At 70.8% G+C, this 45042-nt stretch carries 40 protein-coding genes and 1 pseudogene; 19 read left to right on the top strand and 22 right to left on the bottom strand.

Annotation, left to right across the window (positions count from 1 at the left end; all coding sequences use genetic code 11):
• Positions 1 to 29 precede the first annotated feature (29 nt).
• The 6 genes from pgl to tkt form a co-directional block, all read right to left on the bottom strand.
• The gene (pgl, locus tag BIU95_RS09235) at positions 30 to 800 is read right to left on the bottom strand and encodes a 6-phosphogluconolactonase (RefSeq protein WP_071251505.1); all 771 of its coding nucleotides are present in this window, start codon (positions 798 to 800) and stop codon (positions 30 to 32) included.
• A gap of 100 nt (positions 801 to 900) precedes the next feature.
• Positions 901 to 1845, bottom strand: coding sequence for a glucose-6-phosphate dehydrogenase assembly protein OpcA (locus tag BIU95_RS09230; protein ID WP_027465684.1), 945 nt, complete (start codon positions 1843 to 1845; stop codon positions 901 to 903).
• Complete coding sequence (gene zwf, locus BIU95_RS09225) at positions 1842 to 3380, bottom strand: glucose-6-phosphate dehydrogenase (protein WP_017887260.1); 1539 nt, start codon at positions 3378 to 3380, stop codon at positions 1842 to 1844. Before zwf ends, BIU95_RS09230 begins: the two co-directional genes overlap by 4 nt.
• A 22-nt stretch (positions 3381 to 3402) precedes the next feature.
• The gene (locus tag BIU95_RS09220) at positions 3403 to 5001 is read right to left on the bottom strand and encodes a glucose-6-phosphate isomerase (protein ID WP_071251504.1); all 1599 of its coding nucleotides are present in this window, start codon (positions 4999 to 5001) and stop codon (positions 3403 to 3405) included.
• Positions 5001 to 6113 (bottom strand): transaldolase, encoded by a 1113-nt coding sequence (tal, locus tag BIU95_RS09215; protein WP_017887262.1) that lies wholly within the window; start codon positions 6111 to 6113, stop codon positions 5001 to 5003. Before tal ends, BIU95_RS09220 begins: the two co-directional genes overlap by 1 nt.
• 138 nt (positions 6114 to 6251) lie before the next feature.
• A complete protein-coding gene (gene tkt, locus BIU95_RS09210; RefSeq protein ID WP_017887263.1) occupies positions 6252 to 8345 on the bottom strand; it encodes a transketolase in 2094 nt (697 codons plus the stop codon).
• A gap of 424 nt (positions 8346 to 8769) precedes the next feature.
• Here tkt and BIU95_RS09205 point away from each other — a divergent pair, with 424 nt between their 5' ends.
• Positions 8770 to 9696 carry a heme o synthase gene (locus BIU95_RS09205; RefSeq protein ID WP_017887264.1) on the top strand — a complete coding sequence of 309 codons (927 nt, stop codon included), beginning with the start codon at positions 8770 to 8772 and terminating at the stop codon, positions 9694 to 9696.
• Positions 9697 to 10146: 450 nt separating this feature from the next.
• On the opposite strand, the gene BIU95_RS09200 is transcribed toward BIU95_RS09205, so the two are convergent.
• Positions 10147 to 11121, bottom strand: coding sequence for a heme A synthase (locus BIU95_RS09200; RefSeq protein ID WP_071251503.1), 975 nt, complete (start codon positions 11119 to 11121; stop codon positions 10147 to 10149).
• Between the two features lie 251 nt (positions 11122 to 11372).
• On the opposite strand from BIU95_RS09200, the gene sufB reads away from it, so the two are divergent.
• The 5 genes from sufB to BIU95_RS09175 are packed head-to-tail and all read left to right on the top strand — an operon-like array spanning position 11373 to position 15606.
• Positions 11373 to 12791, top strand: coding sequence for a Fe-S cluster assembly protein SufB (sufB, locus tag BIU95_RS09195; RefSeq protein ID WP_017887266.1), 1419 nt, complete (start codon positions 11373 to 11375; stop codon positions 12789 to 12791).
• Complete coding sequence (sufD, locus tag BIU95_RS09190) at positions 12792 to 14117, top strand: Fe-S cluster assembly protein SufD (protein WP_017887267.1); 1326 nt, start codon at positions 12792 to 12794, stop codon at positions 14115 to 14117.
• Positions 14114 to 14443: a non-heme iron oxygenase ferredoxin subunit gene (locus BIU95_RS09185; protein WP_027465677.1), complete on the top strand. Its 330-nt coding sequence runs from the start codon at positions 14114 to 14116 to the stop codon at positions 14441 to 14443. Before sufD ends, BIU95_RS09185 begins: the two co-directional genes overlap by 4 nt.
• A gap of 57 nt (positions 14444 to 14500) precedes the next feature.
• Positions 14501 to 15277: a Fe-S cluster assembly ATPase SufC gene (gene sufC / locus BIU95_RS09180; protein ID WP_017887269.1), complete on the top strand. Its 777-nt coding sequence runs from the start codon at positions 14501 to 14503 to the stop codon at positions 15275 to 15277.
• Positions 15277 to 15606: a metal-sulfur cluster assembly factor gene (locus tag BIU95_RS09175; protein ID WP_017887270.1), complete on the top strand. Its 330-nt coding sequence runs from the start codon at positions 15277 to 15279 to the stop codon at positions 15604 to 15606. The genes sufC and BIU95_RS09175 overlap by 1 nt, the downstream gene beginning before the upstream one ends.
• A 307-nt stretch (positions 15607 to 15913) precedes the next feature.
• On the opposite strand, the gene BIU95_RS09170 is transcribed toward BIU95_RS09175, so the two are convergent.
• Positions 15914 to 16513 (bottom strand): biotin transporter BioY, encoded by a 600-nt coding sequence (locus BIU95_RS09170; protein ID WP_071251502.1) that lies wholly within the window; start codon positions 16511 to 16513, stop codon positions 15914 to 15916.
• 115 nt (positions 16514 to 16628) lie between these two features.
• Between BIU95_RS09170 and BIU95_RS09165 the strand changes: the two genes are divergently transcribed.
• Entirely contained in the window at positions 16629 to 18227 is a 1599-nt protein-coding gene (locus BIU95_RS09165) for an ABC-F family ATP-binding cassette domain-containing protein (RefSeq protein WP_031259783.1), read from the top strand.
• A gap of 759 nt (positions 18228 to 18986) precedes the next feature.
• Here the strand turns inward: BIU95_RS09165 and BIU95_RS09160 are convergent.
• The 3 genes and pseudogenes from BIU95_RS09160 to BIU95_RS09150 all read right to left on the bottom strand — a co-directional run bounded on the left by BIU95_RS09160 (position 18987) and on the right by BIU95_RS09150 (position 20712).
• Entirely contained in the window at positions 18987 to 19985 is a 999-nt protein-coding gene (locus BIU95_RS09160; protein ID WP_017887273.1) for an SURF1 family protein, read from the bottom strand.
• Positions 19986 to 20083: 98 nt separating this feature from the next.
• Positions 20084 to 20290 (bottom strand): annotated as a pseudogene (locus BIU95_RS09155) (hypothetical protein); the annotation flags it as partial.
• Positions 20290 to 20712: a DUF3099 domain-containing protein gene (locus BIU95_RS09150; protein WP_052481935.1), complete on the bottom strand. Its 423-nt coding sequence runs from the start codon at positions 20710 to 20712 to the stop codon at positions 20290 to 20292. The gene BIU95_RS09150 and the pseudogene BIU95_RS09155, both read right to left, overlap by 1 nt.
• Positions 20713 to 20877: 165 nt before the next feature.
• Between BIU95_RS09150 and fabG the strand changes: the two genes are divergently transcribed.
• Positions 20878 to 21591 carry a 3-oxoacyl-ACP reductase FabG gene (gene fabG / locus BIU95_RS09145; RefSeq protein WP_031259788.1) on the top strand — a complete coding sequence of 238 codons (714 nt, stop codon included), beginning with the start codon at positions 20878 to 20880 and terminating at the stop codon, positions 21589 to 21591.
• A gap of 91 nt (positions 21592 to 21682) precedes the next feature.
• On the opposite strand, the gene serB is transcribed toward fabG, so the two are convergent.
• The gene (gene serB, locus BIU95_RS09140) at positions 21683 to 22321 is read right to left on the bottom strand and encodes a phosphoserine phosphatase SerB (protein ID WP_071251500.1); all 639 of its coding nucleotides are present in this window, start codon (positions 22319 to 22321) and stop codon (positions 21683 to 21685) included.
• 155 nt (positions 22322 to 22476) lie between these two features.
• The gene (locus BIU95_RS09135; protein ID WP_042540903.1) at positions 22477 to 23718 is read right to left on the bottom strand and encodes a glucose-1-phosphate adenylyltransferase; all 1242 of its coding nucleotides are present in this window, start codon (positions 23716 to 23718) and stop codon (positions 22477 to 22479) included.
• Between the two features lie 47 nt (positions 23719 to 23765).
• Between BIU95_RS09135 and glgA the strand changes: the two genes are divergently transcribed.
• The 3 genes from glgA (at position 23766) to BIU95_RS09120 (ending at position 26108) form a co-directional block, all read left to right on the top strand.
• Positions 23766 to 24965 carry a glycogen synthase gene (gene glgA / locus BIU95_RS09130; protein ID WP_031259795.1) on the top strand — a complete coding sequence of 400 codons (1200 nt, stop codon included), beginning with the start codon at positions 23766 to 23768 and terminating at the stop codon, positions 24963 to 24965.
• A gap of 9 nt (positions 24966 to 24974) precedes the next feature.
• Positions 24975 to 25757, top strand: a complete 783-nt coding sequence (locus tag BIU95_RS09125; protein WP_017887279.1) for an ABC transporter ATP-binding protein — start codon at positions 24975 to 24977, stop codon at positions 25755 to 25757.
• A 102-nt stretch (positions 25758 to 25859) separates the two neighbouring features.
• Positions 25860 to 26108 (top strand): type B 50S ribosomal protein L31, encoded by a 249-nt coding sequence (locus BIU95_RS09120; RefSeq protein WP_017887280.1) that lies wholly within the window; start codon positions 25860 to 25862, stop codon positions 26106 to 26108.
• 178 nt (positions 26109 to 26286) lie between these two features.
• Here BIU95_RS09120 and BIU95_RS09115 read toward each other — a convergent pair whose 3' ends face one another.
• The gene (locus BIU95_RS09115) at positions 26287 to 26958 is read right to left on the bottom strand and encodes a 3'-5' exonuclease (protein ID WP_031259796.1); all 672 of its coding nucleotides are present in this window, start codon (positions 26956 to 26958) and stop codon (positions 26287 to 26289) included.
• A gap of 110 nt (positions 26959 to 27068) precedes the next feature.
• Positions 27069 to 28778, bottom strand: coding sequence for a maltose alpha-D-glucosyltransferase (gene treS / locus BIU95_RS09110; protein WP_017887282.1), 1710 nt, complete (start codon positions 28776 to 28778; stop codon positions 27069 to 27071).
• A 113-nt stretch (positions 28779 to 28891) separates the two neighbouring features.
• Between treS and BIU95_RS09105 the strand changes: the two genes are divergently transcribed.
• Positions 28892 to 29968, top strand: a complete 1077-nt coding sequence (locus tag BIU95_RS09105) for an alpha/beta hydrolase (RefSeq protein ID WP_310809411.1) — start codon at positions 28892 to 28894, stop codon at positions 29966 to 29968.
• A 5-nt stretch (positions 29969 to 29973) separates the two neighbouring features.
• On the top strand, positions 29974 to 31044 hold the full coding sequence (locus BIU95_RS09100) for a glycosyltransferase family 1 protein (RefSeq protein ID WP_031259798.1): 1071 nt from the start codon (positions 29974 to 29976) through the stop codon (positions 31042 to 31044).
• Between the two features lie 154 nt (positions 31045 to 31198).
• On the opposite strand, the gene BIU95_RS09095 is transcribed toward BIU95_RS09100, so the two are convergent.
• From BIU95_RS09095 to BIU95_RS09085, 3 genes are all read right to left on the bottom strand, one after another.
• Entirely contained in the window at positions 31199 to 31930 is a 732-nt protein-coding gene (locus tag BIU95_RS09095) for a hypothetical protein (protein WP_071251498.1), read from the bottom strand.
• Positions 31931 to 31997: 67 nt separating this feature from the next.
• Positions 31998 to 32636 carry a histidine phosphatase family protein gene (locus tag BIU95_RS09090; protein ID WP_042540899.1) on the bottom strand — a complete coding sequence of 213 codons (639 nt, stop codon included), beginning with the start codon at positions 32634 to 32636 and terminating at the stop codon, positions 31998 to 32000.
• 39 nt (positions 32637 to 32675) lie between these two features.
• Positions 32676 to 33590, bottom strand: a complete 915-nt coding sequence (locus BIU95_RS09085) for a Sir2 family NAD-dependent protein deacetylase (protein ID WP_254783328.1) — start codon at positions 33588 to 33590, stop codon at positions 32676 to 32678.
• Between the two features lie 163 nt (positions 33591 to 33753).
• On the opposite strand from BIU95_RS09085, the gene BIU95_RS09080 reads away from it, so the two are divergent.
• On the top strand, positions 33754 to 34572 hold the full coding sequence (locus BIU95_RS09080; RefSeq protein ID WP_017887288.1) for an RNA methyltransferase: 819 nt from the start codon (positions 33754 to 33756) through the stop codon (positions 34570 to 34572).
• Here BIU95_RS09080 and BIU95_RS09075 read toward each other — a convergent pair.
• From BIU95_RS09075 to BIU95_RS09065, 3 genes are read right to left on the bottom strand one after another with little or no spacing between them, the layout of a single operon-like run.
• Positions 34569 to 36230 (bottom strand): AtzH-like domain-containing protein, encoded by a 1662-nt coding sequence (locus BIU95_RS09075; protein WP_071251496.1) that lies wholly within the window; start codon positions 36228 to 36230, stop codon positions 34569 to 34571. The two genes, BIU95_RS09080 and BIU95_RS09075, sit on opposite strands and share 4 nt — an antisense overlap.
• Entirely contained in the window at positions 36227 to 37384 is a 1158-nt protein-coding gene (locus BIU95_RS09070; protein ID WP_175470746.1) for an acetamidase/formamidase family protein, read from the bottom strand. Before BIU95_RS09070 ends, BIU95_RS09075 begins: the two co-directional genes overlap by 4 nt.
• Positions 37381 to 38058: a FadR/GntR family transcriptional regulator gene (locus tag BIU95_RS09065; protein WP_042540895.1), complete on the bottom strand. Its 678-nt coding sequence runs from the start codon at positions 38056 to 38058 to the stop codon at positions 37381 to 37383. The genes BIU95_RS09070 and BIU95_RS09065 overlap by 4 nt, the downstream gene beginning before the upstream one ends.
• A gap of 147 nt (positions 38059 to 38205) precedes the next feature.
• Between BIU95_RS09065 and BIU95_RS09060 the strand changes: the two genes are divergently transcribed.
• Genes BIU95_RS09060 through BIU95_RS09045 form a run of 4 tightly spaced genes read left to right on the top strand, consistent with a single transcriptional unit; the run spans position 38206 to position 42791 of the window.
• Positions 38206 to 39501 (top strand): amidohydrolase family protein, encoded by a 1296-nt coding sequence (locus BIU95_RS09060; RefSeq protein ID WP_017887292.1) that lies wholly within the window; start codon positions 38206 to 38208, stop codon positions 39499 to 39501.
• Complete coding sequence (locus tag BIU95_RS09055; RefSeq protein WP_071251495.1) at positions 39494 to 40117, top strand: DUF1097 domain-containing protein; 624 nt, start codon at positions 39494 to 39496, stop codon at positions 40115 to 40117. The genes BIU95_RS09060 and BIU95_RS09055 overlap by 8 nt, the downstream gene beginning before the upstream one ends.
• A gap of 25 nt (positions 40118 to 40142) precedes the next feature.
• Positions 40143 to 41375: a D-alanyl-D-alanine carboxypeptidase family protein gene (locus tag BIU95_RS09050; protein WP_081612295.1), complete on the top strand. Its 1233-nt coding sequence runs from the start codon at positions 40143 to 40145 to the stop codon at positions 41373 to 41375.
• Between the two features lie 42 nt (positions 41376 to 41417).
• A complete protein-coding gene (locus BIU95_RS09045) occupies positions 41418 to 42791 on the top strand; it encodes a serine hydrolase (protein WP_071251506.1) in 1374 nt (457 codons plus the stop codon).
• Positions 42792 to 42945: 154 nt separating this feature from the next.
• Here the strand turns inward: BIU95_RS09045 and BIU95_RS09040 are convergent, their stop codons facing one another.
• Positions 42946 to 43740 (bottom strand): SGNH/GDSL hydrolase family protein, encoded by a 795-nt coding sequence (locus BIU95_RS09040; protein ID WP_056068694.1) that lies wholly within the window; start codon positions 43738 to 43740, stop codon positions 42946 to 42948.
• Between the two features lie 23 nt (positions 43741 to 43763).
• Here BIU95_RS09040 and BIU95_RS09035 point away from each other — a divergent pair, with 23 nt between their 5' ends.
• Positions 43764 to 44927 carry an acyl-CoA dehydrogenase family protein gene (locus tag BIU95_RS09035; RefSeq protein WP_071251494.1) on the top strand — a complete coding sequence of 388 codons (1164 nt, stop codon included), beginning with the start codon at positions 43764 to 43766 and terminating at the stop codon, positions 44925 to 44927.
• Positions 44928 to 45042 lie beyond the last annotated feature (115 nt).

Here is a 45042-nt window from a genome sequence, read left to right as displayed (position 1 = left end):
CGGGCCTCCTGTCCGTCAGGAACGCGCGTCTAGTACGTCGACGCGATCAGGTTCTCGGGGACGTCGCGGGCGGCGTCCTGGTCGACGAAGAAGACGGTGCGCTTGCGGCCCTGCACGCCTCCGACGGGGACGTCGTCGACCGACGCGCCGGCGAGGGCGAGCCCCAGCACCGACGCCTTCTCGGCGCCGGACAGGATGACCCAGACGCGCTGCGAGGCGTTGATCACCAGGTAGGTGACGGTCAAGCGCTGCGGCGGCGGCTTGGGGGAGTCGTCCACCGACACGACAGCGCGGTCGGTGACGGTGAGCTGCGGGAACTCCGGGAAGAGCGATGCGGTGTGTCCGTCCGGGCCGACACCCAGCAGGGTGATGTCGAAACGCGGAGCAACGGCACCCTCGGGCGCGGCGTCCTGCAGCTCACGCTCGTACTGGCTCGCAGCGGCCTCGATGTCGAGCCCGCCGTCCGAGGCCGGCATCGGGTGGATGTTCGACGCGGGGATGTCCACGTGGTCGAAGAAGTCGGTCTGCGTGCCGGTGGTGTTGCGGTCGGCGTCGTCCGACGGGACCCAGCGCTCGTCGACCCACCAGACGTGCACCTTCGACCAGTCGACGCTCTCGCGCGCTGGCGACTGGCCGATCGCGGCGAGGACGAGGGACGACACCGAGCCACCGCTGATCGCGATGTCGGCGCGCTCCTGCTCGTCGAGCACGTCGATGATCTTGGTGATGAAGCGTGCGGCGACCGAAGCGCCGAGGGCCTGCTTGTCGGGGTGCACGAGCACCCGCCGTTCGTTGGTCACGTGACTCCCGTGTTCGTGGCGGCCGACCGGTCGTCCGACCGCCTTCGGTCCGGTCGGGCCGCCTGCACCAGACAGACGGCCCGACCGTGTGGGGTGTGGATCAGCGGGCGATGGTCTCGCGCAGCTGGGGCACCCCGTGCTTGACGACGTCTCCGAAGAGGACGTCCGGGTCGAGTCTACGGAGTTCCTCGGCCAGGCAGTCACGCAGGTTGCGGCGTGGCAGCGACAGGTCGTGCGTCGGCTGGCCGGGCATCGAGAGCGTGGCGACGTCCACCAGGGAACGCTCGAGCTCGATGGTCCCGGACTCGCGGACGAGCTTCACGCCGTGGATACCGCTCGACCCCGTCGCACGGGGCGACGTGACGACGGACACCGGCACCTGGAGCTGCAGCTGCAGCCAGGCGGCGAGCAGGATCGTCGACGGGCTGTCGGACGCTCCGGAGACCTCGACCGCGGTGATCGGCTCGTACGGCGGCTGGTCGAGCGCCGCGGCGAGCTGGTTCCGCCACAGGGTGAGACGGGTCCAGGCGAAGTCGGTGTCACCCGGCACGTAGGACGCGCCGAGGGCCTCGATCGCACCGTTCGGGTCCTTCTGCGCGGCAGCGTCGGTGATCCGGCGCTGCGCGATGCGGCCCAGGGCCGACGCCGCGGGCTGCTCCGGAGCCGTCTGCGGCCACCAGGCCACGACGGGTGCGTCCGGCAGCAGGAGCCCGGTGACCAGGCTCTCCTCGTCGGTCGCGGTCTCGCCGTACGCACGGAGGACGATGACCTCGCTCGCACCCGCGTCGCTGCCGACACGGATCTGCGCGTCGAGGCGCCCGGGGGACTTCGTGTCACCGCTGTTCTTCGAGACGATGATCACGCGCATCGGGTGCTCGCGGGACGCTTCGTTCGCCGCCTCGATCGCCTCTTCCTCGTGGCCGAGGGCCGTCGAGATGATGAGGGTCAGCACCCGGCCGAGGGCGACAGCGCCGCCCTCTTCGCGGATGCGGACGAGCTTCTTCTGGATCTTCGACACCGTGGTGTCGGGCATGTCGATCTTCACGGACGCCTCCAGGTCCGACCGTCGCGGGCGAGCAGGGCATCGGCGGATGCCGGACCCCACGTGCCGGGACGGTACTGCTCGGGCTGGCCCTGCGTGGCCCAGAACTCCTCGATGGGGTCGAGGATCTTCCAGGACAGCTCGACCTCCTGGTGCCGCGGGAACAGCGGCGGGTCACCGAGGAGCACGTCGAGGATGAGTCGCTCGTACGCCTCGGGGGATGCCTCGGTGAACGCGTGGCCGTAGCCGAAGTCCATCGTCACGTCGCGCACCTGGGTGCCGACGCCCGGGACCTTCGATCCGAAGCGGAGCGTGACGCCCTCGTCCGGCTGGACGCGGATCACCAGGGCGTTCTGCCCGAGCGGGGACTGCGAATTGCCGTAGACGTCCTCGGGGACGCGCTTGAACACGATCGCGATCTCGGTCACACGACGGCCGAGACGCTTGCCGGCGCGCAGGTAGAACGGGACGCCCTGCCAGCGACGCGTGGCGATGTCGAGCTTGATCGCCGCGTAGGTCTCGGTGCCGGACTCGGGGTCCATGCCGCCTTCCTCGAGGAAGCCGAGCACCTTCTCGCCGCCCTGCCACCCACCGGCGTACTGCCCGCGGGCGGTTGCGGTGGAGAGGTCCTCGGGCAGACGCACGGCGGAGAGCACCTTCTCCTTCTCGGCGCGCAGGTCGGCGGCCTTGAACGAGACGGGCTCCTCCATCGCGGTGAGCGCGAGGAGCTGCAGCAGGTGGTTCTGGATGACGTCGCGTGCCGCGCCGATGCCGTCGTAGTACGCGGCTCGTCCGGCGACGCCGATGTCCTCGGCCATCGTGATCTGCACGTGGTCGACGTAGTTCGAGTTCCAGATGGGTTCGTACATCTGGTTCGCGAACCGGAGCGTCAGGAGGTTCTGGACGGTCTCCTTGCCGAGGTAGTGGTCGATGCGGAACACGTCGTCGGGAGCGAAGACGCTCTCGACGATCGCGTTGAGCTCGCGCGCGGTGCGGAGGTCGGAGCCGAACGGCTTCTCGACGACCACGCGGCTCCAGGAGCCCTCGCGCTTCTCGGTCAGCCCGGACAGCTTGAGCTGCTCGGTGACGACCGGGAACATCTTGGGTGGGATGGACAGGTAGAACGCGTGGTTGCCCAGCGTCCCGCGCTCGGCGTCGAGGTCGTCGACGGTGCGCTTGAGCTCGCGGAACGCCTCGGGGTCGTCGAACGAGCCCTGCACGAAGCGGATGCCCTGTTCGAGCTGACGCCAGACGTCCTCGTCGAACGGGGTGCGGGAGTGCTCCTTGACGGCGTCGTGCACGAGCTGGGAGAAGTCTTGGTCCTCCCAGTCGCGACGAGCGAACCCGACGAGCGCGAACCCCGGGGGCAGGAGCCCCCGGTTGGCCAGGTCGTAGACCGCGGGCATCAGCTTCTTGCGTGACAGGTCGCCCGTCACACCGAAGATGATGAGCGTGCTCGGTCCCGCGATCCGGTTCAGTCGACGATCCGTCGGCAGCCGGAGCGGGTTGTGCTCCGGGGTGATTGCCACCGGTGACATGAGTCGGTGAACTCCTTACGAGTCAGGGGGAGACGGCGGCCGCGATCGCCGCGGTGGCGGCGAGGACGTCCGACGTGGTGAGGGTGAGGACCGGTCGGCCGTGTTCGGCGAGGACACTCGCGTCACCGGCCGCCTGGGCCTGGAGGAGCTGCCCGAACGTGAACGGCCGACCCGGGATCGCCAGGTCCTCGGCTTCGTCGGCCACGATCTGCAGGAACACTCCCGTTGCGGGGCCGCCCTTGTGGTACTGGCCGGTCGAGTGCAGGAACCGCGGGCCGTACCCGAAGGTGACGGGGCGTTCCGTGCGCGCCGCGATCGCGTCGCGCAGCGACTCGAGGCCGCTGTTCGCGGTGCGGTCGACGTACGCCTGCACCGACACGTAGCCGGTCGGGTCGAGTGCGGACACCAGGCCCGACACGGCTTCCGAGAGCGTCGCACCGATGGCGAGTCCGGGCGTCGCGCGGACGGCGATGCTGTCCTCGGAGAACGCCGGCTCAGCCGCGGCGGGGCGGTCGTCGAGCAGTGCGCGCGTCGCGACCTTGGCGGCCTCGACGTCGGGCTGGTCGAACGGGTTGATGCCGAGCAGGCGACCGGCGACCGCGACGGCGTACTCCCAGACGAGGATCTGGCCACCGAGCGTGCCGGTGATCTCGACCTCGCCCTCGGCCACGTGACGCTCGTCCTCGCGCGAACCGACCAGGCGGATGACCTGGACGTCGGGCAGGCCGGCGGTGACCTCGGGGGAGTCCGCGTGCAGCACGACGGGCAGCAGGCCGCGGCCGTCCTTGCCGGTCGACTCCGCGATCAGCTGTTCGACCCAGTCGCCGAAACCGACGATGTGCGTGCCGTCGGGCACGATGGCGATCTTGTCGCGCAGCGGCTCGGTGCCGGCGAGGACCGCACCGAGCACGAGCCCGGGGTTCTCGTCCAGGTCGACCGAGAGCAGCGCGGAGATGGCGTCGGCTTCGTCGAGGAGCTCGGCGATGTCCGCTCCGGCGAGACCGGACGGCACGAGGCCGAAGGCGGTGAGCGCGGAGTAGCGGCCGCCGACGGTGGGGTCGGCGGTGAAGACGCGGTACCCGGCGTCGGTCGCGGCTGCCTCGAGCGCGGAGCCCGGGTCGGTGACGACGACGATGCGGCCGGCCGGGTCGATACCGGCGTCGCGGAACGCCTGCTCGTAGACCCGGCGCTGCGAATCGGTCTCGAGCGTCGAACCGGACTTCGACGAGACGACGAGCACGGTGCGCTCGAGGTCGGTCGTCACGGCGGCGTGGACCTGCGCGGGATCGGTCGAGTCGAGGACCGTGAGGGGGACACCGGCCGTGCGCGTGATGACCTCGGGTGCGAGCGACGAGCCGCCCATGCCGGCGAGGACGACGTGGTCGACCCCTTCGGCACGGAGCGACTCGCGCAGCGCGGTCACCTCGGCGACGAGTGGGCGGGAGACCGAGACGGCCTCCACCCAACCGAGGCGCTTCGACGCCTCGGCCTCGGCGGTGGCTCCCCACAGATCGGCGTCCTGGGCGGTGATGCCCGAGGCCACCAGGTCAGCGACGAGCCGCGGGACCACCTGTTCGATGGCCCGCGCGGCGTCGCCGCTGGCTGCGATGGAAACCGTCACTACTTGGCGCCCTCGAGCGCTGCCTTGACGGTGTCGACGAGCTCGCCCCAGGAGACGTTGAACTTGTCCACGCCCTCCTTCTCGAGCAGCGCGACGACCTCGTCGTAGTCGACACCCTGCGCGGCGAGCTGGTCGAGGACCTGCTGCGCCTGGTCGAAGGTGCCGGCGATGGCGTCGCCGTGGATCTCACCGTGGTCGAACGTGGCGTCGAGCGTCTTGCCCGGCATCGTGTTGACGGTGTTCGGGGCGGCGAGCTCGGTCACGTAGAGCGTGTCGGGGAGCGACGGGTCCTTGACACCGGTCGAGGCCCAGAGCGGACGCTGCGTGTTGGCACCGGACTCGAGCAGGCCCAGGGCGCGCTCGGAGGCGAACGCCTCGGTCCAGACCTGGTAGGCGAGCTGCGCGTTGGCGATGCCGGCCTTCGACTTCAGGGCCTTGGCCTCGTCGGTGCCGACGGCGTCCAGGCGCTTGTCGATCTCGGAGTCGACGCGCGACACGAAGAACGACGCGACCGAGTGGATCTTGGAGAGGTCGTGGCCGGCGGCCTTGGCCTTCTCGAGCCCACCGAGGTAGGCGTCGATGACGGCGCGGTAGCGCTCGAGCGAGAAGATCAGCGTGACGTTGACGGAGATGCCCGCGCCGATGACCTCGGTGATCGCCTCGAGACCCTCGAGCGTCGCCGGGATCTTGATGAGGACGTTCTCCTTGCCGACCTTCTCGAACAGGAACTTGGCCTGCTCGATGGTCTTGGCGGTGTCGTGCGCCAGACCCGGCTCGACCTCGATCGAGACGCGGCCGTCGAAGCCCTTGGTCTCGTCGTAGATCGGCTTGAAGACGTCGGATGCGTTCGCGACGTCCTGCGTGGTGATCGCGAAGATCGCGTCGGTCACGTCGGTGCCCGCAGCGGCGAGCTCCTTGACCTGCGCGTCGTAGCGCTCGCCCTTGGCGAGGGCCGACGCGAAGATCGTCGGGTTCGTCGTCACACCGACGACGTTCTTCTGCTCGATGAGCTCGGTGAGCTTGCCGGTCTCGAGGAGCTCGCGGGAGAGGTCGTCGAGCCAGATGCTCACGCCGACCGCGGAGAGGGCGGCGGTGGGGGTGTTCTCAGCCATGTGTTTCTCTTCTTCTTTCATCGACGGGTCCGTGAGGACCGTGAGTCGGGGTTTCGGGGACGGGAGGCCCGTGGCGGAACCGAGCCGGGCCTCCCGGAAGAAGGGCCGGATCCGGAAACCGGACCCGGCCCTTGCAGGTCAGGAAGCTGCGATCGATTCCTTCGCGGCGGCCACGACGTGCTCCGTCGTGAAGCCGAACTCCTTGAAGAGCGTCTGGTAGTCGGCCGAGGCACCGAAGTGCTCGATCGAGACGCTGCGGCCCTTGTCGCCGACGATGTCGCGCCAGCTCATGGCGATGCCGGCCTCGACCGACACGCGAGCGGTGACGTCCTTCGGGAGCACCTGGTCCTGGTAGTTCTCGGACTGGGCGCGGAACCACTCGATCGACGGGGCGCTCACGACGCGGGCGTTGATGCCCTCGGCCTTGAGCTGCTCGCGAGCCTCGACCGCGATCTGGACCTCGGAACCGGTCGCGATGAGGATGACGTCCGGGGTGCCGTTGGGCGCCTCGGCCAGGACGTAGGCGCCCTTGGCGACGTTCTTCGCCGAAGCGAAGACCTCGCCCGAGGCGTCGCCTTCGCCACGCTCGAACACCGGCAGGTTCTGACGGCTCAGCGCGATGCCGGCCGGGCGGTCGGTGTGCTTGAGCATCTCGAGCCACGCGTACGCGACCTCGTTGGCGTCGGCCGGACGGACGACGTCGAGACCCGGGATCGCACGCAGCGACGAGACCTGCTCGATCGGCTGGTGCGTCGGGCCGTCCTCGCCGAGGGCGACGGAGTCGTGGGTCCAGACGTAGATCGCCGGCGCCTGCATGAGCGCGGCGAGACGGACCGCCGGACGCATGTAGTCGCTGAAGATGAGGAACGTGCCGCCGAAGGGGCGGGTGTTCCCGTGCAGGACGATGCCGTTGAGGATCGAGCCCATGGCGTGCTCGCGGATGCCGAAGTGCAGCACGCGGCCGTACGGGTCGGTGCTCCACGTCGAGGTCGAGGCCTCGGCCGGACCGAAGGACTTGGCACCCTCGATCGTGGTGAGGTTCGACTCGGCGAGGTCGGCCGAACCGCCCCAGAACTCGGGCATCAGCGGCGCGATGGCGTTGATGACCTTGCCGGAAGCGGCACGGGTCGAGACGGCCTTGTCCGCCGGGAAGACCGGGAGCGCTGCTTCGAGGCCCTCCGGGAGCTCCTTCGACTGGACGCGGTCGAACAGTGCCTTCTTGTCGGCGTTGGCTGCGGCCCACGCGTCGAAGGACTTCTGCCACTCGGCGTGCTCGGCCTGGCCCTTGGCGACGGCGCCGCGGGTGTACTCGAGGACCTCGGGAGCGACCTCGAAGGTCTTGTCGGTGTCGAAACCGAGGATCTCCTTGAGGCCCTTGATCTCGTCGGCGCCGAGCGCTGAACCGTGGATCTTGCCCGAGTTCTGCTTGGTCGGCGACGGCCAGCCGATGATCGTCTTGAGGACGATGAGCGACGGCTTGTCGGTGACCTGCTTGGCGGCCTCGATCGCGGCGTGGAGCTCCTCGGCGTCCTCGGAGTACTCGCCGTTCTTCTTCCAGTCGACGATCTGGACGTGCCAGCCGAGCGCCTCGTAGCGCTCGGGGACGCTCTCGGAGAACGCGATGTCGGTGTTGTCCTCGATCGAGATCTGGTTCGAGTCGTAGAACGCGATGAGGTTGCCGAGCTGCTGGCGACCGGCGAGCGAGCCCGCTTCGTTGGTCACGCCCTCCTGCATGTCACCGTCGCCGGCGATCACGTAGGTGAAGTGGTCGAACGGCGACTGGCCGGCCGGGGTCTCCGGGTCGAACAGGCCGCGCTCGAAGCGCTGGGCGTAGGCGAAGCCGACCGAGGACGCGAGGCCCTGGCCGAGCGGGCCCGTGGTGATCTCGACACCGTCGGTGTGGCCGTACTCCGGGTGACCCGGGGTCTTCGAGCCCCACTTGCGCAGGTGCTGCAGGTCCTCGAGCTCGAGCCCGTAGCCGTGCAGGTAGAACTGCACGTACTGGAGGATCGAGGCGTGACCGGCGGAGAGGATGAAGCGGTCGCGGCCGATCCAGGTGGCGTCGCTGGGGTCGCGACGCATCACCTTCTGGAAGAGCAGGTGGGCGAGCGGAGCAAGGCTCATCGCGGTGCCGGGGTGACCGTTGCCGGCGGCCTCGACCGAGTCGGCGGCGAGAACGCGGGCCGTGTCGACGGCCTTCCGGTCGATGGCGTCCCAGGTGAATTCAGCCACTTGGATGTTGACCCTTCTTGATGCGACATGTGCGAGGGCTCGTGCCATCGCACGGACATGTGGCCATCCCGGGGCCGAGTCGTGTCGCCGTCTAGCGGCGGCCGACCGGCTCATCGCGGCCGACGTCATCGGGGCGCGCACTGCGGGAGGGCGTGTCCAGCATAGTGACCCGGTACTCAGAAGGGGTTCAGGTGACCCCCGATGTTCACACCGGGGTGGCCGACGACGGTCGATCCGGGCGTGTCGAACGCGTCCCGATCACGCCGGGATGTCGGAGCGGGGCACCGTTGCGGCGCTTCCATCCCGTAAACTGATCGGGACCCGTGGACATTCCGGGTCAGCGCATGCCCGGACGCCGCCGCAGTCGTCCACCGAGTGTGCGAGCTGATGCGAACAGACTGAGGTTCCCTTGCCGACTGCCACCGTGACCCGGCCCGACACCGATCGACCCCGATCGCCGCTGTCCCGCAAGGTCCGTGCGTACGTCTCGTTGACGAAGCCGCGCGTGATGGAGCTGCTGCTCGTCACCACGGCCCCGACGATGTTCCTCGCCGAGCGCGGCGTCCCCGACCTGTGGCTCGTCTTCTGGACGATGCTCGGCGGAGCGATGTCGGCCGGTTCGGCGTCGGCCTTCAACTGCTACATCGACCGCGACATCGACCGGCTCATGAAGCGGACGAGCACCCGGCCGCTGGTCACCGGTGAACTCTCCGACCGTGAAGCCCTCGTGTTCTCGTGGATCCTCGGCGTCCTGTCGACAGCGGTGCTCGGCTTCCTGGTGAACTGGCTCGCGGCGGCGCTCAGCGTCATCGCGATCCTGATCTACGTGTTCGTCTACACGCTGTGGCTCAAGCGCCGCACGCCGCAGAACATCGTCTGGGGTGGCTCGGCCGGCTGCATGCCCGTGCTCATCGGCTGGGCGGGTGTCACCGGATCGCTGACCTGGACCCCCGTCATCCTGTTCATGGTGATCTTCCTCTGGACGCCGCCGCACTACTGGCCGCTGTCGATGAAGTACCGGGACGACTACGACGCCGCCGACGTGCCGATGCTCGCCGTCGTCCGTGGTCGGACCGTCGTCGGCCTGCAGGTCGTCCTGTACGCCTGGGCGACCCTCGTCTGCTCGCTCCTGCTCATCCCCGTCGGGCACATGGGTCCGCTGTACACGGTGGTCGCGCTGGCCGGTGGCATCTGGTTCGTCGTCGAGTCGCACCGCCTGTACTCGCGGGCGATCCAGCACGTCGAGCACGTGCATCCGATGCGGGTCTTCCACAGCTCGATCACGTACCTGACGCTGCTCTTCATCGCGGTGGGCATCGACCCGCTGCTGCCGCAGGTCTTCACTTTCTAGGGCGGTCGCGCCGGCGCCGCCGCAGGCGCGTGCTCGGTCCGCAGGACGCCGTCGTGTCCGGTTGACGCCGTCGTGTCCGCAGGACGCCGTCGTGTCCAGTTGACGCCGTCGTATTGGCAAGACGCCGTCGTGTCCGCAGGACGCCGCCACCCCGACGAGACGCCGCCGAATCCGGCGGCGTCTCGCGCGCTCGGCGGCGTCTCGGCAGGACACCGGCGTCTTGTGCTCGGCACGCGGCGGCCTGGAGGCGCGGTGCGGGCCCGCCACGGGCCTCCCGTCCGGCGCGGGGAGCGTCTGCCGCGGCGCGGACCCGACTGGCTGGGGACCGCACGTGGTGCGGGCTCGGTCCGACGGCGCGTCCGGCCGACCACCACAAACGCGACACCCCACGAGTCGAACGACTCGTGGGGTGTCGGAGAACGGGTGTCGAGCGCGCGACGCGCCCGGGCGTCAGGCGTCGATGGGTTCCCGGACGGCGTCGCGACCGGCCGATGCCCGCGTGGACAGCACCACCGCGGTGACGGCGCCCACGAGGAGCCCGGCGAGCACCATGTGCGTGCCGACGAGCCCGACGGGCAGACCGGTGCGTGCCTGCGTGAGGCCGACCGCGATCTGCAGGAACTCGACGACGAGCAGCAGCAACGGCCACTTGCTCGGCCGGCCCAGGCGGACGGCTCCGATGACGAGCACCAGGGTGAGCGCGAAGAGGGCGTACGCCGGCCAGGCGTGCACGTGCTCCATGACCGCGGGGTCGAACCCGGTGCGGTGCAGGCGTCCGCCGTCGACCGCTTCGTCAGCGCCGGCGTGCGGGCCGCTGCCGGTGGTCAGGATGCCGACGAGCACGGTCACGACGACGGCGGCGACGGTGCCGCGGACGACGCCGGTGTACCAGCCGGGGACGAGCCGCTCGGCCGTGCGGGGGCCGTGCACGGTGCGGTAGACCAGGGCAGCGGTCACCGAGGTGAGCGCGGCGGAGACGACGAAGTGCAGTCCGACCACGAAGGGGTTCAGGTTCGTCCACACGCTCATGCCGCCGATCACGGCCTGCACCGGGATCGCGACGCCCTGAGCGAACGCCAACCAGAACAGTTCCGGCCGCGTGCGGAGCATCCGGACGACCGCCAGGAACATCGCGACGGCCACGATCACGAGCACGAAGGTCAGCAGACGGTTGCCGAACTCGATGATGCCGTGGACGCCCATCTCCGGCGTGGAGACCAGCGAATCCGCCGTGCACTTGGGCCAGGTGGGGCATCCGAGGCCCGACGCGGTGAGGCGGACCAGGCCGCCTGTGCCGATCAGCACGACCTCGACCACGAAGGACGCCCAGGCCAGTGCGACGACGCGGCGGTCGACCGCACGGGGGAGCAACCACCACCGTCCGGTCCGGAGATCCTGCTCGACGGGGGATCCGACGCGTGTCACGAGGGTGGTGCCTTCCTGTTGTTCCGTGCAGTGAACCTGTAGGATTCGAGGGTTCAGCAGCAGTCAAGTCTAGGCAGGCGCCGGCTCCGAATGGGCCGAGATCGCCGATCACTCCACGGACTGCGTGGAACCATAGTCGTTGCGAGGGAGCAGCACCGGGTCCGCATGTCAGCGGTCCACGGTGGAATGGCGTCCAGACGCCACGGGTTGACACCTGTAACGCTGTCCCGCGAGAAGGAAACGAGGAGACCATGTCCGACGTGCTCATCGACCGTCCCGAGCTCGAAGGGCTCGGCCAATACGAGTTCGGCTGGTCCGACTCCGACTCGGCAGGGTCCTCCGCCCGTCGTGGGATCTCGGAAGAGGTCGTCACCGACATCTCGAACCTCAAGGACGAGCCCGAGTGGATGCTGAAGAACCGCCTCAAGGGGCTGTCGCTCTTCGGCCGCAAGCCGATGCCGACGTGGGGTGCCGACCTGACGGGCATCGACTTCGACAACATCAAGTACTTCGTGCGCTCCACCGAGAAGCAGGCGCAGTCGTGGGAAGACCTCCCCGAGGACATCCGTGCGACCTACGAGAAGCTCGGCATCCCCGAGGCCGAGCGCCAGCGCCTGGTCGCCGGCGTCGCCGCGCAGTACGAGTCCGAGGTCGTGTACCACCAGATCCGCGAGGACCTGGAGCAGCAGGGCGTCATCTTCATGGACACCGACACGGCGCTCCGTGAGCACCCGGAGCTGTTCGAGGAGTACTTCGGCACCGTGATCCCGGCCGGCGACAACAAGTTCGCCGCGCTGAACACGGCCGTCTGGTCCGGTGGGTCGTTCGTCTACGTCCCCAAGGGCGTCCACGTCGAGATCCCGCTGCAGGCCTACTTCCGGATCAACACCGAGAACATGGGTCAGTTCGAGCGGACGCTGATCATCGCGGACGAGGACTCGTACGTCCACTACATCGAGGGCTGCACCGCTCCGATCTACAAGTCCGACTCGCTGCACTCGGCCGTCGTCGAGATCATCGTGAAGAAGAACGCCCGCGTTCGCTACACGACGATCCAGAACTGGTCGAACAACGTCTACAACCTCGTCACGAAGCGTGCGATCGCGCACGAAGGCGCGACGATGGAGTGGATCGACGGCAACATCGGCTCCAAGGTCACGATGAAGTACCCGTCGATCTACCTCGCCGGGGAGCACGCCAAGGGCGAGACGCTCTCCGTGGCCTTCGCGGGCCCCGGCCAGCACCAGGACGCCGGCGCGAAGATGATCCACATGGCGCCGTACACGACGTCCTCGATCGTCTCCAAGTCGATCGCCCGTGGCGGCGGTCGTGCCGGGTACCGCGGCGAGGTCCGGGTCGACCCGGGCGCGCACCACGCGGCCAACACCGTGCGCTGTGACGCCCTGCTCGTCGACACGATCAGCCGGAGCGACACGTACCCGGCGATCGACATCCGTGTCGACGACGTGCAGCTGGGGCACGAGGCCACGGTCTCGCGTGTCAGCGAGGAGCAGCTCTTCTACCTCATGTCCCGCGGCATGGCCGAGGACGAGGCGATGGCGATGATCGTCCGTGGTTTCATCGAGCCGATCGCCCGCGAGCTCCCGATGGAGTACGCACTCGAACTCAACAAGCTCATCGAGATGAGCATGGAAGGATCCGTCGGCTAGATGTCCAGCACCACCCCTCCCCACATCGACCAGCCGATCGAGCCCGCTGCCGCAGCGCAGGGCGGCACCCAGCACGGCGCCGGAGCCCACTCCGACGGCGGCTGGGACGCCCCCGACAAGAAGGTGCCGGTCCAGACCCGCTCCGAGCGGTTCCAGTCCGGCGACGTCGAGGCGTTCCCGAAGGTCACCGGCCGAGAGGTCAACTGGAAGTTCGCGCCGCTGACCAAGCTCCAGCCGCTGCTGGACGGCCCGCTCGACGGATCCGCCTACCCGTACCTCGCCCGCCAGTCCGAGGGCGCCGACGTCGAGTGGGGTCGCAGCGACGACCCCCGCGTCGGCACCGCCGGCCTGCCCGAAGACCGCGCGGCGGCCGCGGCCTGGAGCGCCCGTGACGCGGTCCTGGCGATCACGATCAAGGCCACCGAAGCGCACGAGTTCATCACGGTGACCCGCTCCGACTTCGGGTCGCAGCCCCGCGCCGCGCACACGGTCATCACGGCCGAGCCGAACGCGCAGGGCATCGTCGTGCTCGACAACCGCGGCAGCGCCCTGCTGAGCGAGAACATCGAGATCGTCGCGCAGCAGAACGCACGACTGACCGTCGTCAGCCTGCAGGACTGGGACGACGACGCGGTGCACGTGTCGACGCACTTCGCCGAGGTCGGGCGCGATGCCTTCCTCAAGCACGTCGTGGTCTCGCTCGGCGGCGACGTCATCCGGGTCAACCCCTCGACGCACCTCGGTGCGCAGGGTGCCGACACCGAGATGTACGGCGTGTACTTCGCCGACGCCGGCCAGTACATCGAGCAGCAGGTCTACGTGAACCACGACGCGCCGAACACGCGCGGTCGGGTCAACTACAAGGGTGCGCTGCAGGGCCAGGGCGCGCACACCGTCTGGATCGGTGACGTCCTGATCGGTCGCGCCGGTGACGGGACCGACTCGTACGAGCAGAACCGCAACCTCGTGCTGACGGACGGCACCCGTGCCGACAGCATCCCGAACCTCGAGATCGAGACGGGCAACATCGAGGGTGCCGGTCACGCGAGTGCCACCGGTCGCTTCGACGACGAGCAGCTGTTCTACCTGCAGTCCCGCGGAGTCCCGGAAGAAGAAGCGCGGCGTCTCGTCGTGCTCGGCTTCCTGGTCGAGGTGATCCAGAAGATCGGTGCGCCCGAGCTCGAGGAACGCCTCATCGCCGCGGTCGAGCAGGAACTCGCCGAGGGCCGTTCGGTCATCGCGGCACCGGCCGAGTCCGGCGCCGAGCCGGCCGCCGCGCCGCAGGCACCCGCACCGCAGACCGCCGCTCCGCAGGCCAACGCCTGATGGCCGAGAAGGTCTGCGCCGAAGCCGACATCGCGGTGGACAGCCCGATGCGGGTGGTCGTCGGTGGCACGGCGGTCGCGATCGTGAAGGACTCGTCCGGCACGGTCCACGCCATCGGCGACACCTGCACGCACGGCGACATCTCGCTGGCCGAGGGCTTCGTCGAGGGTGACTCGCTGGAGTGCTGGGCCCACGGGTCCCGCTTCTCGCTGACCACCGGCAAGCCGCAGAACTTCCCGGCCTACGAGCCCGTCCCGGTCTTCCGGGTCGAGGTCCGCGACGGCGACGTCTACGTCGACGTCCAGGACGTCGTCCCGGTCGACTGAGCACCCCAACACTTCCCGCGGCTGACGCCGCACCACAGCTGCAACCGAAGGAACGCAATGTCCACTCTGGAAATCCGTGACCTCAAGGTCTCGATCGACACCGACCAGGGCACCAAGGAGATCCTGAAGGGTGTCGACCTCACCATCAACGAGGGCGAGATCCACGCGATCATGGGGCCGAACGGCTCCGGCAAGTCCACCCTGGCGTACACGATCGCCGGACACCCCCGGTACAACGTCGTCGGTGGCACGATCACCCTCGACGGCGAGGACGTCCTCGCGATGAGCGTCGACGAGCGTGCCCGTGCCGGCATGTTCCTGGCGATGCAGTACCCGGTCGAGATCCCCGGCGTCACGGTGTCGAACTTCCTCCGCACCGCCAAGACGGCGATCGACGGTGAGGCCCCGGCCCTGCGCGGCTGGATCAAGGAACTCCGTCAGTCGATGGCCGACCTGAAGATGGACTCGTCGTTCGCCGAGCGCAACGTCAACGAGGGCTTCTCCGGTGGCGAGAAGAAGCGCCACGAGATCATGCAGCTCGAGCTCCTCAAGCCGAAGTTCGCCGTCCTCGACGAGACCGACTCCGGCCTCGATGTCGACGCGCTGAAGATCGTCTCCGAGGGCGTCAACCGTGCCAAGGCCGCGACCGGCCTCGGTGTACTGCTCATCACGCACTACACGCGCATCCTCCGCTACATCAAGCCGGACTTCGTGCACGTGTTCGTCGCCGGAAAGATCGCGGAGCAGGGCGGCCCCGAGCTGGCCGACCGCCTCGAGAACGAGGGCTACGACCGCTACGTGCAGGCCGTCGCGGCCGCCGAGGCGCAGGCCTGATGATCGCCGCACTCGCTCCCGACAAGTTCGACGAGGTCGTCGAGGGCCTGAAGGAGGTCCAGGACCCGGAGCTCGGCGTGAACATCGTCGACCTCGGCCTGATCTACGACCTCGCCTGGGACGACGACGCCAACGCCCTCGTCATCAGCATGACGCTCACCAGCGCCGGCTGCCCCCTGACCGACGTCATCGAGGGTGACACCGCGAACGCGCTCGACGGCATCGTGGACGCCTTCCGGATCAACTGGGTCTGGATGCCGCCGTGGGGTCCGGAACGGATCACCGACGATGGACGCGAGATGATGCGCGCCCTCGGGTTCGCGATCTAGGCGCGACCCACAACGGACGGGAGGCGCGGTGCCAGCTGGCACCGCGCCTCCCGTCCGTTTGTGCGCACGCCACGCGCGGGGCGCGCCGCCGAGTGGTCGCAACCGCCCGCTCACGTTCGCCGAGTGGTCGCGTTCGGTCGGCTGACCCCGCTCCAGGCGACGGAACGTGACCACTCGGCATCCGGGCAGTGGGGAGTCGTGACCGCACTGACAGCCCGGCGCCGCGGCCGCCTGCCTGCCCGCCCACGCGCTGCGGACGCAGAACGGCCCCACACCGATCGGTGCGGGGCCGTTCTCGTGCGAGGGGTCAGCGGCGGCCGACGGCCTTCCACGCGAGCGGCAGGATGCCGGCGGCGATGAGGGCCTTGGCGACGCCACCGATGATGAACGGGTACAGGCCGGCGGCGAGCACCGACTGGACGTCGTTCGGGGCGCCGAGCTGGCCGAGCGCCACGGCGAGGTACGGCAGGCCGGTCACGAACGGGATCGCGCTCGCGAGCAGCATCGCGACCGCGGCACGACCGACGTTGCGGTCCCAGTTGCGGCGGGCGAGCCAGCCGACGAGCCCGGCGGCCGGGATGAAGCCGATGACGTACCCGAAGCTCGGCAGGGCCAGGGCCTGCAGGCCGCCCTGCAGGTCGGCGAAGAACGGGGCACCCGCGAGTCCGGCGACGGCGTAGACGAGCAGCGAGAGCATGCCGCGACGTGCGCCGAACGTCGCGCCGACGAGCACGACGGCCAGCGTCTGCCCGGTGATCGGGACCGGCCACATCGGGACCTCGAGCTGCGCCATCGCGGCGGTGAACAGGGCTCCGCCGGCGACGAGGGCGGCGTCGGTGGCCAGCCCGTGCGTGCGCAGACGGTCGGCGAGGACTGCGCGGGGAGCGAACCCGGTGGCGTTCGTCATGGATTCTCCTAGAATGGACTGCTGGTTCCGTTCGGAACCATCGGTCCCGTCAGCGTAGCGGTGCACCTCACGCACACACCGTTGTGCAAACCCACCAACTGATTGGACGTCCACTGTGCTTGCCGTGCACGAACTCGAGATCCGCGTCGGAGCTCGTCTCCTCATGGAAGAAGTGTCCTTCCGTGTCGAGAAGGGCGACAAGATCGGACTCGTCGGCCGCAACGGCGCGGGGAAGACGACGATGACCAAGGCCCTCGCGGGCGAGACGCAGCCGAACGGCGGCACGATCGACCGCGGCGGGGAGATCGGCTACCTGCCGCAGGACCCCCGCTCCGGCGACCCGGAGGAGACCGCGCGGAAGCGCATCCTCGACGCCCGCGGGCTCGGTGAGCTCGTGGAGGGCATCCGCCTCGCCACGCTCGACATGGCGAGCGACGACGCGGCCGTTGCCGAGAAGGCGATGCGGCGCTACAGCCGTCTCGACGACCAGTTCAACGCGCTCGGTGGCTACGCGGCCGAGGCCGAGGCCGCCTCGATCGCGTCGAACCTGAAGCTGCCGGACCGCATCCTCGACCAGCAGCTCAAGACGCTCTCGGGTGGTCAACGACGGCGCATCGAGCTCGCCCGCATCCTGTTCTCGGACGCCGAGACGATGATCCTCGACGAGCCGACCAACCACCTCGACGCCGACTCCGTCGTGTGGCTCCGCGAGCACCTGAAGACCTACCCCGGCGGCGTCATCATCATCTCCCACGACGTCGAGCTCGTCGAAGAGGTCGTGAACCGCGTCTTCTACCTGGACGCAAACCGCCAGACCATCGACATCTACAACATGGGCTGGAAGCTCTACCAGCGTCAGCGCGTCGCCGACGAGGAGCGCCGTCGCAAGGAGCGCGCGGGTGCCGAGAAGAAGGCCGCCACGCTCAAGGACCAGGCCGCACGCTTCGGTGCGAAGGCCTCGAAGGCCGCCGCCGCGCACCAGATGGTCGCGCGTGCCGACAAGCTGCTCGCCGGCCTCGAGGACGAGCGCGTCGCCGACCGCGTCGCGAAGATCCGTTTCCCCACGCCGGCGCCATGCGGTCGTACGCCGCTGATGGCCGAGGGGCTGTCGAAGTCCTACGGCTCGCTGGAGATCTTCGCCGGTGTCGACCTGGCGATCGACCGCGGCTCCCGCGTGGTCATCCTCGGCTTCAACGGTGCGGGCAAGACGACGCTGCTGCGCATCCTCGCGGGTGCCGACCAGCCCGACACCGGTGAGATCCAGCCAGGCCACGGTCTGCGCATCGGCTACTACGCGCAGGAACACGAGAACATCGACATCAACCGCACGGTGATCGAGAACATGGTGTCTGCGTCGACGGACCTCAACGAGACCGAGGCCCGTCGGGTGCTCGGGTCGTTCCTGTTCACCGGCGACGACGGCTACAAGAAGGCCGGCGTCCTGTCCGGTGGTGAGAAGACGCGTCTGTCCCTCGCGATGATCGTGGTGTCGGGGGCGAACGTCCTACTGCTCGACGAACCGACGAACAACCTGGACCCGGCGTCGCGCGAGGAGATCCTCAACGCCCTGGCCGGCTTCGAGGGCGCGGTCGTCCTGGTGTCCCACGACGCCGGGGCGGTCGAGGCGCTCAACCCCGAGCGCGTGCTGCTGCTGCCGGACGGCACCGAGGACCACTGGAACAAGGACTACGCGGAGCTCATCGAGCTCGCGTAGCCGCCTGCGAGACGCCGTCGTGTCCACACGACGCCGCTGAGCCGTCGAGGCGCCGCCGGACACGGCGGCGCCTCGACGACGTGGGGGCGTGTCGTGATGACGACGGCGTCTTGCGCACCGGCCTCGGGGTCGGTCGGGCGTCGCGCCTCCCGTCCGCACGGTGCCGCGTTCGCGGTCCGGTGCGCTGTTGCGTGCTGGGTGCGCGCTTGTGGTGCTGCACGGTGCGGGGAAGCGCGCACGGGGTTGCGAGGTGCGCACGGTGCGGTCTGGAGGCGCGGTGCTGGTCGTGTGTCGCGCCTCCCGTGCGCACGGTGCCGCGTTCGCGGGCCGGTGCGCTGTTGCGTGATGGGTGCGCGCTTGTGGCGGCGCACGGTGCGCGGAAGCGCGCACGGGGTTGCGAGGTGCGCACGGTGCGGTCTGGAGGCGCGGTGCCGGTCGTGCGTCGCGCCTCCCGTGCGCACGGTGCCGCGTTCGCGGTCCGGTGCGGTGCTGCGTGTTTGGTGCGCGCTTGTGGCGGCGCACGGTGCGCGGAAGCGCGCACGGGGTTGCGAGGTGCGCACGGTGCGCTGGAGGCGCGGTGCTGGTCGGGCGTCGCGCCTCCCGTCCGCACGGTGCCGCGTTCGCGGTCCGGTGCGCTGTTGCGTGCTGGGTGCGCGCTTGTGGCGGCGCACGGTGCGCGGAAGCGCGCACGGGGTTGCGAGGTGCGCACGGTGCGCTGACGCGCACACACGCGCACACACGCACATACACGCCAGCCCGTCAGCGACGGGACGCGATGAGCTCGTCCTCGATCTCGGCGTCGGTCTTCGGCTTGAGGTTCTTGCGGCGTTCGCGCTCGAGGGCACGCTCGCGCTCCTCGGGGTCGTCCTGGTTGAGGTTCCGGTACTCCTGCACCATCACGTACGCCAGGAACCCGAAGCCCCCGGCGGCGAACAGGAACCACTGGATGAAGTAACTCAGGTGCAGCCCGGTGTCGGCGTTCGGGCGATCCCAGCCGAGCGGGCGGGCCTCGGTCGGGGCGGGGGACTCCGAGGCGAGCTGCCCGTACGCACCGGTCCAGATGGGGTCGTCGACCTTGTTCGCCACGTCGGCCAGGGTGACCGACTGCACCTGGTCGGTGTCCTTCGGGTCGGAGCGGCCGGGGATGCGCGGTTCGCTCTGCTGCAGCCGGACAACGGCGGTGACCTCGCCGGACGGGGGAGCGGGAACATGGTCGGGGGCGTCCTGCGCGTTGCCGGTCGGGACCCAGCCGCGGTCGACGATGAAGGCGCGGCCCTCGGACGTGACGAGCGGGGTGAGGACCTCGAACCCGGGCTGCCCGTTGTGCACGCGGTTGCGGACGAGCAGCTGGGAGTCGACGTCGTACCGGCCGGTGACGGAGACCCGGAGCCACTCCTGCTCGTCCTGCCAGCTCGACGCCCTCGGCAGCGCCCGGTCGAGGGGGACGGGAGTGTGGTCGTAGTTCTGCGCGACCTGCTCGTTCTGCCGGACGGCTTCGTTGCGGCGGTCCCACTGCCACATGCCGAACAGCGTGCAGACGATGGCGAAGGCGACGGCGATCGCGAAGTACCCGAGCCAGCGGCGGCTCCGGACGAAGCGCCAGCCGACGAAGGGCTCGTCGGAGCGGCCGGGCGAACCCGAGTCCGAGCCCGATTCCAAGCCAGAGCCGGAGCCGGGGTCCGATCCGGCGGCGGCGCGCTGCAACTTGGCGGCGTGCTTGCGGCCGTACCGGGACTGCGGGTCGAAGCCGTCGGTCATCGCGAGGTGCCGGTGGCGCGCACCCCGACGTCGTTCTTCGGCGCCGCCACCGGGTCGCGCTCGTCGTCGAGGCGGTCGACGTCCTCGTGCATGCCGGTGACGCGCACCGGGAACGAGCGGGACCGCAGGTAGTCGGCCAGGAAGTCACGGTGCTCGTCGCACGCCGCCCAGATCTTCACGCGGTCGATCGCGTGGATGCGGGGGTTGCGCCAGTTCACGCGCCAGCCGGCCGTCGAGGTGCAACCCGCTCGCGAGCACACCGGGGTCGATCCGGGCTCGGTCTGCAGGTCGAACGTCGCACCCATCAGCGGGGTCCCCACATCTTCGATCGGTCGCCGTTGCGCTGCCACTCGTCCTGGGCGTGCTGCGCCTGCTGGCGGAGGCGGTCCTGTTCGTCGCGGTAGGCCTGGGCCCGTGCATCCTCCTGCTGTTCGCGGAGGCGCGGGTCGACGGCGTCGTACAGCTCGATGGACCCGGCGGGGGAGATCATGTCGCTCTCGGTCCGGCTGCCAGCGTTCGCGATGACGACGGCGACCCAGGGGATCACCGCGGCGAGGACGATCGGGATGACGGCAAGCCACGAGTGCCAGGTCGAGTACACGAGCACGGCGGAGATGAAGAGGACCACTCGGATGGCCATCTGCCAGACGTAGCGGGACAGGCGGTGCGCCCGGTCCTGCTCCGGTGTGTCCGGCAGCGAGGTGATGCTCGTGTGCGTGCTCTTCATACAGATGGTCTCCGTCTACCCGTGGTCAAGCCTAATCCCGCCGGGCCGATCATGGGTGCGCCGCGCGCGAACCGGCAGGGTGGTCGGCTCCGGTACGCTCGTCCGGGCGTGTCCGCCGGGTCCCCGGCACCGCGTGCCGAGCAGAACCCACCGAACGGAGCGACCATGAGCACCCCCCGTACCGTCCTCATCACCGGCGGCAACCGCGGCATCGGCCGCGCGCTGGCCGAGCGGTTCGTCGCAGCCGGCCACCGGGTCGCCGTGACGTCGCGCAGCGGTCAGGGTGGTCCCGAGGGCGCGCTGACGGTGCAGGCCGACATCACCGACACGGCCTCCGTCGACGCCGCGTTCACGCAGGTCGAGGCCGAGTTCGGTCCGATCGAGGTCCTCGTCGCGAACGCCGGCATCACGAACGACCAGCTGCTCCTCCGCATGTCCGAGGACGACTTCACCAGCGTCGTCGACACGAACCTCACCGGCACCTTCCGCGTCGTCAAGCGCGCCACGAAGGGCATGATGAAGGCCAAGTTCGGGCGCATCGTGCTGATGTCGAGCGTCGTGGGTGCCTACGGCCAGATCGGCCAGGTCAACTACGCGTCCTCGAAGGCCGCCCTGGTCGGCATGGCCCGCTCGATCACCCGTGAACTCGGTTCGCGTGGCATCACCGCCAACGTCGTCGCGCCCGGCTTCATCCAGACCGACATGACCGCCGCGCTCTCCGACGAGCTGCAGGCCGAGTTCAAGAAGGCGATCCCGGCCGCCCGCTACGGCACGGTCGACGACGTCGCCGACGCCACGCTGTTCCTGGCGAGCGACGGCGCCGGGTACGTCTCCGGAGCGATCATCCCGGTCGACGGCGGCCTCGGGATGGGGCACTAGCCACCGCCTGCGCGACGTTTCGTGCCCAGCGACCGTCCACGGGTGCTCGCGCGCGTGACGTGTCGCTGAGCGCGAAGACCGGACGGTCCGCTCAGCCGCGCAGACCGAGCGTCGCGAGCACGGCGGACAGGTCACGGTCGATGACCGCGACGTCCGCCTGCTCCCGCACGCGCGGCTTCGCGTCGAACGCGACCGACAGCGCCGCGACGCGCATCATCTCGAGGTCGTTCGCGCCGTCCCCGATCGCGATCGTCCGTGCCGGGTCGACACCGTCGGCGTCCGCCCACTCGCGGAGCGCGACGGCCTTCGCGTGCGCGTCGACGACGTCGCCGAGCACGCGGCCGGTCAGCACGCCGCCGCTGACCTCGAGCCGGTTCGCCCGGCAGTGGTCGAGGCCGAGTTGCTCGGCGAAGGGGTCGAGGACCTCGTGGAACCCGCCCGACACCACGCCGACGGTGCCGCCGGCGGCGTGCACGCCGCGGACGAGCTGGTCGGCGCCCCGCGTCACACGGACCGCCTGCTGCGCGCGGACGAAGACGTCCGCCTGGAGGCCCGCCAGGGTCGCGACACGCTCCCGGAGGCTCTCGGCGAAGTCGAGTTCCCCGCGCATGGCGCGCTCCGTGATCGCCGCCACCTGTGGCCGGGTCCCGGCGCTGTCGGCGAGCAGTTCGATCACCTCGTCCTCGAGGAGGGTGGAATCGGCATCGAGGACGACGAGGAAGCGGGGCACGCACCAACGGTACCGACTGGCGGAGGCACGGCCGCGTCGGTGACGCGAGCCGTGCCTCCAGACCGTCCGTTCCGGGCTGCGCCCCGGGTGCGTCGTCACGCATCGCCGCGGACGCCCTTGCCGACCCATGGGCTGAGCCCGGACTCGGTGACGGATCAGGCGTCGACGCGGACGCCCTTGCCGACAACGGTGATGCCGGACGCGGTGACGGTGAAGCCGCGTGCCTCGTCGGCCTCGCGGTCGACGCCGACCTGCGCACCCGGTGCGAGGACGACGTCCTTGTCGAGGATGGCGCGGTTGACGATCGCGCCGGCGCCGATGGTGGCGCGCTCGAACACGATCGAGTCGAGGACCTTCGCACCGGAGTCGATCGAGCACCACGGCCCGATCATGCTGCGCTCGACCTGGGCGCCCGACACCAGGCAGCCGAGCGACACGAGCGAGTCGACCGTGGAGCCGGTGTTCCCGTTCGCGTCGCGGACGAACTTCGCCGGCGGCAGGTTCGTCTGCTGGTTGAAGATCGGCCAGTCCTGGTTGTACAGGTTGAAGACCGGGACCGGGGCGATGAGGTCCATGTGGGCGTCGAAGAACGAGTCGATCGTGCCCACGTCGCGCCAGTAGTACTTGTCGCGGTCGGTGGACCCGGGGACCTCGTTGCGCTGCAGGTCGTACACGCCGGCGTCGCCGCGGTTGACGAAGTCGGGCACGATGTCGCCGCCCATGTCGTGCGCCGAGGTCTCGAGCTGGCCGTCGCGCAGGACCGCGTCGACCAGGGCGTCCGCGTTGAACACGTAGTTGCCCATCGAGGCCAGGATCTCGCCGGGGGAGTCGGCCAGGCCGATCGCGTCCTTCGGCTTCTCGAGGAACGCGTCGATCTTGGTCGGGTCGTCCTCGGCCACCTGGATCACGCCGAACTGGTCGGCGAGGCCGATCGGCTGGCGGATCGCCGCCACGGTGACACTGCGGCCGGAGGCGATGTGCGCCTCGACCATCTGGTGGAAGTCCATCCGGTACACGTGGTCCGCGCCGACGACGACCACGATGTCGGGGCGTTCGTCGCGGAGCAGGTTGAGCGACTGCAGGATCGCGTCGGCCGACCCGGCGAACCAGCGCTTGCCGAGCCGCTGCTGCGCGGGGACCGACGCGACGTAGGAGCTGAGCAGCCCCTCCATCCGCCAGGTCTCCGCGACGTGTCGGTCGAGACTGTGCGACTTGTACTGGGTCAGGACCACGATCTTGTTGAGACCGGAGTTCACCAGGTTCGACAGTGCGAAGTCGATGAGACGGAAGTTGCCGCCGAACGGGACGGCGGGCTTCGCGCGATCGGCGGTGAGCGGCATGAGTCGTTTGCCTTCGCCACCGGCGAGCACGATGCCGAAGACCTTCTTTGGAGCCATGCCGCTCACAGTAGGCGTCAGCACTGGGAACCGGTTACCTTGAACCAGTGCGAGTCGATCTGCTGACCAGGGAGTATCCGCCGGAGGTCTACGGCGGAGCCGGTGTCCACGTGTCCGAACTCACCGCCGCGTTGCGGTCGGGAACGGAGACGGAAGTCCGTGTCCGGGCCTTCGGGGCCTTCCGTGACGAACCCGACGTGTGGGGCTACCGGACCCCGGACGGCCTCGGCCAGGCGAACGGCGCACTGCAGGCCCTGGGCACCGACGTGGCCATCGCAGCCGACGTCGAGGGCGCCGACCTCGTGCACTCGCACACCTGGTACGCGAACTCCGCGGGCCGGATCGCGCAGCTGACCTACGGCATCCCGCACGTCGTCACCGCCCACAGCCTTGAGCCCCTGCGCCCGTGGAAGGCCGAGCAGCTCGGCGGCGGCTACCGCCTGTCCAGCTGGATGGAGCGCGAGGCGTTCGAGAACGCCGACGGCGTCATCGCGGTCTCGAAGGCCATGCGTGCGGACATCCTGCGTTCCTACCCCTCGATCGACCCGGCGAAGGTGCACGTCGTCTACAACGGCATCGACATCGACGCGTGGAAGCCGACCGTCGACGAGGACGCCGTGCGTGCCCTCGGCATCGACCCGACGCGCCCGAGCGTCGTGTTCGTCGGACGCATCACCCGGCAGAAGGGCCTGCCGTACCTGCTCCGCGCCGTGGCCTCGCTGCCGTCGGACGTGCAGATCGTGCTGTGCGCCGGCGCGCCGGACACCCCCGAGATCCTGGCCGAGGTCACCGCGCTCGTCGAGGGGCTCCGCGCCGAACGCGAGGGCGTCGTCTGGATCGACCGGATGCTCGCGCACCAGGAGATCGTGAACGTGCTGTCCTCGGGCACCGTGTTCGTCTGCCCGTCGGTGTACGAGCCGCTCGGGATCGTGAACCTCGAGGCGATGGCGTGCGGGATCCCCGTCGTCGGCACCGGCACCGGGGGCATCCCCGAGGTCGTCGCCGACGGGCTCACCGGTCGCATCGTCCCGATCGACCAGGTGCAGGACGGCACCGGCACCCCGACCGACCCCGACCGCTTCGTGGCCGACCTCGCCGCGACCCTGGCCGAGGTGCTCGCCGACGAGGGGCTGGCGAAGCTCATGGGACGCGCCGGACGGCTCCGTGTCGAGACCGAGTTCACCTGGGACGCGATCGCCACCAGGACACGGCAGGTCTACGACCAGGTGCTCGGCCAGAACCCGTAGGCTGGTCGCATGCCCTCGGTCGTGCGCTTGTCAGACGTCTCCGTGGTCCGCAACGGGGCCACCATCCTCGACGCGATCTCGTGGGAGGTGCAGGACGACGAACGCTGGGTCGTGCTCGGCGCGAACGGCGCCGGCAAGACGACGCTGCTGCAGGTCGCCGGTGCCCAGACGTTCCCGACCTCGGGCGACGTCGAGGTGCTCGGCACCGAGCTCGGTGGCGCCGACCTGTTCGAGCTCCGCCCGCGCATCGGCTTCGCGTCGACCGCGCTGGCGCGCCGCATCCCCGTCACCGAGAAGGTCATCGACGTCGTGCTCACCGCGGCGTACTCGGTGACGGGGCGCTGGAACGAGGAGTACGAGGAGCTCGACGTCCGTCGTGCGCAGCGCGTGCTCGAGGAGTGGGGCCTGGGGTCCTTCACCGACCGCACGTTCGGCGACCTGAGCGACGGCGAGCAGAAGCGCGTGCAGATCGCCCGGGCCGTGATGACCGACCCGGAGATCCTGTTCCTCGACGAACCGGCCGCGTCGCTCGACCTCGGCGCCCGTGAGAGCCTCGTCCGCACCCTCGGCGGCTACGCCCAGAGCGCCGACTCGCCCGCCATCGTCATCGTGACCCACCACGTCGAGGAGATCCCGGCCGGGTTCACCCACGCACTGGTCCTCGCCGACGGCCACGTGCAGGCCGCCGGTCCCATCGACGAGGTCCTGACCGACCAGACCCTGACCGAGGCGTTCGGCATCGACCTCTCGGTCACCAAGGACGCCGGTCGCTACACGGCACGCGCCGCGTAGCGCTGCGATCCCGCCGTCTCTCTGGTATCGTGGACGGCTGGCGCAAGCCGACGACTTCCCGCGCAGTTCGCGCAATCCCACCACCGCTATCGAGGAATCTCCATGAAGACCGACACCCACCCCGAGTACCGCGCCATCGTCTTCCGCGACCTGGCCTCCGGTGAGACGTTCCTGACGCGTTCGACCGCGAACAGCGACAAGACCATCGAGCTCGACGGTGCGACCTACCCGGTCATCGACGTCGAGATCTCGTCCGCTTCGCACCCGTTCTACACGGGCAAGCAGCGCATCCTCGACTCGGCCGGCCGCGTCGAGAAGTTCAACCAGCGCTTCAAGGGCTTCAGCAAGTAAGCAGCCCCCACGCAACGCCGACGGGCGGCCCTCCTGCAGGAGGGCCGCCCGCTCGCGTTGTGCGGTGTCTCCGGCAGCCGCTGGCCCGGGCCCGCAAGACACCGGTGTTCGCGCGTCACACCGGGTTGTGCGGGTGTTCGGCGCACGAACACCGGTGTCCCGCGCGGGCTGTGCGGGGTCAGGCGCCGTTGCGGTGCGGCCAGCGGCCGTCGGCGGTGAACGACGGGTCGCGCTTCTTGCGCATGTAGTCCTGGAACGACGCGGCCTGCTCGGCGCACCAGCCGACCTGCTTGCGGTGGAGTGCTTCGGCGGAGATGCCGAGTTCGTCCGGGTACTTGCCCGCGATGGCCTGGGCGACACGCCCGGCAGCGATGGCGTCCGCGCCGGCGTCGTGGGCGTCGTCGAGGGTGACACCGTAGAGCTCGGACGCGGCTTCGAGCGTGCGCTTGCCCTTGCGGAAGGTGTCGAGCGCCTTGTCGATCACGAGCGGGTCGACGACGTTGCCGACGACGGGGGAGGCGAACCCGTGCCGCTTCGCTTCGCGGTCGAGGACGGTGAGGTCGTAGGGGGCGTTGTAGATCACGAGCGGGATGCCCCGGGCGAACACGGCTTCGATCGCGGCGATGATCTCGCCGACGACCTCGGCCGCGGGACGCCCCTCGGCCTGGGCACGTTCGGTCGTGTACCCGTGCACGGCCGCGGCGCCCTCGGGGATGGGGACGCCCGGGTCGGCGATCCACGCGCCCTCGACGATGGAGGCCCCGGTCATGTCGATGAGTCCGACGTGGGCCGTGACGATGCGGGCCGTCTCGACGTCGACCCCGGTGGTCTCGAGGTCGAAGACGCCCAGCGCGTGCCACCAGGGGCGACCCGTGAGGTCCTGGGACGGAGCGGGTGCGTCGAGCTGTGCTGTGGGGAACGTCACGCGGTCAGGCTAACGGGACGCACCGACACCCCCGACTACCGGGTCGGCGCGCCGACGTGCAGCCAGTAGAACGACTGCGTGCCCATGGTGAGCGTGACGGTGCCGTCCTCGTCGAACGACGGGAACGAGCTGCCGCCGAACAGGTCGTAGAGCGGGCGCCCCGCGAACTCCGGCGCGGAGATCGTGACCGAGGTCGGGTTCGTCGCGAACGAGAACACGCACAGGACGTCCTCGGCGGACGGCCCGAACTGCTGCCCGGAGCCCTCCCACGAGCGGACGAAGGCGAGCACCGAGTCGTTGGAGGTCTCCTGCACGTTCAGGGAGCCGAGGCCGAACACCGGGTGGGCCTTGCGGGTGTGGATGACGTTGCGGACCCAGTGCAGCAGCGAGCGCGACTGGGCCAGCTGCGCCTCGACGTTGACCTGCGCGTAGTTGTACACGAGCGACTGCACGACGGGCAGGTAGAGCTTGCCCGGGTCGGCGGTGGAGAAGCCGGCGTTGCGGTCCGGCGTCCACTGCATCGGCGTGCGGGACGAGTCGCGGTCCGGCAGCCAGATGTTGTCGCCCATCCCGATCTCGTCGCCGTAGTACAAGAACGGTGAACCGGGCAGCGAGAAGAGCAGCGCGTGGATGAGTTCGAGCTCGGCGCGCGAGTTGTCGAGCAGGGGAGCGAGACGTCGGCGGATACCGATGTTCGAGCGCATCCGTGGGTCGTAGCCGTACCAGCCGTACATCGCCTGCCGGTACTCCTCGCTCACCATCTCGAGCGTGAGCTCGTCGTGGTTGCGGAGGAAGACGCCCCACGCGGCGCTGGCCGGCACGTCGAGGGTCTCGGACAGGATCGCCTTGAGCTCGGCGGCGTGCTGGGCGCGGAGCGAGTAGAAGATGCGCGGCATCACCGGGAAGTCGAACGCCATGTGGCACTCGGGTTCCTCGTCGGTGCCGAAGAAGGCTGCGGTCTCGCGCGGCCACTGGTTCGCCTCGGCCAGGAGCACCCGGCCGGGGTACTCGTCGTCGACCATCGCGCGGAGCTTCTTGATGAACTCGTGCGTCTCCGGCTCGCCCTCGCCGTTGCCCTCCTCCGACTCGAACAGGTACGGGATCGCGTCGAGCCGGAGCCCGTCGACGCCCATGTCGAGCCAGTGCCGGACGACGTCGTAGATGGCCTCGATGACGGCGGGGTTCTCGAAGTTCAGGTCGGGCTGGTGCGAGAAGAAGCGGTGGAAGAAGAACTGGCGTCGGACCGGGTCGAAGGTCCAGTTGGACTCCTCGGTGTCGACGAAGATGATGCGGATGTTCGAGTAGTCCTCGTCGGTGTCGCGCCAGACGTAGAAGTCGCCGTAGGGGCCGTCCGGGTCCTCACGGGACTGCTGGAACCACTCGTGCTGGTCGCTGGTGTGGTTGATCACCATGTCGATCACGATGCGCATGTTCCGCTCGTGCGACTTCGTGACGAGCTCGCGGAAGTCGTCGAGGGTGCCGAACTCCGGCAGGATCGCCCGGTAGTCGGCGATGTCGTAGCCACCGTCACGCATCGGCGACTGGAAGAACGGCGGCAGCCACAGCGCGTCGACGCCGAGCCACTGCAGGTAGTCGAGCTTGCCGATCACGCCCTGGATGTCGCCGATGCCGTCCCCGTTGGAGTCGACGAACGACCGGATCATGCACTCGTAGAAGACCGAGCGCTTGTACCACTGCGGGTCGAGCGTCAGGCCGGGCAGCTGGATCGGGGCTGTGAAGGTCACCGTGCTCCTCGTCGTCGTCGACGGACCGCTCGACGGCCCGCCCCGGACACGATAGGCGCGAGATGCTGCGGGTGTCCGGGGATTCGTGCGGTTCGCTCCCTAGACTGACGCCGATGCAACCGCCCGTGCTCTCCCCGTACCAGTCGTTGATGGCCGCCACCCCGGTCGTGCACCGGGCCGTCCAGGTCGACGGCCGGACCACGCACTACTGGGTCTACGGGCCCGAGGACGCGGATCGCACCGTGCTCGCCGTGCACGGGTTCCGCGGGGACCACCACGGCCTCGAGACGATCGCCGCGCACCTGGACGGTGTCCGCGTGATCGTCCCCGACCTGCCCGGCTTCGGCGTGTCCGATCCGCTGCCGGTGTCCGACATCGACGCGTACGTCACCTGGCTGACCGGGTTCCACGCCGCGCTCGGGCTCGGGCGCGACACCGTCGTGCTCGGGCACTCGTTCGGGTCGATCGTGGTGTCGGCCACCGTCGCCGCCGGTCTCGACACCCGGCTGCTCGTGCTCGTCAACCCCATCGCCGCCCCGGCACTGCAGGGTCCGCGTGCCGTCGGGACCGCGATCGCGATCGGGTACTACCGTGCCGGCGCCGTGCTGCCGAAGCCGATCGGGCTCGGGATCCTGCGGAACGGTGCGATCGTCCGGGCGATGAGCATCGCGATGCTGAAGTCGCACGACCCCGTCGTCCGCCGGTGGGTCCACGATCAGCACGACCGGTACTTCTCGGCCTTCGCGAACCGTACGAGCGTGCTCGAGGCGTTCCGCACCTCGGTCACCCACGACGTGTCCGAGTACGCCGACCGGATCGACGTGCCCGTGTTGCTCGTCGCGGCGGAGCACGACGACATCACCGCCGTGCCCGAACAGCGTGCACTCGCCGAACGCCTGCGGGACGCCGAGCTCGTCGTGATCCCGGGTGTCGGGCACCTGGTGCACTACGAGACACCGGCTCCGGCCGCCGCCGCGGTGCTGCGCCGGATGGCGGACACGGCCGCGCGCCCTGGACGGGGCCGCGGCACCAGGGCGGGCCGACCGTCGGGGGCGGGGCGGGCCTCCCGCACGACCGCGGCGAAGGTGACCGAGGCGAAGACGGCTCCGGCGAAGTCGAACACCACGAAGCCGAACGCCACGAAGGCGACCGAGGCGACGGCGAGCGACACGAAGGAGACCGACGCGTGACGCGCCTGCGCATCGGGATCGACTGCCGGTACGTGCGGATCGGTCGGCACGACGGCATCAGCCGGTTCACCGCCGGAGTGGTCGCGAACCTGCCGGACCGACACGACTTCGTGCTGCTCGTCCACGACGAGCGCCAGCTCGAGTCGCTGCCGCCGGACCTGCCGTGGGAGCTGCTGCCGGCACCGACGGACGCGGGGGAGCCGCTCGTCGCCCGGCGGGTCAACCGTCTGGGGCTCGACGCGGTGTTCTCACCGATGCAGACGATGGGGTCGCGCGGGCGCCGGTACGCGCTCGTCCTGACGCTGCACGACCTGATCTACTACCGCAACCGCACGCCCCCGCGGGAGTTCTCGTGGCCGCTGCGGCTCGGCTGGCGGGCGTTCCACCTGTCGTGGGCGCCACAGCGGTTCCTGCTGAACGGTGCGGACGGGGTGGTGACGGTGTCGGAGACGACCGCCGGGCTGATCGCCGAGCACCGGTTGACGAGCCGACCCGTGACGGTCGCGTACAACGCGGCCGACCCGGCGACGCCACGGGCGACCGGAGCGCCGCGCGAGCGCTCCCTCGTCTACATGGGGTCGTTCATGCCGTACAAGAACGTCGAGACCCTGGCGGCGGCGCTGCCGCTGCTCGGGGCGGACTGGACGCTGCACTGCATGTCGCGGGTTTCCGGTGCCGACCGGGCGCGACTCGAGGGGCTCGCTCCCGCGGGGACGATCGTCTTCCACGACGGCGCGACGGACGAGGAGTACCTGTCCGTGCTCCGTTCGGCCACGGCGCTGGCGACCGCGTCGTACGACGAGGGGTTCGGCATCCCGCTCGTCGAGGCGATGGGCGTCGGGACCCCGGTCGTCGTCAGCGACATCCCGATCTTCCGCGAGATCGGTGGCGATGCGGCCGAGTACTTCGACCCGGCGTCGCCGTCCGCCGTCGCCGCGGCCGTCCGGCGGGTCGAGGACCGGTGGGACGAGGCTTCGCTGCGGTCGATCGAGCGTGCTCGGCGGTTCCGGTGGCAGGACTCGGCGGAGCAGGTCGTCCGGGCCGTCGAGCGGGCCGTGGGGGACCGGCGGGCCTGAGGGCCGGCGCACGCGGGCTCGCGGTTCGGGCTCGGGGCGCTGCGCGCGGTCTCGCGCTTCGTGGCGATGCGGAACGACGCTGCCGATGTCGTACGACGTCGACCGTGTGGTTCCACGTCGCCCGCCCGCGACCACCGCACCACACCTCCTTCCGCTACTGCCGCGCGATCACCTGCACGTCCGCCCCGGGGAACACCTTCTGCGTCTCCTCGGTCACCCGCGACACGATGGGCGGCACCGCTGCTCCCCGCCCCGGGGTCCGCACGACGATCGACTGGTCCCGTGCGGTGTCGGACGGGTCGCCGCCGCGCTCCCACGAGCAGCGGACCGCGGTGACCCCGCCGATGCGGTCGAGCGTGTCCGCCAGCGCGAGTCGCTTCGCCGCGACCTCCCCGGCTCCTGTGACGCCGATCTGCAGGCTGCCGAGGTCGGCGATCACGACGACGCGGACGCCGTTGCCACCGGACTCGTCGGCTGCTCGGCTGATGGCGGCGACCAGGTCACGTCTGGCAGCGCGGTCGAGCGAGGGGTCGGCGCGGACCGTCGCGACCGCGTCGTAGCTCGCGAACCCGGTCTTGGCCGGGGCGTGGTGCCGCACCTCGATGACGCCGGGCAGGTCGTCCACCCGCGTGTCGAACCGGTCGAGCGCGACGTCCGGCCGTGGGAAGACCCCGCCGATGCCGTTCTGCACGGAGCCGATGATCGACCCGAGCACCACGGCGATGACCGCGGCCACGACGAGGACGCTCCCGCCGATGACGAACCAGGTGCGGGCGCGGGTGCGCGTGGGGATGCTCGCCGTCTCCGGGCCGAACACGCGGTCGAGGTCGTCGTCGGACGGATCGGGGGCATGCCGGCCGTGTCGGCTGGTTCCGTCGTCGGACATCTGGCTCCCGTCACCCTGGGTTGCGGGTGGTCCCCGGTGTGCGGGTGCGTCGGAGCGTAGTCCCCGGTCAGCCCCGGCGTTCCAAGGGGTTCTGGTACTCGAACGCCGAGCCGCCGGTGGCGTCGGAGACGTCGTCGATCGGGTCGTCGAACCGGACGAGTTCGGCGTGGAAGCGCTCCGGGTCCCACCGGAACGAGTGGATGGACCCGTTCCGGATCGGGGTGTGGCCGCGGTCGGCCGTTCCGGGGGCTGCGGCGTTGACGACGCTGCGGATCACCGCGCCGTGCGTCGCGACCACCACGACGCCTCCGTCGAACCGCACCGCGATCTCGCCGAGGGTCTCGGTGATCCGCGCGAGCAGGGCGGAGCGGGACTCCCGACCGGGGATGTCGTCGTGCGGGTACCGGGCGGACACCTCGTCGTCGGTCAGACCCTCGGCCTCGCCGTAGGACCGCTCGGCCAGGCCCGGGTACGTCGTCGGGGCGTCGAGTCCCAGGTGATCGGCGATGATCGCACCCGTCTCGGCGGCGCGGGACAGCGGGGAGGCGACCACGGCGTCGAACGGCCGGCGGGTCAGGAGTTCGGCGGCCTCGGCGGCCTGCCGTCGTCCGGTGTCGTTGAGCGGGATGTCGGTGGAGCCCTGGATGCGGCGCTGCGCGTTCCAGTCGGTCTCGCCGTGGCGGACGAGGTACAGGAGGGTCGTCACTCGTCGATCTTCGCAGACGCGACCGGCGGGCCCGTCCGGCTACTCGGACGAGCGCGAGTCCTCGCGCGACGCTGCGGGTGACGCCGCGGGTGACGCCGCGGGTGACTCCGCGGGCGACTCCGCGCGCGACGCCCCCGCTGCACTGAGCCGCTCCGCCAGGTGCACGAGCGTCTCGGTGGTGCCGGCGTCGAGCTTCACGGCCGCCCGGCGGTCGCTGCGGGTCTCACCGCGGTTCACGATGACCACCGGGTTCTTCCGGCGTGCCGCGTGGTCGACCAGCCGCACGCCCGAGTTCACGGTGAGGGAGGACCCGACCACGAGCAGCGCGTCGGCGTCGGCGACGATCGACACGGCCTCGCGGAACTTCTCGGCCGGCACGAACTCGCCGAAGAAGACGACGTCGGGCTTCAGGTCGCCGCCGCAGACGGAGCACGCGGGCACGACGAACCGTTCGACCTCGGTGATCTCGACGTCACCGTCGGGCTGCAGCTGCACGGACCCGGGCTCGTCGATCCAGGGGTTCGCCCGGTCGATGGTGGTGGCGAGGTCGGAGCGGGAGAACACCTGCCCGCACCGCAGGCACACGGCGCGGTCCATCGACCCGTGGATCTCGACGACGCGACGGGACCCGGCGCGCAGGTGCAGGCCGTCGACGTTCTGCGTGATGACACCGGCGACGATCCCGGCGTCCTCGAGCGCGGCGAGCGCCCGGTGCCCGTCGTTCGGCGTGGCGGCCGCGAAGCTCCGCCAGCCCAGGTGCGATCCGGCCCAGTACCGCTGGCGCTTCGCGGGGTCGGCGAGGAACTCCTGGAACGTCATGGGCTTCCGCACGACGCGTCCGGCTCCGCGGTAGTCGGGGATGCCGGAGTCGGTGCTGAGACCGGCGCCGGAGAGCACGGCGATGCGCTTGCCCGCGAGCAGCTCGACGACACGGTCGAGGTCGTCGGCGCTCACCGACCCGGAGGTGGCCCCGGAGGCCGCTCCGGTGGTCGGTCCGGTCGTCGACGCAGCATCATCCAGCACCCTGTTCACGGTACCCTCAACACCCGACCGTCCCGGTCACTTCCCGAGCGGAGCACCGGGGACGCCATCGCCGCACCACACCGAAACGAGCCCCGTGCACCCCGTCCGCATCGACTCCCTCGACGATCCCCGCCTCGACGACTTCGCCCGGCTCACCGACGTGGCGCTCCGTCGGGTCTCGGAGCCCGAGGGCGGCCTGTACATCGCCGAGTCGAACACGGTCATCGAGCGGGCGGTCCGCGCCGGTCACGTGCCGCGCAGCATCCTGGTGCAGGAGAAGTGGCTCGACACCGTCCTGCCGCTGGTCGCGGAGCACGACGGTCCTGTCTTCGTCGGTGCGGACGCCCTGCTCGAGGAGCTCACCGGTTTCCGCATGCACCGCGGTGCGATCGCTGCGATGCAGCGTCCCGAGCTGCCGAGCGTCGCCGACGTGGTGCGGGACGCGAAGGTCGTCGTCGTGCTCGAGGACATCGTTGACCACACGAACGTCGGTGCCGTGTTCCGCAGCGTCGCCGGTCTCGGCGCCGACGCGGTGCTCGTCAGCCCGCGCTGCGCCGACCCGCTGTACCGCCGGAGCGTCCGGGTGAGCATGGGCACCGTCCTGCAGGTGCCGTGGACCCGCATCGGCGACTGGCCCGCGGCGGGTGAGGAACTCCGCGCACAGGGCTTCCACCTGGCCGCGATGGCACTGACGGACGAGTCCGTCGACCTCGACGCCTTCGTGGCGGACCTGCCCGACAGGGTCGCGCTCGTGATGGGGACCGAGGGGCAGGGACTGACGCCGGCCGCGATCGCGTCGGCTGACACGACCGTCCGCATCCCGATGGCACACGGCGTCGACTCGCTCAACGTGGCCGCGGCGAGCGCCGTCGGTCTGTGGGCGGTCACCCACGCCCGGCGGCTCGCCTCCTAGCGCACCACCGAGACGGTCGGGAGGCCCGGGGCGGGCTGGTCCGGCAGCATGCGCCCGGCACGGATCACGAGGGCACGGTCGGTGTCCGGTCCGCCGACCAGGCACACACCGACGGGAGCGCCGGCCACGGTCATCGCCGGTGCGCTCACCGCGGGGAGCCCGCCGACGCTCGCGAGCGCGGTGATCGCCGTGGTGGCGGTCCGCGTGCGCTCGAGTGCTCGGGCGTCCGCGCCCAGCAGCGGTGCGGGCCCGGGGACGGTCGGGAACAGCAGGGTCCGACCGGCGAGGGCACCGCGGATCGTCGTGCGCACGGCGTCCAGGGCGGTGCCGGCGTCGGCGGTCGCGTCGGGGTCGTTCGCCCCGGCCGCGCGGAACCGGTCACCGACCACGGCGCTCAGCGCTCCGGGGTGCGCGTCGATCCAGGGGCCGTGTGCTGCCAGGGCCTCGGCGGCCTGGACGAGCCGCAGCTGCTCCTGCAGGGCTCGGGGCTCCGGCATGCCGAGGTCGCGCAGTCGGACGGTGGCGACGGGTTCGTCGAGGGTCTCGACGAAGGCAGTGAAGGCCCGGGCGGTGTCCGGTTCGACGAGCGCGACGAGTTCCTCGGGGACGACGAGCACCGTCGCGTCGACCGCCTCGTCCGGCCCGGGCATCGGCGGGACGGTGGCGTCGAGGGCGGCGAGCAGCACCTCAGGGCTGCGGGTGAGCCACCCGACGGTGTCGAACGACGGCGCCAGGGGGAGCAGCCCGTCGCGGGACACCGTGCCGTGGGTCGTCCGGAGGCCCCAGAGTCCCTGGTACGAGGCGGGGACCCGCACCGAGCCCGCGGTGTCCGTGCCGATCCCGATCTCGACCATCCCGAGGCCGACGGCCGATGCGGATCCGCTGGACGAGCCTCCCGGCAGTCGGGTGGGGGCCGCGCTGTTCGGCGGTGTGCCGTGGTGCGCGTTCCGGCCGGTCAGGTTGTAGGCGAACTCGTCGGTGCGTGCGATCCCGCGGATCGACGCGCCGGCGGCGAGGAGCGCGGCGACCGCGGGGGCGGCCGTCGTCTCGACCGGTGCCTCGTGCAGGTACGTCGGGTTGCCCGCGCCGACCGGCTGGCCGGGCACGGCGTAGAGGTCCTTGACGGCGATGGTCAGGCCGTCGAGCGGCCCCACGGCGGTGGGTGCGACGAGCGGGTCGCCGACGGCCCGCCAGACGGTGGTGTCGACGGCTTTCGGGCGGCCGGTGACGTGGGCCGCTTCGATGCGCCAGCGGGGTCCGGCGCCGGTGTCGGTGTCGGTGTCGGTGTCGCCTTCGCCGTCGCGGCGCCAGAGCTGGGTCTGGAGGCCCTGCCCACCCGCGGCGAACCGGGACACCGACACGACGAGGGCGCGGTCCTCGGTCAGGGGGCGGACCTCGACGTGCGTCAGCGACCGGGTCGCGACCCCACCCCGTGCCCCGCGGAACGCGCTGATCGCGTCGTGCCCGACGAGCAGGCCGCGGTCGTCGCCGCGCATCGTGCCGGGGGAGTCGACGAAGGCGGCGTCGAGGGCGTCGAGGTCGTTCGCCAGCAGTGCCGTCTCGTAGGCGTGGATGGCTGCGAGCAGGCCGGCCGGGGCCTCGGGCGCGTCCGGCGTGGCCGGGGTGTGCGGCTTGGTCGACGTTCCGGGCGTGGTCATCGGGCGGGCTCCTCGAAGTCGGCCTTGCGGATGCGGGCGTGGACACCCGTCACCAGGTCCACCACCTGCGAGATGTTGAAGTCGGTCGCGGCGGACAGGTACGCGTACGCCAGGTGACGTTCCATGCCCCAGCGGGCCCCGAGGATCGCGACGGCGTGCCGGACGCACTGCCGGACGGCCTCGTCGAGGTCGGGGTCCATGCCGGTGGGCACCAGGAACTCCTGCGTCTCGGCGACGGGCCAGACCAGGTCGCCGAAGCGGGAGGCGGCCTCGGCTGCCGGGGTCAGGTCGAAGCGGATGGTGGCGCGGAGCGAGGCCTCCATCGCGGTGAGCGCCACCTCGCCGTCGCCCTGGGCGAAGTGCGGGTCGCCGACGTGGGCCAGCGCACCGGGAACGAGTACCGGCAGGTGCAGCTGCGAACCGACCTGCAGCAGGTTGACGTCGATGTTGCCGCCGTGACGACCGGGCGGGACGGAGTGCAGCCGCTCGCCGGGGGTCGCGACGCCCATGATCCCGAGGAACGGTGCCAGGGGGAAGTGCGCGAAGCGGTCGCCCGCGGCGGTGAGCGGGATGCGGCCCCGTCGACCCTGGGCGGTGTCGACGACGTCGGCGAAGACGCTCACCGTCGTGCCGTCGACCGGGAACTCGCCGTGCAGGGCACCGCGGCCGTGCCGGTTCGAGACCACGCCGTAGTGCACCCGGGGCAGGGTCTCGAGCACCGTCATGGTCAGGACGTCACCGGGGCGGGCGCCGCGCACCGCGATCGGACCGGACACCACGTGGGGGCCGTCCGCCGTGGGGTCGCGGTGTCCGGAGCGGGCGATCGCGACGGCGTCGGCGAGGACGTGCTCCGGGGCGACACCGTGGTCGCCGAACCAGGCGACGGGGTCGCTGCCCTGGTCGGGCAGGATCCCCTCGTGGCTGACGGTGTCGATGGTGACGGACTCCCCGGCACCGATCGTCAGGGCGGGGACATCACCGTCGCTCGGCAGCCGACCCCACAGGACGGTCTCCGGGTCGACGTGCAGGGAGTGGTCGCCGCGGACGGGCCCGGCGCCGGGCTGCAGGGTCGGGACCGCGGGGGCGGTGTTCTGGTGTGCGGTGGTGCGGTGTGCGGTGGTGCGGTGTGCGCTGGTGTGGTGTGCGGTGGTCATCGGTCCGTCCTCCGTTCGACCAGGTGGGCCACGTCGGCGAGGTGGTCGGCCATCGCCCGGGCCGCGCCGTCGACGTCGTGCTGCCGGATCCGCTCGAGGATCCGCTCGTGCCACTCGAACGACGACCGCCGCCCCTCGCTGGTGCTGTGCGACCGGGCGCGGACGTCCTGCACCCATCCGCTGCTGAGCTCGCACAGGGACACGAGCAGGGGGTTGCCCGAGGTACGGGCGACCTGCACGTGGAAGGCGACGTCCTGCGCGAGCGACTCCTCCGGGCTGAGGCCCGCGTGCGTGGCGGCGAGGATGCGTTCCAGGGTGAGCAGGTCGGCCGCACCCGCCCGCGCCGCCGCGAGTCCCGCGACCTGCGGCTCCACGACCGTCCGGAACTCGGCGACGTGCTCGGCCCGGTGGTCCAGGTCGTCGCGGTGGTGGTCGAGCAGGGCCGACGCCTCCTCCGGCCTCGGCAGCACGACGGTGCCACGACCAGGGGTCCGGGAGACCAGGCGACGGCGCTCCAGCTCCTGCAACGCCTCGCGGATCGTCGTGCGGGACACGGCGAGGTCCTCGGCGAGGGTGCGTTCCGGCGGCAGCTTGTCGCCGGGCTGCAGGTCGTCGAGCACGAGCGTGCCGAGGTGGGCGGCGGTCGCCGCACTCAGGGTCCGTCCACGGTGCATGCCATCGACCGTAGGGCCCGTTGGTCTGCTTGGTTCATTGGTACGACCAACTTTTACACGGCCGTCACATCCGGCGTCGGAACCCGAAACACGGTGGGCGAATGGTGGAGCACACCCCGCCAGCACCGACCGGAAGAGAGGTCCGACGTGGACCTGGTCCTCACCAATGCACGGCTGACCGACGGCCGTTCCGTCGACCTCGTGATCACCGACGGCCTGATCGCCAGCATCTCCGACACGCTCCCCGGTGCCGCCGCTCCCGCTGGTTCCGCCCGGGTGGTCGACTGCGCCGGCCGCGTCGTCATCCCCGGACTCATCGAAGCGCACCTGCACGTCGACAAGGCCCTGCTCGACCGGGAACGCCCGAACCCCGACGGCACACTCGCCGGAGCCATCGCCGTCACGGGCGAGCTCAAGCGCGGCTTCACCCACGCCACCGTCCGCGACCGCGCCCGCACCCTGCTCGACCAGGCCATCACGAACGGCACGACCCTCGTCCGCGCACACCCCGACGTCGACCCGATCGTCGGGCTCACCGGCGTCGAGGTCCTGCTCGACCTGCGCGACGAGTACCGGGACGCCCTCGACCTGCAGATCGTCGCCTTCCCCCAGGAGGGCATCGCGAAGGCACCGGGCACGCTGGCCCTGCTCCGCCGGGCGCTCGCCGCAGGGGCAGACGTCATCGGCGGCTGCACCTACAACGAGCGCACCCTCGCCGCGTGCCACGAGCACGTCGAGACCGTCCTGGACCTCGCCGAGGAGTTCGGCGTGCCGGCGGACCTGCACGCCGACTTCGCCGACGACACCTCCGACCCGCGGTACGCGCTCGCCGGGCACATCGCCGACCGTGTGGCGGCCCGCGGGCTGCAGGGGCGGGTGGCGCTCGGCCACGTGACCTCGGTCGCCAGCCTGCCCCGCGGCGAGCGCCGGGTGCTGTTCGACCGCCTGGCCGCCGCCGGGGTCGCCGTCGTGCCGCTGCCCGCGACCGACCTGCACCTCGGCGGCCGGTCCGACGACCACGACGTCCGCCGCGGGGTCGTGCCGGTCCGTGAGCTCTGGGACGCCGGCGTCACGAGCGCGTACGCGTCGAACAACGTCCGGAACGCCTTCACCCCGTTCGGAAACGCCGACCTGCTCGACGTCGGGCTCCTGCTGGCCCAGACCGGGCACCTGTCCGGACCGGACGACCTGCGACGGGTGCTCGCGATGGCCACCACCGGTGCCGCGCAGGTCGTCGGCGTCGCGGACACCCACGGCATCCGGCCCGGTGCCGCCGCCGACCTCGTCGTGCTCTCCACCACGGACCCGGACGGCGTGCTGCTCGACCGGCCGGACCGCGCCCTCGTCGTCAAGCGCGGCCGGGTCGTCGCCGAGACCACCAGGACCACCCGACTCACCACCAGCCGCACCACGAACCGATCGAAGGAACTCAGCCATGCGTGAACGGATCCCGCACGAGATCGTCGCCTCCGTCCTGGCCGGTGCCACGGCGTTCATCGGGGGCAACGCCCTGCACCTGCCGACCTGGGCGATCTTCATCAGCTGGGCGGGGATGTTCCTGCTCGGCAGCAAGCCGACGCTGCGGAACGCCACCCGGCTCTGGGCCGCGATGCCGATCGGGTCGGCGTTCGGTCTGGTCATCGTCCTGCTCGACCAGCGGTTCGGCACGCTCTTCGGCGAGGGGCAGGCGGCGCAGAACACCGTGCTGGCGCTGCTCATCCTCGTCGTGAACTGCGCGCTGATGTACACCGGTCGCACGAAGCTGTTCGGGCTCGTCCCCGGGATGTTCCTCGGGTTCGCCTCGTTCTTCGCGACGTGCTTCGGCGGGTTCGGCTTCGACCCGGGGAACGCCTGGGCCGCCTGGGTCTCGGTCGTGCTGATGAACGCGCTCGGCCCGGTGCTCGCGTACCTGTCCCGTCGCCTGACCTTCGCGCGGCCCGAGACGACCGGCGCGGCCGATGTGGCCGACCCGGCCGTGGGTGCGCACCCCGCCAGCCCGGCCGCCCAGGCCCCTGCTCCGGAACGGCAGCCCGACCAGCCGGTCGCAGCCTCGGCCTAGGAGCGGACCGGTACGCTCGGGTCCCGTGTCACGAGTCGTCCGCCGCCCCCGCTCCGCCGTCCGGAGGCCGGTCACGATCTCGGTGGTCGCCGTGCTGCTCCTGGTGGCCGGGTACCTCGTCGCCGCGGCCGTCGTGCCGTTCGGTCCGGCGAGCGCCAGCACCACCACCTACTCGGCACCGAGGACGACTGCCCCGGCACTGAGCTTCCCGGGCTACGGCGCGACCGCGGTCGAAGCGACGGACTTCCCCGAGAGCCTGCGTACCAGCGGCGACACGAAGCCCCGGTCCATCGCGAGCATCACGAAGGTCGTCACGGCGCTCGTGGTGCTCGACGAGAAGCCGATGGCGCCCGGACAGTCGGGCCCGGCCATCCGCTTCACGAAGCAGATGGAGGGCCTGTACGCGAAGTACGCGGCGCAGAACGGCGAGGTCGCTCCGATGCCGGCCGGCCTGAAGCTCACCGAGCACCAGGCGTTCCAGGTGATGCTCATGAAGTCGGCCAACAACTACGCCGGCGCGCTCGCCATCTGGGCCTTCGGATCCCTCGACGCCTACGAGCGAGCGGCCGCGAAGTGGCTCGACGAGCAGGGCCTCGACGACACGACGATCCACGAGCCGACCGGCCTCGACCCGGACAACACCTCGACCGCGACCGACCTGGTCGAGCTCGGGCAGCTGGCGCTCGCGAACCCGGTCGTCAAGGACATCGTCGGCACGCAGGACGTCACGATCCCGACGGTCGGCGCGATCGAGAACTCGAACAAGCTCCTCGGGCTCGACGGCGTCGAGGGGATCAAGACCGGCACGCTCGACGAGGCCGGGGCCTGTCTGCTGTTCGCGGCGACGTACGAGCGCGGCGGCAGGCAGGTCACCGTCGTCGGCGTGATGCTCGGCGGCGTGGACCACGACTCCCTCGACAACGACGTGCAGCGGTTGCTGCGGTCCGTCGCGGACAACTTCCAGGTGGTGACGCTCACCCATCAGGGGCAGACCTTCGGCACCTTCTCGACCCCGTGGCAGGACGAGGCGGACGCGGTCACGACGAAGGCCGCCGAGGTGCTCGTGTGGGGGAAGACCACGGTCACCGCGAAGGCGACGCTCGAGCGGGTGACCTTCGGCACGAAGGGCGAGCGGGTCGGGCGGGTCCGGTTCCGCATCTCCGACCACGACCCGGTCACGGTGCCGCTCGCGCTCGCGCGGACGATCGACGACCCCGGCGTCTGGTGGCGTTGGACGAACCCGTTCCAGGGGGCGTGACGCTCGTCGGTGCCCGACCGTAGAGTCGGTCGGGTGACGACGATGACGACGTTCCCCCGGACCACCCCCTCCGCCCTCGACGTCGACGCCCGCGGAGTCCTCGCGTTCGTCGACGCCCTCGAGTCGACACCCGGCGTCGAACCGCACAGCTTCATGCTGCTCCGGCACGGCCAGGTCGCTGCCGGGGGGTGGTGGCAGCCGTACTCGGCCGACCGCGTGCACCTGCTCTACTCGCTGAGCAAGAGCTTCACCGCAGCGGCCGTCGGCATCGCCGTGCGCCAGGGACTGGTCGACCTCGACGCGACCGTGCTGTCGTACTTCCCGGAGCTCGACGCCGACGTCACCGATGAGCGCAGCCGCCGGATGCGGGTGCGGCACCTGCTCGCGATGGCAAGCGGGCACCGCGAGGAGACGCTCGAACGGGCGGAGGCCCTCGATCCGACGAACACGGTGCGCGGGTTCCTGCTGCTCCCGCCGGACGAGGAGCCCGGCTCGGTCTTCGCGTACAACCAGCCGTGCACGTACACGCTCGCGAGCATCGTCCGGCGCGTGACCGGCGGGTCGCTCGTGGCCTGGCTCCGCCCGCACCTGCTCGACCCGCTCGGCATCGACGACCTCGCGTGGCGCCGCGACGACACCGGCGCGGAGTTCGGGTTCAGCGGGTGCTACGCCACGACCGACGCGGTCGCGAAGCTCGGCCAGCTGTACCTGCAGGACGGCGTCTGGAACGGCGAGCGGATCCTCGACGCCGACTGGGTCGAACAGGCCACGAGCACGCAGGTCGCCAACCCGGACGAGGCCAACCCGGACTGGTCGAAGGGGTACGGCTTCCAGTTCTGGATGGCCCGCCACGGTTTCCGCGGCGACGGCGCCTACGGTCAGTTCTGCGTCGTCCTGCCGGAGCAGGACGTCGTGCTCGCGATCACCGGTCAGACCGTCGACATGCAGGCGGTCCTCGACGCGGCCTGGCAGCACCTCCTGCCCGCCGTCGACGGCACGACCGACACGGATGCGGACACCGCACTGGAGGCCCGGCTCGCCTCCCTCGGGCTGCCACCGGTGCAGGGTGGTCGCCTTCCGGAGCACCTCGCCGACGTCGAGCTGCGGTCGCGTCCCGGCGGGATCCTCGATGCCGCCACGTTCACGCGCGGTGCAGACGGGATCCGCCTGACGATCACCGACGACGGCCGGTCGGAGTCCGTGCCGCTCGGCGAAGGACTGTGGGCCGTCGAGGGTGCCCTCGCGGCGAGTGCGGCGACCGAGCCGGAGGGCACCGTGCTCGTCGCGGTCCGCTTCCTGGAGACCCCGCACCTGCTGCACCTGCGCATCGACCTCGACGCGGGCACGGTCGGGGCGAAGTGGAAGACCGAGCCGCTGCACGACGGTCCGATGACGCTCCGTCGCCCCGCGGACTGACCTGTGCCGACCACAGGGTGCGCACGACCCCGTTCGCGGCGCGCACGACACGGTTCGCGCCCCCGTAGCGTCATCGCGCCCTGGTGAGCCGGGGCGCGATGACCGTGGTGGGGCGCGGCTGCGGAGGCGTGCGGACTCGAAGGGGCGTCGTCGGCTACGGGGTGTCGGAAGGGTGCTCGGTGACGATCTGCAGCTCGGGCCGCTTCGCCGTCACCCCGTCGCCGGACGAGGTGTGCTTGATGCGGCGGACCACCCACGGCACCAGGTACTCCCTGGCCCACCCGAGGTCCTCGGCGCGGGCCTCGCGCCACGGGCGTGCCTCGAGCGGGTCCGGGTTGAACGGTTCGAGCCCGTGCGGCACACCGAGGGTGTCGAGCACCGCGGCGGCGATCGTGGAGTGGCCCATCGGGGAGTGGTGCAGCCGGTCCGGAGCCCACATCCGCGGGTCCCGGAGCACGCGGAGTGCCCACATGTTGGCCACCAGGGCACCGTGCTTCAGGGCGATGGCGTGCAGGTTCTCGTTGTAGATCGCCGTCTTGCCGCGGACCATGCCGAGCACCGGGGTCATCCCGACGTCCGGGCCGGTGAACAGCACGACGGTGGCTCCATCGCGGCGCAGGTCGGCGACGAGCCGGTCCACCCGTTCGGCGAGCTCGTCCGGGTCCGAGCCCGGGCGGATGATGTCGTTGCCGCCGGCCGACACCGTGATGAGGTCCGGGTGCAGGGCGACGGCGGCCTCGGCCTGCTCGTCGATGATCTGCTGGAGCAGCCGCCCGCGGATCGCGAGGTTCGCGTACGCGAAGTCGTCCGTCTGGTGTGCCAGCACCTCGGCGACGCGGTCCGCCCAGCCGCGGTTGCCGCCCGGGACGGTCGGGTCGGGGTCCCCGATCCCCTCGGTGAACGAGTCACCGATCGCGACGTACCTGGTCCAAGGATGACGATCTGACACGTCCCGGACCCTAGTCTCGTGGCATGACGAAGGCCAACACGGACGCCGTCGGCTGGTCGGTGCCCGACGAACTGCTCGACCGCATCGCCGGGCGCGCCCCCGGGTACGACGCCGCGAACGCGTTCTGCACCGAGGACCTCGACGAGCTCCGCGCCGCCGGCTACCTGCGGATCGGTGTCCCCGTCGAGCAGGGCGGGGCGGGCCTCGGCCTGCGCGCCACCGCCGGCGTGCAGCGCGCCCTCGCCCAGGCCGCGCCGGCGACGGCGCTCGGCCTCGGCATGCACCAGGTGTGGGTGCAGGCGGCGCGCGCCGTCCGTGCGCGAGGTGAGTCGTTCCTCCAGGCCGTCACCGACCACGCGGCGGACGACCAGCTGCTCGCCTTCGGGGTGAGCGAACCCGGCAACGACGCCGTGCTGTTCGACTCGTCGACGACGGCGGAGCCGGACGGCGACGGCGGGTACCGGTTCACCGGCACGAAGGTGTTCACCTCCCTCGCTCCGGCGTGGGACGTCATGAGCGTCTTCGGCAAGGACACCTCGGGGGCGGAACCCCGGCTCGTGCACGGCTTCGTGCTGCGGTCGGACGGCGACGTGGAACACCTGGACGACTGGGACACGCTCGGGATGCGCGCGACGCAGAGCCGCACCACGAACCTGCACGGCGTGCACGTCCCGGCTGGCCGCATCGTCCGGTCACTGCCGGTCGGGCCGAACCAGAACCCGCTCGTGTTCGGGATCTTCGCCTCGTTCGAGCTCCTCATCGCGTCGGTGTACGTCGGGATCGCCGAGCGGGCGATCGCGCTCGCGGCGACCGCCGTGGCGGGGCGGACCGCGGCCGACGGTACTCGGCGGTCGGAGGACCCCGACGTGCGCCGGGCGATCGCCGACCTGCGCGGCGCGGTCGACGCGATCACGCTGCAGGTCGACTCGTTGGCGCGGTCGGTCGACGAGGTCGACGACCTCGGAGCCCGGTGGTTCCCGCTGCTCGTCGGCACGAAGGCGCGGGCCGTGGACACGGCGCAGCACGTCGTGGACGAGGCCATGCGCGTCGTCGGCGGCTCGGCGTTCCGGGCGTCGAGTGAGCTGGCGCGGCTGGCGCGTGACGTCCGGGCGGGGCAGTACCACCCGTCGTCGCGCGACTCCGCGGCGCGGACGATCGCCGCGTCGGTGCTCGGCCCGCTCGGCTGAGCGCTGCGCTCCGGAGCGCTTCCGGTGCGCTTCCGGTGCGAGGGTGGCGTGGCCGCGCACGGTGCGGGGTCCGTCGGCCGGTGCGGGGTTGGCGCGGCGGCGCTCGGTGCGGGGT

The organism is Curtobacterium sp. MCBA15_007 (genome assembly GCF_001864905.1).
Taxonomy (GTDB): Bacteria; Actinomycetota; Actinomycetes; order Actinomycetales; family Microbacteriaceae; genus Curtobacterium; species Curtobacterium poinsettiae.
The sequence above is the reverse complement of the archived record's forward strand: the minus strand, read 5'-3'. Positions and strand labels throughout refer to the sequence as shown.

Coding starts and splice junctions, on each gene's coding strand:
- BIU95_RS09075 (WP_071251496.1), bottom strand. CDS start 36,230: ATGACCACGCCCGGAACGTCGACCAAGCCGCACACCCCGGCCACGCCG.
- BIU95_RS09150 (WP_052481935.1), bottom strand. CDS start 20,712: ATGAAGAGCACGCACACGAGCATCACCTCGCTGCCGGACACACCGGAG.
- BIU95_RS09055 (WP_071251495.1), top strand. CDS start 39,494: ATGCGTGAACGGATCCCGCACGAGATCGTCGCCTCCGTCCTGGCCGGT.
- sufD (WP_017887267.1), top strand. CDS start 12,792: ATGTCCAGCACCACCCCTCCCCACATCGACCAGCCGATCGAGCCCGCT.
- sufB (WP_017887266.1), top strand. CDS start 11,373: ATGTCCGACGTGCTCATCGACCGTCCCGAGCTCGAAGGGCTCGGCCAA.
- zwf (WP_017887260.1), bottom strand. CDS start 3,380: ATGTCACCGGTGGCAATCACCCCGGAGCACAACCCGCTCCGGCTGCCG.
- BIU95_RS09065 (WP_042540895.1), bottom strand. CDS start 38,058: ATGCACCGTGGACGGACCCTGAGTGCGGCGACCGCCGCCCACCTCGGC.
- BIU95_RS09045 (WP_071251506.1), top strand. CDS start 41,418: ATGACGACGTTCCCCCGGACCACCCCCTCCGCCCTCGACGTCGACGCC.
- BIU95_RS09095 (WP_071251498.1), bottom strand. CDS start 31,930: ATGTCCGACGACGGAACCAGCCGACACGGCCGGCATGCCCCCGATCCG.
- BIU95_RS09135 (WP_042540903.1), bottom strand. CDS start 23,718: ATGGCTCCAAAGAAGGTCTTCGGCATCGTGCTCGCCGGTGGCGAAGGC.
- BIU95_RS09125 (WP_017887279.1), top strand. CDS start 24,975: ATGCCCTCGGTCGTGCGCTTGTCAGACGTCTCCGTGGTCCGCAACGGG.
- BIU95_RS09070 (WP_175470746.1), bottom strand. CDS start 37,384: ATGACCACCGCACACCACACCAGCGCACACCGCACCACCGCACACCGC.
- sufC (WP_017887269.1), top strand. CDS start 14,501: ATGTCCACTCTGGAAATCCGTGACCTCAAGGTCTCGATCGACACCGAC.
- BIU95_RS09160 (WP_017887273.1), bottom strand. CDS start 19,985: ATGACCGACGGCTTCGACCCGCAGTCCCGGTACGGCCGCAAGCACGCC.
- BIU95_RS09175 (WP_017887270.1), top strand. CDS start 15,277: ATGATCGCCGCACTCGCTCCCGACAAGTTCGACGAGGTCGTCGAGGGC.
- BIU95_RS09105 (WP_310809411.1), top strand. CDS start 28,892: ATGCAACCGCCCGTGCTCTCCCCGTACCAGTCGTTGATGGCCGCCACC.
- tal (WP_017887262.1), bottom strand. CDS start 6,113: ATGGCTGAGAACACCCCCACCGCCGCCCTCTCCGCGGTCGGCGTGAGC.
- BIU95_RS09120 (WP_017887280.1), top strand. CDS start 25,860: ATGAAGACCGACACCCACCCCGAGTACCGCGCCATCGTCTTCCGCGAC.
- BIU95_RS09170 (WP_071251502.1), bottom strand. CDS start 16,513: ATGACGAACGCCACCGGGTTCGCTCCCCGCGCAGTCCTCGCCGACCGT.
- fabG (WP_031259788.1), top strand. CDS start 20,878: ATGAGCACCCCCCGTACCGTCCTCATCACCGGCGGCAACCGCGGCATC.
- BIU95_RS09035 (WP_071251494.1), top strand. CDS start 43,764: ATGACGAAGGCCAACACGGACGCCGTCGGCTGGTCGGTGCCCGACGAA.